At 72.4% G+C, this 43,131-nt stretch carries 45 protein-coding genes; 15 read left to right on the plus strand and 30 right to left on the minus strand.

The genetic code is table 11. The features are described from left to right. Positions 1–35: 35 nt before the first annotated feature. The 6 genes from AB0G50_RS32255 to AB0G50_RS32280 all read right to left on the minus strand — a co-directional run bounded on the left by AB0G50_RS32255 (position 36) and on the right by AB0G50_RS32280 (position 6,739). Positions 36–1,562: an alpha/beta hydrolase gene (locus AB0G50_RS32255; protein ID WP_360116608.1), complete on the minus strand. Its 1,527-nt coding sequence runs from the start codon at positions 1,560–1,562 to the stop codon at positions 36–38. 256 nt (positions 1,563–1,818) lie between these two features. Continuing rightward, positions 1,819–2,790 (minus strand): L-histidine N(alpha)-methyltransferase, encoded by a 972-nt coding sequence (gene egtD / locus AB0G50_RS32260; RefSeq protein WP_360116479.1) that lies wholly within the window; start codon positions 2,788–2,790, stop codon positions 1,819–1,821. Continuing rightward, entirely contained in the window at positions 2,790–3,536 is a 747-nt protein-coding gene (gene egtC / locus AB0G50_RS32265; protein ID WP_360116482.1) for an ergothioneine biosynthesis protein EgtC, read from the minus strand. Before egtC ends, egtD begins: the two co-directional genes overlap by 1 nt. 1 nt (position 3,537) lies before the next feature. Continuing rightward, entirely contained in the window at positions 3,538–4,866 is a 1,329-nt protein-coding gene (gene egtB / locus AB0G50_RS32270) for an ergothioneine biosynthesis protein EgtB (RefSeq protein ID WP_360116485.1), read from the minus strand. Beyond that, positions 4,863–6,056: a glutamate-cysteine ligase family protein gene (locus AB0G50_RS32275; protein WP_360116488.1), complete on the minus strand. Its 1,194-nt coding sequence runs from the start codon at positions 6,054–6,056 to the stop codon at positions 4,863–4,865. The genes egtB and AB0G50_RS32275 overlap by 4 nt, the downstream gene beginning before the upstream one ends. Before the next feature lie 128 nt (positions 6,057–6,184). After that, entirely contained in the window at positions 6,185–6,739 is a 555-nt protein-coding gene (locus AB0G50_RS32280) for a Scr1 family TA system antitoxin-like transcriptional regulator (RefSeq protein WP_360116491.1), read from the minus strand. A gap of 124 nt (positions 6,740–6,863) precedes the next feature. On the opposite strand from AB0G50_RS32280, the gene AB0G50_RS32285 reads away from it, so the two are divergent. The 3 genes from AB0G50_RS32285 (at position 6,864) to AB0G50_RS32295 (ending at position 9,563) form a co-directional block, all read left to right on the plus strand. Next, on the plus strand, positions 6,864–7,457 hold the full coding sequence (locus tag AB0G50_RS32285; protein WP_360116494.1) for a helix-turn-helix domain-containing protein: 594 nt from the start codon (positions 6,864–6,866) through the stop codon (positions 7,455–7,457). Positions 7,458–7,519: 62 nt separating this feature from the next. Next, positions 7,520–8,041: an acyl-CoA thioesterase gene (locus AB0G50_RS32290; protein ID WP_360116497.1), complete on the plus strand. Its 522-nt coding sequence runs from the start codon at positions 7,520–7,522 to the stop codon at positions 8,039–8,041. A 232-nt stretch (positions 8,042–8,273) separates the two neighbouring features. Then, positions 8,274–9,563: a cytochrome P450 gene (locus AB0G50_RS32295; RefSeq protein WP_360116500.1), complete on the plus strand. Its 1,290-nt coding sequence runs from the start codon at positions 8,274–8,276 to the stop codon at positions 9,561–9,563. A 142-nt stretch (positions 9,564–9,705) separates the two neighbouring features. Here the strand turns inward: AB0G50_RS32295 and AB0G50_RS32300 are convergent, their stop codons facing one another. After that, positions 9,706–11,181, minus strand: a complete 1,476-nt coding sequence (locus AB0G50_RS32300) for a peptide MFS transporter (RefSeq protein WP_360116503.1) — start codon at positions 11,179–11,181, stop codon at positions 9,706–9,708. Positions 11,182–11,363: 182 nt separating this feature from the next. Here AB0G50_RS32300 and AB0G50_RS32305 point away from each other — a divergent pair, with 182 nt between their 5' ends. Next, positions 11,364–11,897 carry a TIGR03086 family metal-binding protein gene (locus AB0G50_RS32305; protein WP_360116506.1) on the plus strand — a complete coding sequence of 178 codons (534 nt, stop codon included), beginning with the start codon at positions 11,364–11,366 and terminating at the stop codon, positions 11,895–11,897. A gap of 250 nt (positions 11,898–12,147) precedes the next feature. On the opposite strand, the gene AB0G50_RS32310 is transcribed toward AB0G50_RS32305, so the two are convergent. The 4 genes from AB0G50_RS32310 to AB0G50_RS32325 all read right to left on the minus strand — a co-directional run bounded on the left by AB0G50_RS32310 (position 12,148) and on the right by AB0G50_RS32325 (position 15,349). Further along, the gene (locus AB0G50_RS32310) at positions 12,148–12,651 is read right to left on the minus strand and encodes a DUF4262 domain-containing protein (protein WP_360116509.1); all 504 of its coding nucleotides are present in this window, start codon (positions 12,649–12,651) and stop codon (positions 12,148–12,150) included. 77 nt (positions 12,652–12,728) lie between these two features. Next, positions 12,729–13,481, minus strand: coding sequence for a YebC/PmpR family DNA-binding transcriptional regulator (locus AB0G50_RS32315; RefSeq protein ID WP_360116512.1), 753 nt, complete (start codon positions 13,479–13,481; stop codon positions 12,729–12,731). A gap of 18 nt (positions 13,482–13,499) precedes the next feature. Beyond that, the gene (pdxT, locus tag AB0G50_RS32320; RefSeq protein ID WP_360116515.1) at positions 13,500–14,105 is read right to left on the minus strand and encodes a pyridoxal 5'-phosphate synthase glutaminase subunit PdxT; all 606 of its coding nucleotides are present in this window, start codon (positions 14,103–14,105) and stop codon (positions 13,500–13,502) included. Positions 14,106–14,158: 53 nt separating this feature from the next. Then, a complete protein-coding gene (locus tag AB0G50_RS32325; RefSeq protein ID WP_360116518.1) occupies positions 14,159–15,349 on the minus strand; it encodes a PLP-dependent transferase in 1,191 nt (396 codons plus the stop codon). 77 nt (positions 15,350–15,426) lie between these two features. On the opposite strand from AB0G50_RS32325, the gene AB0G50_RS32330 reads away from it, so the two are divergent. From AB0G50_RS32330 to AB0G50_RS32340, 3 genes are read left to right on the plus strand one after another with little or no spacing between them, the layout of a single operon-like run. After that, on the plus strand, positions 15,427–15,897 hold the full coding sequence (locus tag AB0G50_RS32330; RefSeq protein ID WP_360116611.1) for an Lrp/AsnC family transcriptional regulator: 471 nt from the start codon (positions 15,427–15,429) through the stop codon (positions 15,895–15,897). 8 nt (positions 15,898–15,905) lie between these two features. Then, positions 15,906–17,771, plus strand: coding sequence for an acyl-CoA dehydrogenase (locus tag AB0G50_RS32335; protein ID WP_360116521.1), 1,866 nt, complete (start codon positions 15,906–15,908; stop codon positions 17,769–17,771). A gap of 18 nt (positions 17,772–17,789) precedes the next feature. Continuing rightward, positions 17,790–18,170 carry a DUF6292 family protein gene (locus AB0G50_RS32340; protein ID WP_360116524.1) on the plus strand — a complete coding sequence of 127 codons (381 nt, stop codon included), beginning with the start codon at positions 17,790–17,792 and terminating at the stop codon, positions 18,168–18,170. Here the strand turns inward: AB0G50_RS32340 and AB0G50_RS32345 are convergent. Continuing rightward, complete coding sequence (locus AB0G50_RS32345; RefSeq protein WP_360116527.1) at positions 18,167–18,472, minus strand: AzlD domain-containing protein; 306 nt, start codon at positions 18,470–18,472, stop codon at positions 18,167–18,169. The genes AB0G50_RS32340 and AB0G50_RS32345 overlap by 4 nt on opposite strands. Positions 18,473–18,542: 70 nt before the next feature. Continuing rightward, a complete protein-coding gene (locus AB0G50_RS32350) occupies positions 18,543–19,226 on the minus strand; it encodes an AzlC family ABC transporter permease (protein ID WP_360116530.1) in 684 nt (227 codons plus the stop codon). A 57-nt stretch (positions 19,227–19,283) separates the two neighbouring features. On the opposite strand from AB0G50_RS32350, the gene AB0G50_RS32355 reads away from it, so the two are divergent. After that, positions 19,284–19,841 carry an XRE family transcriptional regulator gene (locus AB0G50_RS32355; RefSeq protein ID WP_360116533.1) on the plus strand — a complete coding sequence of 186 codons (558 nt, stop codon included), beginning with the start codon at positions 19,284–19,286 and terminating at the stop codon, positions 19,839–19,841. Between the two features lie 34 nt (positions 19,842–19,875). Here AB0G50_RS32355 and pdxS read toward each other — a convergent pair whose 3' ends face one another. Continuing rightward, entirely contained in the window at positions 19,876–20,790 is a 915-nt protein-coding gene (pdxS, locus tag AB0G50_RS32360; protein ID WP_360116536.1) for a pyridoxal 5'-phosphate synthase lyase subunit PdxS, read from the minus strand. Positions 20,791–20,977: 187 nt separating this feature from the next. Then, positions 20,978–21,832 carry a PaaX family transcriptional regulator C-terminal domain-containing protein gene (locus tag AB0G50_RS32365; protein WP_360116539.1) on the minus strand — a complete coding sequence of 285 codons (855 nt, stop codon included), beginning with the start codon at positions 21,830–21,832 and terminating at the stop codon, positions 20,978–20,980. 64 nt (positions 21,833–21,896) lie between these two features. Here AB0G50_RS32365 and AB0G50_RS32370 point away from each other — a divergent pair, with 64 nt between their 5' ends. Then, the gene (locus tag AB0G50_RS32370; protein WP_360116542.1) at positions 21,897–22,172 is read left to right on the plus strand and encodes a hypothetical protein; all 276 of its coding nucleotides are present in this window, start codon (positions 21,897–21,899) and stop codon (positions 22,170–22,172) included. 300 nt (positions 22,173–22,472) lie between these two features. After that, positions 22,473–24,530 (plus strand): elongation factor G-like protein EF-G2, encoded by a 2,058-nt coding sequence (locus tag AB0G50_RS32375; protein WP_360116545.1) that lies wholly within the window; start codon positions 22,473–22,475, stop codon positions 24,528–24,530. Between the two features lie 160 nt (positions 24,531–24,690). Here AB0G50_RS32375 and AB0G50_RS32380 read toward each other — a convergent pair whose 3' ends face one another. From AB0G50_RS32380 to AB0G50_RS32400, 5 genes are all read right to left on the minus strand, one after another. After that, positions 24,691–25,641: an MEDS domain-containing protein gene (locus AB0G50_RS32380; protein WP_360116548.1), complete on the minus strand. Its 951-nt coding sequence runs from the start codon at positions 25,639–25,641 to the stop codon at positions 24,691–24,693. Further along, positions 25,638–25,943: a hypothetical protein gene (locus tag AB0G50_RS32385; protein ID WP_360116551.1), complete on the minus strand. Its 306-nt coding sequence runs from the start codon at positions 25,941–25,943 to the stop codon at positions 25,638–25,640. Before AB0G50_RS32385 ends, AB0G50_RS32380 begins: the two co-directional genes overlap by 4 nt. Before the next feature lie 330 nt (positions 25,944–26,273). After that, on the minus strand, positions 26,274–26,735 hold the full coding sequence (locus AB0G50_RS32390; protein ID WP_360116554.1) for a hypothetical protein: 462 nt from the start codon (positions 26,733–26,735) through the stop codon (positions 26,274–26,276). Between the two features lie 187 nt (positions 26,736–26,922). After that, the gene (locus AB0G50_RS32395) at positions 26,923–28,362 is read right to left on the minus strand and encodes a S1 family peptidase (RefSeq protein WP_360116557.1); all 1,440 of its coding nucleotides are present in this window, start codon (positions 28,360–28,362) and stop codon (positions 26,923–26,925) included. A gap of 79 nt (positions 28,363–28,441) precedes the next feature. Then, positions 28,442–29,416, minus strand: a complete 975-nt coding sequence (locus tag AB0G50_RS32400; RefSeq protein ID WP_360116560.1) for a LysR family transcriptional regulator — start codon at positions 29,414–29,416, stop codon at positions 28,442–28,444. Positions 29,417–29,711: 295 nt separating this feature from the next. On the opposite strand from AB0G50_RS32400, the gene AB0G50_RS32405 reads away from it, so the two are divergent. After that, complete coding sequence (locus tag AB0G50_RS32405) at positions 29,712–30,086, plus strand: PH domain-containing protein (RefSeq protein WP_360116563.1); 375 nt, start codon at positions 29,712–29,714, stop codon at positions 30,084–30,086. Between the two features lie 12 nt (positions 30,087–30,098). Here the strand turns inward: AB0G50_RS32405 and AB0G50_RS32410 are convergent, their stop codons facing one another. From AB0G50_RS32410 to thrS, 9 genes are all read right to left on the minus strand, one after another. After that, positions 30,099–31,070: an NUDIX domain-containing protein gene (locus AB0G50_RS32410; protein ID WP_360116566.1), complete on the minus strand. Its 972-nt coding sequence runs from the start codon at positions 31,068–31,070 to the stop codon at positions 30,099–30,101. Further along, positions 31,067–31,360, minus strand: a complete 294-nt coding sequence (locus AB0G50_RS32415) for a hypothetical protein (protein WP_360116569.1) — start codon at positions 31,358–31,360, stop codon at positions 31,067–31,069. Before AB0G50_RS32415 ends, AB0G50_RS32410 begins: the two co-directional genes overlap by 4 nt. Continuing rightward, on the minus strand, positions 31,357–32,478 hold the full coding sequence (locus AB0G50_RS32420; RefSeq protein ID WP_360116572.1) for a glycosyltransferase family 4 protein: 1,122 nt from the start codon (positions 32,476–32,478) through the stop codon (positions 31,357–31,359). The genes AB0G50_RS32415 and AB0G50_RS32420 overlap by 4 nt, the downstream gene beginning before the upstream one ends. Continuing rightward, positions 32,475–33,407: a phosphatidylinositol mannoside acyltransferase gene (locus AB0G50_RS32425; RefSeq protein WP_360116575.1), complete on the minus strand. Its 933-nt coding sequence runs from the start codon at positions 33,405–33,407 to the stop codon at positions 32,475–32,477. Before AB0G50_RS32425 ends, AB0G50_RS32420 begins: the two co-directional genes overlap by 4 nt. Beyond that, the gene (gene pgsA / locus AB0G50_RS32430; RefSeq protein WP_360116578.1) at positions 33,404–34,012 is read right to left on the minus strand and encodes a phosphatidylinositol phosphate synthase; all 609 of its coding nucleotides are present in this window, start codon (positions 34,010–34,012) and stop codon (positions 33,404–33,406) included. The genes AB0G50_RS32425 and pgsA overlap by 4 nt, the downstream gene beginning before the upstream one ends. Positions 34,013–34,073: 61 nt before the next feature. Next, complete coding sequence (locus AB0G50_RS32435; protein WP_360116581.1) at positions 34,074–34,913, minus strand: helix-turn-helix transcriptional regulator; 840 nt, start codon at positions 34,911–34,913, stop codon at positions 34,074–34,076. 209 nt (positions 34,914–35,122) lie between these two features. Continuing rightward, positions 35,123–36,979 (minus strand): caspase family protein, encoded by a 1,857-nt coding sequence (locus AB0G50_RS32440; RefSeq protein ID WP_360116584.1) that lies wholly within the window; start codon positions 36,977–36,979, stop codon positions 35,123–35,125. Beyond that, entirely contained in the window at positions 36,976–37,515 is a 540-nt protein-coding gene (locus AB0G50_RS32445; RefSeq protein ID WP_360116587.1) for an HIT domain-containing protein, read from the minus strand. Before AB0G50_RS32445 ends, AB0G50_RS32440 begins: the two co-directional genes overlap by 4 nt. After that, complete coding sequence (gene thrS, locus AB0G50_RS32450; protein WP_360116590.1) at positions 37,512–39,560, minus strand: threonine--tRNA ligase; 2,049 nt, start codon at positions 39,558–39,560, stop codon at positions 37,512–37,514. The genes AB0G50_RS32445 and thrS overlap by 4 nt, the downstream gene beginning before the upstream one ends. A gap of 76 nt (positions 39,561–39,636) precedes the next feature. On the opposite strand from thrS, the gene AB0G50_RS32455 reads away from it, so the two are divergent. Beyond that, the gene (locus AB0G50_RS32455) at positions 39,637–40,212 is read left to right on the plus strand and encodes a VOC family protein (RefSeq protein ID WP_360116593.1); all 576 of its coding nucleotides are present in this window, start codon (positions 39,637–39,639) and stop codon (positions 40,210–40,212) included. Here AB0G50_RS32455 and AB0G50_RS32460 read toward each other — a convergent pair. Then, a complete protein-coding gene (locus tag AB0G50_RS32460; RefSeq protein ID WP_360116596.1) occupies positions 40,133–40,969 on the minus strand; it encodes an alpha/beta hydrolase in 837 nt (278 codons plus the stop codon). The two genes, AB0G50_RS32455 and AB0G50_RS32460, sit on opposite strands and share 80 nt — an antisense overlap. A 57-nt stretch (positions 40,970–41,026) precedes the next feature. On the opposite strand from AB0G50_RS32460, the gene AB0G50_RS32465 reads away from it, so the two are divergent. The 3 genes from AB0G50_RS32465 to AB0G50_RS32475 all read left to right on the plus strand — a co-directional run bounded on the left by AB0G50_RS32465 (position 41,027) and on the right by AB0G50_RS32475 (position 43,030). Beyond that, the gene (locus tag AB0G50_RS32465) at positions 41,027–41,461 is read left to right on the plus strand and encodes a MarR family transcriptional regulator (RefSeq protein ID WP_360116599.1); all 435 of its coding nucleotides are present in this window, start codon (positions 41,027–41,029) and stop codon (positions 41,459–41,461) included. A 369-nt stretch (positions 41,462–41,830) separates the two neighbouring features. Further along, on the plus strand, positions 41,831–42,010 hold the full coding sequence (locus tag AB0G50_RS32470) for a hypothetical protein (protein ID WP_360116602.1): 180 nt from the start codon (positions 41,831–41,833) through the stop codon (positions 42,008–42,010). Between the two features lie 159 nt (positions 42,011–42,169). After that, positions 42,170–43,030 carry a lamin tail domain-containing protein gene (locus AB0G50_RS32475; RefSeq protein ID WP_360116605.1) on the plus strand — a complete coding sequence of 287 codons (861 nt, stop codon included), beginning with the start codon at positions 42,170–42,172 and terminating at the stop codon, positions 43,028–43,030. Positions 43,031–43,131: the final 101 nt, after the last annotated feature.

Here is a 43,131-nt window from a genome sequence, read left to right on the forward strand (position 1 = left end):
GTCGCGGACGAACGCGACGGCCGCGCCCGATCCGCTCAGAACGGCTGGACGGTCGGTTCGTAGACCTGGCCGGGCGCCGGCACCCTGAGGTTGATCAGGTAGTCGGTCGCCACCGCGTCCGCGCCGACGCTGTCGCCGAGGATGCAGTGCCCGAAGGAGTCCACGCTGATCAGCCGCGCGTTGCCCAGCTCACGCGCCATCCGCTGGGCGAACTTGTACTGCGTCGCCGGGTCGTAGTAGTTGCCCACGACCAGCACCGGGTTCGGCGTGCGCTTGTTCCACGGACCCGCGTACCGGTCCGGCTTGCGCACCGGCCACGTCGGGCAGGTCAGCAGGTCGGACGCGGCCTGCTGACGGCCGAACGTGGGCGACTCGCGCTCCCACTGCCTCGCGACCAGCGGGAACAGCTCGGGCACCCGGACGAACGGCTTGTCCGTGCAGTTCACGCCGTAGTACGAGTCGTCGGACAGGTACGGCGAGTCGCCGCGCACGTCCGCGACGCCGTGCTTGTTGTTCAACGGCCGCAGCACCTCGGCCGGCGCGACGGACGCGGCGGCGACGCCGGGGTTCAGCGCCGCGTGGACGTTCTGCAACCACGCCGCGAGGTTCTTGAAGCGGGTCGGCGCGTACAGGTCGGACGACACCCGCCCGACGTAGCTCGCGAACGTCACCACCTCGCCCGACGGCAGCGTCACCGACCTGGTGCGCAGCGCGTCCCGGGCGTCGTCGAACTTCTCCCGCGGGTCGCCCTCGCTGTAGGCGCACTTGGGACCCTCGGCGTCGCACCGCTCGAGGAACGCGTCCAGCGACAGCTCGAAGCCCTGCGCGCGTTCGCGGTCGTACTGCGCGCCGTTGCTCGTGCGCAACGCCGGGTCGACGTTGCCGTCCAGGATCAGCGCGCGGGAGCGCTGCGGGAACAGGTTCGCGTAGGTCGCGCCGATGAGCGTGCCGTAGGAGAACCCGACGAAGTTCAGCTGCTTGTCGCCGACGCCCGCGCGGAGCAGGTCGAGGTCGCGCACGACGTCCTCGGTCGACATGTGCGCGAGCAGCGGGCCCGCGACCTTGCGGCACGAGTCGGTGTACTCGCGGGTCGCGGTCATGGTGTCGCGGATCTCGGTCGGCGTGATCGGCGCCGAGCCGATGCGCGCGAACACCGCGTCGGCTTCCTCCTGGGTGGTGAAGCACTGGAGCGGGTTGCTGCGGCCGACACCGCGCGGGTCGAAGCCGATCAGGTCGAACCGCTTCAACACCTCGGGCTGGAAGAACGAGCTGCCGTACGCGGCGTAGATCAGGCCGGCGCCGCCCGGGCCGCCGGGGTTGAGGAACAGCGAGCCGACCTTGTGCGCCTGGTCGTCGGCGGGCCGCTTCATGAGCGCGATGGTGGTCTTGTCGCCGTTCGGCCTGGCGTGGTCGAGCGGAACGGGGTGGTTGGCGCAGCTGACCTTGTCCCGCTGCGCGGCCGGGATCTCGGCCAGCACGTCGGCCGCGCACGCCGACCACGCGACCGGCACCGCGCCCCGCGCCTCGACCTGCGCGCCCGCCACGCCGACCACGCCGGACATCACGGTGCCCGCCGCGAGCGCGACGACGACTGCCCTGCTGATTCTGCCCACTGGTGGTGCCCCTTCGGTTCCACGGCGCCGCCCCTCGGAGAACCGCGGCGCCGAACCGCGAGGCTTTCACTCGATCGTGACACGGAGTACCCGCAGAACGGAGGATTCCCTCCGTCCGAACGCGTGGTGTAGTCAACAGTCCGGGAACCCGAACACGACTGTGCGGTGACCGCCCACCAGAACGGTCACCGCACGGTAGGGATCACTACGCCACGCGGGCCAACGACAGCGCGAACCGGCCTTGGGAGTCGGTCCACCACCGGTGCAGCTCGAACCCGGCGGCGGTCAGCTCGGACTCCACCCGCTCGCGGCGGAACTTCGCCGACACCTCGGTGCGCAGGTCCTCGCCCTCCTCGAACGCGACGTCGACGCCCAGCGCCGTGACGTGGGCGGTGACCGCGCGCCGGGCGCGCAACCGCATCTCGATCCACTCCTGCTCGGCGTTCCACAGCGCCACGTGCTCGAACGCGTCCGGCTCGAAGTCCGCGGCCAGCTCGCGGTTGATCACCCGCAGCACGTTCCGGTTGAACTCCGCCGTCACGCCGGCCGCGTCGTCGTAGGCCCGCACCAGCACGTCCGGGTCCTTGACCAGGTCCGTGCCGAGCAGCAGCCACTCGCCGGGGTCGAGCACGTCGCGCACCGAGCTGAAGAACTTCTCCCGCTCCTCCGGGATCAGGTTCCCGATGGTGCCGCCCAGGAACGCCACCAGCCGGGGCGCGGTGCCGGGCAGCAACCCCAGGTGCTCGGTGAAGTCGCCGACCACGCCGTGCACCTTCAACCCCGGGTAGTCGGCCAGGATCGCGTGCGCGGCGTCGGTGAGCGCGGACGGCGACACGTCCAGCGGCACGAACTCGTGCAGCGTCCCGTGGTCGCGCAACGCGCTCAGCAACAGCCTGGTCTTCTCCGACGAGCCGGAACCCAGCTCCACCAGCGTGTGCGCGCCGGTGGTGGCGGCGATCTCGGCCGCGCGCGCGTCCAGGATCTCCCGCTCGGCGCGGGTCGGGTAGTACTCGGGCAGTCTCGTGATGTCCTCGAACAGGTCGCTGCCCACGGCGTCGTAGAACCACTTCGGCGACACCCACTTCGGCCGCGCCGTCAGGCCTTCCAACGCCTCGGCGCGCAGCGCGACGGCCGCGTCCTCCGGCGTCAGGTGCACGTCCAACACTGGCTCGGTCATCACTGTCCCATCGGTCGAATGTCCACAGTGGATCGTGTTGCGGTGACGACGTGACCGTCCGGCACCTGGTGCCAGCCGGGCTCGTCGTCCAGCGGTTCCGAGCACACCGTCACCGACTCCGAGGTCGCGCGGGTCCACAGCGAGTGCGTCCACGCCGTGCCGACCAGCACGTCCCCGTCGGTGAGCAGGAGGTTGAGCCGGGAACCCGGCGCGACGGCGGCCACTTCGGACACCAGGTCCACCACGGCGTCGGTCGCCGGCACCCCCGCGTCCAGCCGCGCCCGCAACGACGCCCATAGCAGCGCGGAGTCGGTGGGCGCGTCGAGGGTGAGCAGATCGGTGACGGGCAACGACTTCGCCAGGTCCGCCACCGAGTCGGGCCAGCCCGCGACCCGACCGTTGAGGCTGAACAACCGGCGGCCGTCGGTGAACGGCGCGCACGCCGTGTCCACCACGGGCATGCCGATCGACGCCGACCGCACCGCCGCCAGCAGCGCGCCGGTGTGCACGACCCGGCTCAGCGCCAGCAGGTTCTCGTCCGACCAGATCGGGCCCGCACGCCGGTAGCGGACCGTCGACGCCCCCGGCGCCGGGAACCACCCGACGCCGTAGCCGTCCGCGTTGACCGTTCCACCGCCACGCATGTCCGTCGGCGCGTAGGACTGCCGCACCAACGAGTGCGGCGCGTCGTGCAGCAGCGCGGAGACGGGCATGGGTGGACCCAGGTACCCCAGATGGCGGCACATGTCAGACCAGGTCGGCCCGGTGTGCGTCCCGCGCGCAGCGGAAGCCCGCGAAGATCTGCCTGCGGATCGGGTAGTCCCAGTTCCGGAACGTCGCGCGCACCGCCGACGGGTCCGTGCCGAACGACCCGCCGCGCAGCACCTTGTAGTCCGCGCCGAAGAAGACCTGCGAGTACTCGGCGTACGGGAACACCTCGAAACCGGTGTACCCGCGGAAGTCCGAGCTGGTCCACTCCCACACGTCGCCGATCAACTGGTGCACGCCCAACGGCGACGCGCCCTCCGGGTACGCGCCCACCGGTGCCGGCGACAGGTGCCGCTGACCCAGGTTCGCGTGCCGCTCGGTCGGTTCGCCGTCACCCCACGGGTAGCGGCGCGACCGGCCGGTGTCCGGGTCCCAGCGGGCCGCCTTCTCCCACTCCACCTCGGTGGGCAGCCGCTTGCCGACCCACCTCGCGTAGGCCTCGGCCTCGTACTGGCAGACGTGCACCACCGGCTCGTCCGGCACGATCGGCGCGGTCACGCCGAACGCGGTGCGGAACCACTGCCCGTCCTGCTTCTCCCAGAACCTGGGCGCGCGCAAAGACGCCGTGCGCACGTGGGCGTAACCCGCGTCGCTCCACAGTTCCGGCCGCGAGTAGCCGCCCGCGTCGACGAACGCCGCGTACTGGGCGTTGGTGACCGGCGCGGTGTCGATGAAGTAGGCCTCGGTGGACGCGTGGTGCGCCGGGCGCTCGTTGTCCAGCGCCCACGCCTCGGTCGACGTGCCCATCGTGAACGGTCCGGCCGGGACGAACGCCTCGGCGTGCGGCAGCGGCGCGCCGGGCGGTGGCGGCGGCGCGTCCAGGACCGGCGCGCCGACCCGGAGCTGGTGCGTGGCGAGCATGGTCTCGTCGTGCTGCTGCTCGTGCTGGACGATCATGCCGAACGCGAAACCGCCGTCCACCAGCCGGGAACCCTCCAGCGGACTGGTCTCCAGCACGTCGAACACCTTGTCCCGCACCTCGCCCACGTACTTCCGCGCCTCGGCCGGACCGAGCAGCGGCAGCTCCGGGCGCGCCGCGCGGGCGTGCTTGAACGCGTCGTACAGCTCGTCGATGTCCGACCGCACGGGCTCGCGCCCGCCGACGTCGCGCACCAGCCACAGCTCTTCCTGGTTGCCGATGTGCGCGAGGTCCCAGACCAGCGGCGACATCAGCTTGGAGTGCTGGCGCACGAGGTCGTGCTCGTCCACGGCGTCGGTCAGCTGCCTGCTGCGCGCCCGCGCCCTGGTCAGCTGTTCGGCCACGTGGTCGCGGAGCTGTTCGACACCCCGGTCCTCGATGCTGGTCATGAGCGGCCCCCTCCGGTCTTCTCGGCGAGCGTTCGGTGCAGTTCCTCGGCGATCGCGTCGTTCTGGCCCGGGCTCAGGTCGGTGCGGCCCAACGCGCCGCAGCCGAGGTCGACCACGGCCCGGGCGGCACGGGCGAGACCCGGGTCCCGCAGGCCGTCGCGCGCGGCGGCGATCCACCGGCCCGCCGACCGCTCGGTCGCGGCGAGCACACCGTCCACCACGGACCGGTCGCTGAACAGCGCCGCCATCAGCACCGTCGGCGCCACCCACCCGCCGGGCTGGGGCGTGTCGAAGTAGCGCACCTCCATGTAGCCGCGCGGGCGGACCGGCGGGAACTGGAGCGTCATGTGGTAGTCGAGGTCGTCGGACGTCGGGCGCCGGTCGAGCGCGCCGTCGATCCAGTCCGCGAAGGACAGCGGGAACGGTGGCAGCCAGCTGTTTCCCGGTCGGCGCACCACGATCACCGGCGCGTCGACCACCCGTCTGGCCCATGCCGACGCCGGGTCCGCGCACACGGCGGCGGGCCTGGTGCGCACCGGATCCGTGCCGTACAGGGACCTCATCCGCGCGGTGGCCCACTCCGTGCGCCGACCGCCGACACCGGGCGAGTTCGCGAACAGCGCGGTCAGCACCGGCCCGAGCGCGTGCACCGCGGCCCAGCGGTGCGGCAGGTCCTCGGCGAGGCCGAAGTCCAGGCACACCTGGAGACCGGCGGTGCTGCACATCATCGTGATGCCCTCCGGCCCGACGGGCGCGAAGGCCGCTTCCATGGCCGCGTACCGCGGCACGCGCAGCATCCTCTTGGGAGGGCGGTACGCGTCGGCGCCGCGACGACCGGTGACCAGGGCGGCGCGGGCGAGGAGGCGGTCCAGGTGCTCGATGTCGGCCGCGACGGTCTTCAGCAGCTCGGTGAGCGATTCGCTGGGAGCGGTGGAGATCTCCACCTGACCGCCGGGTTCGACGGTGAGGGGTGTGCCTCCGGGCAGCGGTTCCTGCGGGCTGTCCGGGACGAGCGTGGGCGGCGCGTGCCTGCCCAGCGCCGCGGCGAGCGTCGACGCCTCCAGCGGGCGGCACGGGTCTTCGACGTGGTGGACGGTCCATTCCAGTTCGACCCCGAGGAGTCGCGGTGGACCGTGTTTGAAGCAGACCGAGGCGACGTACGCCTCGGCCTCCGCGCGGCTCTTGAACACCGCCGGCGCGGGTCCCTGAGCCGGGTCATTACGGACAGAAGTCACTTCGCGCACTCCCGGTGATCAGCCTCGTCTCTCGACGCTACACGGGGGTACCGACAGTCGCACCCAACCAAAACCCTTACGGATCAATGAATCGTCCTGGTCGTGCCAAGATCTCCCGCCGCGAACCACAACCGCGAGCCGTGGTCGCTCAACGCGATCCGGTCCAGGTGCGCGAGCGCGTCGCGGTGCCCGGCGACGACGTCGGCGCGTCCGCCCGAGTACGCGACCGGCGGCGCGTCGGTGAACTCCAGGTACTCGAAGGGCCGCAGGAGGCACGGGTGCGCGCCCGCCTCGCACAGCACCAGGCGGACCCGCCACGGCGCGTCGGCGAGCGCCTCGCGCTGCGCGGCCATCACCCGGTCGTCTCCGACCCGGAGGTGGAACGCGGACTCGTGGAGGTAGAAGACGCAGTCCCGGTCGCGCAGCGCGGCGTGGTCGACCGGGTCGTCGCCGAACGCCTCGGCGTACTCCGGGGTGCGCAGCGGAGCCGGCACGGCCATCGGCTCGTAGTAGGCGATCGCGGTGGCGCGCAGGCGGTCCAGGGTCGGACCGTGGCCCATCAGCCGCACCAGGTCGAGCACGTCGACCTTCGCGTGCGGCCGGCCCAGTCGTGCGATGCTCGTCTCACCTGCGGTCACGGCGGGTCAAAGTAGTGCGCTCCGACCTGCCGTTTCGACGCGAGGCGGACAAATACACCCCAACGACTGACCAATCCGTACGTACGGATTGGATTTCGTGGTCCATTTCCGGCAACATCGACAGGTGCCCAGGGTCAGCCAGGACCACCTCGACGCCCGCCGCCGCCAGATCCTCGACGGCGCCCGGACCTGTTTCGCGCGGTTCGGCTACGAAGGCGCCACCGTGCGCCGGCTGGAAGAGGCTACCGGGCTGTCCCGCGGCGCGATCTTCCACCACTTCCGGGACAAGGAGTCGTTGTTCCTCGCGCTCGCCGAGGACGACGCGCTGCGGATGGCCGAGGTGGTGGCCGAGCAGGGCCTGGTGCAGGTGATGCGCGACCTGCTGACCAACCCCGTGCCGACCGACGCCGACCACCCCGCCGACTGGTTGGGCACCCGGCTCGAGGTGTCGCGCCGGCTGCGCACCGACCCGGAGTTCCGCGCCCGCTGGGCGGAGCGGTCCCGGCAGCTCACCGACGCGACCCGGCAGCGCCTGCTGCGCCAGCGCGAAGCCGGGAACCTGCGCGACGACGTGGACGTGGACGTGCTGACGTCGTTCCTGGAGCTGGTGCTGGAAGGTCTGGTCTCGCACCTGGCCATGGGCCTGCCCGCGGACGACCTCGAGCCGGTGCTGGACCTGGTCGAGGAGTCGGTCCGCCGGCACCGCCGCACGGCCTGACCGCGTTTTCGTGCTCCGAACGCGCTGACCGCGACGGTGTTCCGGCCCTAGGATCACCGACCATGGCCGACCCGCGTCCCGCCCACGTGCACCGGGTGCGGGTGCGCCCGGTCGACTGCGACCGCCAGGGCATCGCGCACGCGTCCCGCTACCCGGTGTTCTTCGAGGCCGCGATGGTGGAGACGCTGCGGTCGCTGCTCGGGTCGTACCGGGAGTTGGAGAAGCACGGCATCGAGTTCGTGACCGCCGAGACCTCGATCCGCTACCTCGCGCCGGCGCGGTTCGACGACCTGTTGCGGATCACCGTGCGGGTGCGGACCGTGGGCACCACGACGTTGACCCTGGGCTTCGACGCGGACGTGGACGGCACCGCGGTCGCCACCGGCTGGAACCGCTACGTCTCCTTCGGCACACCCGAACAGCGCGGCACCCCGCTGCCCGACGGCTTCCGCCGCGCGTTCGAACTGCGCACGGCCCGCACCGCGGCGCCGACCCGGGCCGCCACCACGCCCCGAACCGGCGCGACCCGCACGTCCGACACCGGCCGCGGCACCCCGACACCGCGCACCGGCGGAACCCGCTGACCCGTCGAACCGGCACGGGGCGGCTCGGTGAAGCAGGCCGCACGCGCCGGTTCAGCGTCAGCGCACGCGAGGCAGGTCCGCGAACAGGCTCGCGCGCGTCCCACCCGGACCCGCGGGTTCGGCGCGGACCTCACCGGCGTTCGGCGGTGGACCCACCGGTCCGGCACAACCCGTCGCGCGACACCCCGGCCGTGTTCTTGAAGAAATTTCGCGCCCGTAGAACCGTGGTGGGATGCCGTCCGCGCTGAAGAACGCCTCGCTGCTCCTGCTCGCCCGCACCCTGGTCCGGGCGCAGGCCGCCCTCGGCGATCCCGGCGCCCGGCTGTTCGGGCTCGACCCCACCCGCGACCCCTACCCGGACTACGAGCGCGTGCGCCGGCGCGGCACCGTGGTGCGCAGTCGGATGGGGGTCTACCTGACCGCCGACCACGCGCTGTGCCGGCGGCTGCTGCGCGATCCCGACTACGGCGTGCTGCCCGCCTCCACGCTCGCGATCGCCGACTCGACCGCGGAGGCCGGCGGGCGGCGGTTGGTCAACCCGGTGGACGAGTCCTTCCTGGTGCGCAACCCGCCCGACCACACCCGGTTGCGCCGGCTCGTCGCGCCGTGGTTCACCCCGCGCGGCCTGCGCGCGCAGCAGGAGACCGTGGAACGGGTGGTCGAGGCGTACCTGGACGAGGTCGGGCCGACGTTCGACCTGGTGGGCGACTTCGCGGCCCGGGTGCCGATCCAGGTGATCGCGGACCTGCTCGGGGTGCCCGGCGCGGACCACGTGGCGTTCGCCCGGTGGGGCAGCGCGATCGTGAACGCGCTCGACGGCGTCCGCGACATGAAGGAGATGCGCGCGCTGCACGACGCGCTGCGCGAGTTCGAGGCGTTCCTGGACGACCTGATCGCGCACCGGCGGCGGCACCCGGGCGACGACGTGGTGAGCGCGCTCGCGATCCGCGACGACCTGTCCCGCGACGACCTGATCGCCACCACCGAACTGCTGCTGGTGGCCGGGTTCGAGACGACGGTGAACCTGATCGGGAACGCGGTGCTCGCCGTGCTGGGCGACCCGGAGGTGCGCGACCGGCTGGTCGCCGACCCGGCGCACGCGGAGGCGGTGATCGAGGAGACGCTGCGACTCGACCCGCCGGTGCAGTACACGGTCCGGGTGCCATTCCGGCCGGTCGTTCTCGAAGGGGTGGACATTCCGCGCGGGGTGCCGATCGTGCTGGTGCTGGCGGGCGCGAATCGCGACCCGGCCGTGTTCGAGGACCCGCACCGCTTCCGGCCCGGCCGGCCCGACGGGCACGAGCACCTGGCGTTCTCGTCCGGCATCCACTACTGCCTCGGCGCGGGCCTGGCCCGGATGGAGGGCGCGGCGGCGTTGCGCGGGCTGTTCGGGAGGTTCCCCGGACTGCGCGCGGCGGGCCGCGTCCGACGCCGTCCGTCCCGGGTGATCCGGGGCGCGGCGCGGTTCCCCGTCACCACCGGGGTGGAGAAGGTCCACCCAATCGTGGAAACCATCAGCTGAACCACAGGAATGTGGTGCATGATTGTGCCCAGCGCGGGATCGACCCGCCGCACCGCCGCCGCGGCGGGTCGCCCGCGCTCCCATTCACCGCACTATTGCGGAATTCCTCGCGCCGGGTAAGCGCGCGATCACGAGTGGTCGACTAGTCGACGCCCCGCATCAACTTCCGAATGGCCGGCGCCGTCGCGACGAGCGCGATACCGAGCAGGATCGCCACGCCGCCGAGCACGCCGAAGTACGCCACCGCGTTCTCGTCGCTGTAGAACCGGACCACGATCGCGCCGATGCCCTGCCCCGCCGCCGACGCGAGGAACCACAGGCCCATGGTCTGCGACGCGAACGCCCGCGGCGCGAGCTTCGTGGTCACCGACAGGCCGACCGGCGAGAGCATCAGCTCGCCGCACGTCATCACCAGGTACATGCCGATGATCCACAGGAAGCTCACCCGCACGCCGGGGTCGCCCTGGCTCGCGATCATCATCAGCACGTAGGACAACCCCACGAGCAGCAGCGAGAAGCCGAACTTGCGCGGCGTCGACGGCTGGCGCTGACCGAGCTTCACCCACAGCAGCGCGAACAGCGGCGCCACCAGGATGATCAGCACCGGGTTGACCGCCTGCACGTAGCTCGGCGGCCAGTCGAAGCCCAGGAAGTGGTGGTCCACCTTGGTGTCCGCGAACGCCGCGATCACCGTCGAGCTCTGCTCGAACAGCAGCCAGAACATCACCGCGGCGATGAACAGCGGGATGTAGGCGGTCAGCCGCGACCGCTCCACGTCGGTGGTCCGCGCGCTGCGCAGCATCACCACGAAGTAGCCGATCGGCAGCGCCACCGAGACGACGCTGATCAGCGTGATCACGCCCTCGCCGTCGAGCACGCCGGTGACCACCAGCACGACCACGGCGGCGACCACGGCGGCCGTGATGCCCGCGATCCGGCCGAGCACGCCCGCGCGCTCCTCGGCGGGCAGCGGGTTGGGCGGGGTGGCCGCCGAGCCGCCGAGGTTCTTCAGGCCGGCCCGGTAGAACACCAGCCCGGCCGCCATGCCGACGGCCGCCGCGCCGAAGCCCAGGTGCCAGTCGACCTTCTCGCCCAGCGTGCCGCAGATGATGGGCGCGAGGAAGCCGCCCAGGTTGATGCCCATGTAGAACACCGTGAAACCGGAGTCCCGCCGCGGGTCGTCCGCCGCGTACAACCCGCCGACGACGGTGGAGATGTTCGGCTTGAGCAGACCCGTGCCCAGCACGATCAGGATCAGACCGGTGTAGACGCCGGCCACCCCGATGGGCAGCGCGAGCGCCACGTGGCCGAGCATGATCAGGATGCCGCCGTAGTACACCGACCGCTGGCCGCCCAGCACCCGGTCGGCCAGCCACCCGCCTGCCACGCCGGACATGTAGACCGACGAGCCGTAGATCGCGACCAGGGACAGCGCGAAGCTCTTGTCCAGGCCCAGCGCGCCCTCGGCGGTGGAGCGGTACAGGTAGTAGGCGAGGATCGCCTTCATCCCGTAGTAGGAGAAGCGCTCCCACAGTTCGGTGAAGAACAGCGTCGACAACCCTCGGGGGTGCCCGAAGAAGCCGCGTTGCGGTGGGGACACGGCGCTCGTGGCGCTCACAGTTTTCCTCCTGGTGTCAACGGTGTCACCGGGTTTGGTGCCGGATCACGCTACGCCGTACGGGGGTACGGCACGAAACCGACGAAGGTCGGTCGTGGTGGGGAGCACACGTTCGGGGTGCGCGACGACGCGACCTTTGGTGGACTCGTGGGGTGGAACTGATCGAGGCACACGGACGCGCGATGACCGGGTTCGACTCGCGGGTGCGCCGGATCGGGGCCGACCAGTGGGGCGCCGAGACGCCCTGCGCGGAGTGGACGGTCCACGACCTGGTCAACCACCTGGTCAACGAACAGCTCTGGGCGCCCGAACTGCTGGCCGGCTGCACGGTCGAGCAGGTCGGCGACCGGTTCGACGGCGACCAGTTGGGCGAGGACCCGCTGCACGCCTGGGTACTGGCGGCGGCCGCCGCGAGAGAGGCCTGGATCGCGCCGAAGGCCCTGCTCAAGCCGGTGCACCTGAGCAGCGGCCGGTCCACCGCCGTCGAGTACGGCTGGCAGATGACCCTGGACCTGACGGTGCACGCGTGGGACCTCGCTCGGGCGATCGGGGCGGACGAACGCCTCGACCCGGACGTGGCGCAGGCCGTGTTGGACTACGTCGAACCGCAGATCGACGCGTGGAGCGGCACCGGTCTGTTCGAGGCTGCCGTGCCGGTACCCGACGACGCCGACGTCCAAACGCGACTGATCGGGTTGCTCGGCCGGACACCCTGAGTGGCGGGTGGTCCGGAGGGTCGCTGTGTCCACGTGCGCGCGGGTCTCCCGGGTCGAGAACGGCGGCACGGTCGGGTCGCCCGGGGAGTTGTGCCCGTCTGCGGGATGGAGGTGCGCGTCCCGCCCGTCGCCGGGGCGGGACGCGCAGTGTGTGCCTCTCCCCCTGTGGCGGCGCACGTCACAGTTCTAGCGGCTGCGGGATGTCCGGTGTCGGTGCTCCGGCGGTTGACAACGATCACCGGACAACGCGTCACGGCCCGCTGACACCGGGGTTCCAGCTCTCCGGCCTGCCGCTTTCGGTCAGCAGCAGCTGCCAGTCGCCGAAACCGGCGGGCGCGGACTCCTGCCACGGCCAGTGGCCGTCGGTGGTGGGGATGACGATCTGCACGGCGGCGAAGTCGCCCTTGGGGTGCAGCAGGAAGGCGCTGCCGAGGAACTCCGTGTAGAAGCCTTTGAACACGCGTTCGAACGTGACCGGCACGCCGTCGAAGAAGTCGAAGTACAGCTTGCCCGGCACGAACCGCTCGCCGGCGCCCGCCCGCGTCACGTACATCCGGATCAGCACCTCGGCCATCTCCGGCGGCAGACCGAGCACGACCGCCTCGGCGACGCCGAACCTGCGCCACGCGCCGACCGAGAACGCGTAGCCCGCGCCCTCGGCGTCCTCGGGCACGGTGACCACCGCGTGGCCGTGCCGCTCGGACTGCTCGAGCAGCCAGTTGCGCAGGTTCTGGTCCTGTGGGCTCAGGGACATGTCCCGATTGTGCCAACCGGCACGACGGAGCCGGGCGGCCACTGGGGTCCGCCCGGCTCCGGGGTGTCGTGCTAGGGCTAGGCGTCGACCTCGGCCATGACCTCGTCGGACACGTCGAAGTTCGCGAAGACGTTCTGCACGTCGTCGCAGTCCTCGAGGGCGTCGATCAGCTTGAAGATCTTGCGCGCGCCCTCGGCCTCCAGCTGGACCGACACGGACGGCAGGAAGTTCGCCTCGGCCGACTCGTAGTCGTAGCCCGCCTCCTGGAGCGCCTTGCGGACCGCGACCAGGTCGGTCGCCTCGGACACGACCTCGTAGTTGTCGCCGAGGTCGTTGACCTCCTCCGCGCCCGCGTCCAGCACGGCCAGGAGCACGTCGTCCTCGGACAGGCCGTTGCGCGGCACGATCACGACGCCCTTGCGGGTGAACATGTACGCGACCGAGCCCGGGTCGGCCATCGAGCCGCCGTTGCGGGTCATCGCCGTCCGCACCTCGCTCGCCGCGCGGTTGCGGTTGTCGGTCAGGCACTCGACCAGCACCGCGACGCCGTTCGGGCCGTAGCCCTCGTACATGATCGTCTGCCAGTCGGCGCCGCCGGCCTCCTCGCCGCCGCCGCGCTTGCGGGCGCGCTCGATGTTGTCCAGCGGCACGGAGTTCTTGCGCGCCTTCTGGATGGCGTCGTACAGCGTGGGGTTGCCGTCCGGGTCGCTACCGCCGGTGCGGGCCGCGACCTCGATGTTCTTGATCAACCGCGCGAAGAGCTTGCCGCGCTTGGCGTCGATTGCGGCCTTCTTGTGCTTGGTGGTCGCCCACTTTGAGTGGCCGCTCATTTCTCCTCCGTCGAATACTCAGCCCGCGGCACGGACCATGTCCACGAAATGGCGGTGGACGCGCGCGTCACCGGTCAGTTCCGGGTGGAACGAGGTGGCGAGCACGTGCCCCTGCCGAACCGCGACGATCCTACCGGCGGCCTCTCCCGCTTCGGCGGATTCGGGAACCCGGGCGAGTACCTCGACGTCCGGTCCGGTCGATTCCACCCACGGGGCCCGGATGAAGACCGCGTGCACGTCGCCGACGCCCGCGAACTCCAGTTCCGCCTCGAAGGAATCGACCTGGCGACCGAACGCGTTGCGCCGCACCACGATGTCCAACCCGCCGAGTTGGTGCTGGTCCGGTCGACCGTCGAGCACGGTGTCGGCGAGGAGGATCATGCCGGCGCACGAGCCGTAGGCGGGCAGGCCCTCCTTCAGCCGGGCGCGCAGCGGCTCCAGCAGGTCGAACGTGGCGAGCAGCCGGCTGATGGTCGTCGACTCGCCGCCGGGCAGCACCAGCCCGTCCACCTCGGCCAACTCCTCCGGCCGGCGGACCGGCCGGGCCAGGACGTCGCACTCGGCCAACGCCACGAGGTGCTCTTGCACGTCGCCCTGGAGGGCGAGGACACCGACAACGGACACCCTGGGTTCTTCCTCCCACCGACCACCTTTCGCACCACCCTAGGTGACCGGGGTCAGCGCGTTTCCGCCAGGTGTTTCACCGCGACCCGACGCGGCGCGGGCAGCGCGCGGTCCAGGTCCTGCCAGAGGTCCTCCACGTCCTCCAGGCCGACGCTGAGCCGGAGCAGATCCGCCGGCACGCCGCTGGCCTCGCGCTCCGCGCCGGGCACCAGGCGGTGGGTCAGCGCGGCCGGGTGCTCGACCAGGGTGTCGACCGAGCCCAGGCTCACCGCGGGGGTGATCAGCCGCAGTCGGCGCACGACCTCCGTCGGGTCCTCGCGGGTGGTGAACGCCAGCACCGCGCCCGGACCGCGCAGCTGCGTGCCGAGCAGCGGCGACGAGGTCAGGCTCGGGTGCCACACGCGGTCGACGCCGGCGTGCCCGGCCAGGCGGGCGGCCAGGTCGGTGGCGGTGCGCTGGGAGGCTTCCACGCGCAGCGGCAGGGTAGCCAGGCCGCGGTGCATCAGGTAGCCGCCGAGCGGGTGCAGCACGGCGCCGGTCACGATCCTGACCTGGCGCAACGGCCCGGCGTGCGCCTCGTCGCAGGCCACCACGCCGCCCAGCACGTCGCCGTGGCCGCCGAGGTACTTGGTGCCGGAGTGCAGCACGTAGGTCGCGCCGAACGCGAAGGGGTTCTGGAGCACGGGTGTGGCGAAGGTGTTGTCCACGACCACCGGCACCCCACCGGCCTGCGCGACCACCGCCGCGATGTCCACCAGCAGCAGGTTCGGGTTCGCGGGCGTCTCGATCACCACCAGCCCGGTGTCGGGGGTGATCGCCTCGGCCACCCGGTCCGCCTCCGCGTAGGTGGTGCGCACGCCGAGCAGCCCCGACGACAGCAGGTGGTCGGTGCCGCCGTAGATCGGGCGCACGGCCACCACGTGCGGCCTGCCGGCCAGTACGCACGCGGCCTGCACCACGGCGGTCACCGCGGCCATGCCGCTGCCGAACGCGACCGCCGACGACGTGCCCTCCAGCGCGGCCAGCGCCTGCTCGAACCGGGCCACGGTCGGGTTGTGCAGCCGCGCGTACACCGGGGAGGTCGCGGACGCGGCGCCGTCGGCGAGGGCTTGCAGCGCGAACCCGCCCTCGGCCTGGTCCGGCACGGGGTAGGTGGTGGAGAGGTCGATGGGCAGGGCGTGCACCCCGAGGGCGGCGAGGTCGTCGCGCCCGCCGTGCACCGCTGTGGTCCGCAACCGGGTCATGGCCGAATGGTGGACTTCGCGTCGGCGGGTGGGCGAAACTTCCGCAGCCCGTGCGGAGGAAGGACCGGAACGCCGTGATGGATTCGATCGACGCCGCGATCGTGCAGGAGTTGCAGAACGACGCGCGCCTGCTCAACAAGGACCTGGCCGAGCGGGTGAACGTGGCCGCGTCGACGTGCGTGGTCCGGCACCGCGCGTTGCGCGACCGGGGCGTGATCACCGGGTACCACGCGGAGGTGGACCTGGCCGCGATCGGCCGGCCGGTGCAGGCGGTCATCGCGGTCCGCGTGCGTCCGCACACCCGCGCGGTCGTCGGGCCGTTCCTGGACTACGCGCTCACGCTGCCCGAGGTGCTGGCCGTGTCGCACGTCGCCGGTCCGGAGGACTTCCTGGTGCACGTGGCGGTCGCCGACACCGCGCACCTGCAACGGCTGGTGCTCGACCGGTTCACCACCCGGCGCGAGGTGACCGAACTGCACACCAACCTGCTGTTCCAACACGTCCGCAAGCACGTCGTGCCGCCTGCGGACGGCGCGGGCGTGTGTTAGCAAAGGGCATGACCGAAGCACTGCGCGACCTGCTCGACGGGCGGTGGGCCGACCTCCGGCGCGCCTCGCTGGACCTGCTCGCGAAGCTCGAACCGGCCGGCGAGCTGTCCCGCGAGGACTACCGCGCGTGGGTGTTCGAGCAGCTCCGGGCGTTGGCCGACGGCGGGCACCCGCTGATCGGGTTCCCCGAGCGGCACGGCGGTCGCGACGACGTGGGCGGCTCGGTGGTCGCGTTCGAGGTGCTCGGGTTCGGCGACCTGTCGCTGATGGTCAAGGCGGGCGTGCAGTGGGGCCTGTTCGGCGGCGCGGTGCAGGCGCTGGGCACCGACGTCCACCACGACCGGTACCTGCCGGGGATCATGTCGCTGGAGCTGCCCGGCTGCTTCGCGATGACCGAGACCGGGCACGGGTCCGACGTGCAGAACCTGGGCACGACGGCGACCTACGACGTCGACGCGGGCGAGTTCGTGGTGCACACGCCGGACGCCGAGTCGCGCAAGGACTACATCGGCAACGCGGCCCGCGACGGCCGGCTGGCGGTGGTGTTCGCGCAGCTGGTCACCGGTGGCGAGCGGCACGGGGTGCACGCGCTGGTGGTGCCGATCCGGGACGCCGACGGCTCGCCCGCGCCGGGTGTGACCATCGAGGACTGCGGCCCGAAGGCCGGGTTGAACGGCGTGGACAACGGGCGGCTGGCGTTCGACCACGTGCGGGTGCCGCGGGAGAACCTGCTGAACCGGTACGGCGACGTCGCGCCGGACGGCACGTACTCCAGCCCGATCGAGGGCGTCGGCCAGCGGTTCTTCACCATGCTGGGCACGTTGGTGCGCGGTCGGATCAGCGTGGCGGGCGGTGCGGGCAGCGCGACCAAGAAGGCGCTGACCGTGGCGATCCGGTACGCCGACCGGCGGCGGCAGTTCACCCGGCCCGACTCCGGCGCCGAGGTCGTGGTGCTGGACTACCTGGCGCACCAACGACGTCTGCTGCCCGCGTTGGCGACCACGTACGCGCTGCACTTCGCGCAGGAGGAGCTGGTGTCGGCGCTGCACGACATCACCCGCGAGCGGACCAGCCCGGCCGACGCCGACGAGCGTCGGCAGCGCGAGCTGGAGTCGCGGGCCGCCGGGTTGAAGGCCGTCGCGACGTGGCACGCGACCGCGACCATCCAGACGTGCCGGGAGGCGTGCGGCGGCGCGGGGTACCTGGCGGAGAACCTGATCTCCGGGCTCAAGGCCGACACGGACGTGTTCACCACCTTCGAGGGCGACAACACGGTGCTGTCGCAGCTGGTCGCGAAGGGGTTGCTGACCTCGTACCGGGACCACGTCGGCGACCTCGACCCGTGGGGCATGGCGCGGTTCGTCGCCGACCAGGCGGTGGGCGTGGTGATCGAGCGGACCGCCGCGCGGGCGATCATCGACCGGCTGGTGGGCGGCAGCTCGGAGTCGTTGCTGGACCGGGGTTGGCAGGTGCGCCAGTTCGAGGACCGCGAGCGGCACGTGCTGGAGGGGTTGGCGCGGCGGTTGCGCAAGGCGACGCCGGAAACCGCGTTCGACGTGTTCAACGCGGCGCAGGACCACGTGCTGCACGCGGCGCGGGCGCACACCGACCGGGTGGTGCTGGAGGCGTTCGTCGCGGCGCTGGACCGGTGCGACGACGAGCGGTTGGCGCTGTTGTGCGATCTGTACGCGCTGTCCACGATCGAGGCGGACCGGGCGTGGTTCCTCGAGCACGGCCGGTTGACGCCGCAGCGGGCGAAGTCGGTGACCCAGGCGGTGAACGACCTGTGCGCCCGGCTGCGTCCGCACGCGGTGGACCTGGTCGACGTCTTCGGCATCCCGGAGTCGTGGGTCGCCGCACGGATCACCGGCTGACGGGTCCAGGATGGACCGATGGACGACCTCGCGGTGCTGCACTCGGGCCTGGCCGGGTACGTGCGCGCGGTGGCGGAGGCGGTCGGCGTGCCACCGGAGGGCACCGGGCACGAGGTCAGCGACACCGCCACCGCCTACCTCGCGCTCGCCGAGGGTACGGGCGACCCCTTGATGCTGTTGTGGAGCGAATGGCGCGGCTGGTCGATCGCGGTGGAGACCGGACCGGCCGAGCCGGCGGTCGTCGTGGCCCACCTGGGCGCGCCGCTCGTGCCGGAGCCGGCGGCGGTGGCGCGGTTCGTGCGGGCGGTGCTGGCAGGCGGTCGGGGCGACCCGGAGCCGGACTTCCGGGCGGACGACCGGGGCGCGCTGGCCCGCAGCCTGGTCGGGTACGCGGGCTAGAGGCCGAGCAGCCGGAGTCCGGCGGTGGTCGCCGCGGCCAGCACCACGACGAGCACGAACGGCGCCTTGCGCCACGCCGCGAGCCCGCCGACCAGGACGCCGAGCGGCAGCGCCCAGCCGGCGAGGTGCTGCCCCTTCATCAGGGACGAGGTCGCGACCAGGGCGACCAGCAGCACGGTGGCGCTGGTCGAGAGCAGCTCGCGCACGCGCGGCGGCAGGCTCAGCCGGTCGCGCAGCAGGGGGCCGGCGAGCCGGAACGCGTAGGTGCCGACGGCGAGCACGAGGACCGCGGCGAGCGTCACGAGGTCACCTCCCTGCGGGATCGGCCGTCCACGACCGGACAGCCGGGCCGTGCGAGGCGGGGTGCGATCGTCATACCGCGACCTCGCTCCGCCGCCGGATCGTCGCGACCAGGCCGCCCAGCGCCAGCAGGACCGGCACGCCCGGCGGCAGGAACGGGGTGGTGGCCAGGGCGATGACCGCGCCGACGACGGCCGCGCGCAGCGTGGCGCGGTCCTTCAGGGCGGGCAGGACCAGGGCCAGCATCGCGGCCGGGAACGCGGCGTCCAGGCCGAACGTGGCCGGGTCGCCGATCGCCTGACCGGCCAGCGCGCCGCCGACGACCGCGATGTTCCAGGCGAAGAACAACGCGACGCCGCACGACCAGTACGCCGCGCGGGCCCGGGCCGGGTCGCGCTGGGCCAGCGCGAAGGCGACCGTCTCGTCGATCATCAGGTGGCTGCCGACCAACCGCGCCGCCCAACTGCGCCCCAGCACGTCGCCCACCGCCAGGCCGAACGGCAGGTGGCGGGCGTTGAGCACGAGTCCCGCCAGCACCGCCGCGGCCGGACTGCCGCCCGCCGCCACGATGCCGACCGCCATGAACTGCGAGCCGCCGCCGAACACCAGCACCGACATCACCAGCGGCATCCACCACGGCAGGCCCACGGCGACCGAGATCGCGCCGAAGGAGGCGCCGTTGACCGCGGCGCCGGCGGCCACCGCGGAGACGTCACGCAGCAGCCGGGGATCAAGGGTTCGCCATATCGAACGCATCGTCTTCTACGATGAACACAGCAGGTGCTGTTCGTCAAGCCGAACGACGGGACTGATATGCCGAACACAGGGGCACCCCTGGAGGTCATCGCGGCCTCACTGCGCCGGGAACGCGAGCGGGTCGGGATCTCCATGGGCGAGCTGGCCAAGCGCGCGGGCATCGCGAAGTCGACGCTCTCGCAGCTGGAGTCGGGCGCCGGGAACCCGAGCGTGGAAACCCTGTGGGCGCTCGGCGTCGCGCTCGGCGTGCCGTTCTCCCGCCTGGTCGACCCGCCCGCGCCGCAGGTCAGGGTGGTGCGCGCGGGCGAGGGGCCGATGATCAGGTCGGAGAAGGCGCACTACGCGGCCACACTGCTGGCGTCCTGCCCGCCGGGCGCGCGTCGCGACATCTACGTGGTGAACCTGGAGCCCGGCGCGGCGCGCGGCTCGGACCCGCACCTGCCGGGCAGCCGGGAGCACATGATCGTCGGCACCGGCCGGGTGCTGGCCGGCCTGACCGACGACCCGGTCGAACTCGGACCGGGCGACTACCTCTACTACCCGGGCGACCAGCCGCACATCGTCACGGCGCTGGAGCCCGGCACGTCGTTGGTGCTGGTGATGGAGCACGTCTGAGCCGGCGGCGCGCAGGCCGCCGGCCCAGCGCACGTCACCAGCCGCGCTCGGCCAACCGGTGCGGCTCGGGGATCTCGTCCACGTTGATGCCGACCATGGCCTCGCCCAGGCCGCGCGAGACCTTGGCGATCACGTCGGGGTCGTCGTGGAAGGTGGTCGCCTTCACGATCGCCTCGGCGCGCTGGGCCGGGTTGCCGGACTTGAAGATGCCCGAGCCGACGAACACGCCCTCGGCGCCGAGCTGCATCATCATCGCCGCGTCGGACGGGGTCGCGATGCCGCCCGCGGTGAACAGCACGACGGGCAGCTTCCCGGCCTCGGCCACCTCGCGGACCAGCTCGTACGGGGCCTGGAGCTCCTTGGCCGCCACGTACAGCTCGTCGGTCGGCAGGCTCTGCAACCGCAGGATCTCGGCGCGGATCTTGCGCATGTGCGTGGTCGCGTTGGACACGTCGCCGGTGCCGGCCTCGCCCTTGGAGCGGATCATGGCCGCGCCCTCGGTGATCCGGCGCAGCGCCTCGCCCAGGTTCGTCGCGCCGCACACGAAGGGCACGGTGAACTGCCACTTGTCGATGTGGTTCGCGTAGTCGGCCGGGGTCAGCACCTCGGACTCGTCCACGTAGTCGACGCCGAGGGACTGGAGGACCTGCGCCTCCACGAAGTGGCCGATGCGCGCCTTGGCCATCACCGGGATCGAGACGGCCGCGACGATGCCGTCGATCATGTCCGGGTCGCTCATCCGGGACACGCCGCCCTGCGCGCGGATGTCGGCGGGCACCCGCTCCAGCGCCATGACGGCGACCGCGCCGGCGTCCTCGGCGATCTTGGCCTGCTCGGCGTTGACCACGTCCATGATCACGCCGCCCTTGAGCATCTCCGCCATGCCGCGCTTGACGCGGGCGGTGCCGGTGACGTGCGTGCCGGCGTCGGTGCTGGATGAAGTGGTCACGGCCACCCTTTCGAGGTCGGGTACGACGCCACCATGGTAGGTCTCACGTGGACCTCCGAAAGTGGCCACTCCGGCCCGTTCTCGGGAGGCCACTCACCCTGGAGGCCCAGGTAGTGGCCTACGCCACGTGGGGGACGACGGTGAGCTGATCGGTGACCGACGGACCGTGCGCGTCACCGGCCGGACATCAGGGCGCCACCGCGTGTTCGGGCAACTCGTCGTAGAGCCGGAACAGCGCCGGCGCGTCCTCGGTGCTCTCGGCGAGCGTCCTCCAGCAGCGGGCCACCAGCGTGCGGGCCTGCCCGCCGACCCACGGGTCGGGCAGCATCACGGGCGGCAGCAGCGGGTCCGGCTCGACCGCCCTGGTGAACTCCGCGGCCAGTTCGACCGCGATCCGCAGCAGGTCGGTGCGGGTCAGCGGCTCGCCGGAGGTCAGCCGGCGCAACCGGGACGACGCCACGTCGGCGAGCCTGCGGTGCCTTCGCGCGATCTCCTCCAGCGGCCACAGCCCCGGCGCCAGCACGGCCGGGTCCGCCTCGCCGCCGACCCGCAGGTCGGACGTCGTCAGGTAGGTGACGTGCTCCTCGACACCCAGGTGCTCCGCCTCGCCCTCGACCAGCTCCTCCCAGTCGTGCGGCGACACGTAGAGGCCGGTGTGCAGCGCCGCGCCGCCGAACCGGATCAGCGCGTCGCGCAACCCGTCCCGCGCGGACCGCCGCGACTCCGGCACGGCGAACGCCACCAGGTGCCACACGCCGTCCCACGGGATCTCCCCCGCGTCCTGCCGGTACATGAACCGGACGAACTCCACGTCCGGCTCGGCGGCGCGCATCGCCTCGGGCGTCATCCGCAGCACGGCCGAACGCCCGCGCCCCTCCTGGCTGAACCGCCCCTCGGCGACCATCCGCTTCACGCACAGCCTGACCTGCTGGTCGGTCATCCCGAGCTTGCCCGCGACCTCGTACAGCTCGTGGCCGCGCACCACGCCGTCCGGTCGCACGAGCGCTTCGACCACGGTCCTGGTGGGCACTTCCGCTTCCATGTGCTCAACGCTAGTACGTTCGTAGCCAATACGATAGTTGAGAGGCGGTCGACTGCGGCGTCGGGTGATCGCCGAGCCGGTGGCGTCGTCGCTGCTCGGGCCCGCTGCGGCGGGCCGGGTCGGCCACCGGCCCAGCTCCGCGATCGTGGAAGAACGGGTGAAGATCGACGGCGGGCTCCAGGGCGTCCTGGCCACCCCCGAGGGTGACGGGCCGTTCGGGCTCGCGGTGTTCGCACACGGCGACCGACAGGTCGACGGCGGCGTGTCGGTCGAGGAGTACGAGGCGACGGCCGCCCTCGCGCGGGTCCGGGTGCCGGTGCCGGCGGTGGGCACGACGTGACCGCGGCCGCCGCGGACGGGCACACCGCGTGGCCGTCCACCGGATGGCCCAGCTCACCGGGGCGATACCGGCGGTACACGACGGCCCGCCCACCACCGGTCGGCCGCCCACGCGCGGGTCCGGACAGCCGACCGGCAGGCGCACTGGCCGGGCACGCGCCGGTCGCGCCGGGTTCCGCGACGACCTCCACCGGCCCCGCCGGGACGTTCGGCCGCGAGTCGACTGAACGGGGTGCCCGGGTTGTCCGTTCACGCTCTCGGGTGTGAGATCGAGCACTAATCACTTGTGGAGGGCGGTCACATGGGATCCAGGAATTCCGACAACGGCCACTCGGCAGGCGCGGTCGCTGTGGACGACCCGGCCAAGGTCCGCAACGTCGTGCTGGTCGGCCCGTCGGGCTCCGGCAAGACCACGCTCACCGAGGCCCTGCTCGCGACCACCGGCGTGCTCAGCCGCGCGGGCTCCGTCACCGAGGGCAACACCGTGTGCGACCACGACCCGGCGGCCGTGCGCCAGCAGCGGTCCGTCGGGCTGGCCGTCGCGCCGGTCCGGCACGGCGACGTCAAGATCAACCTGATCGACACGCCCGGTTACGCGGACTTCGTCGGCGAGCTGCGTGCCGGGCTGCGGGCGGCCGACGCGGCGCTGTTCGTGGTCGCCGCCGCCGAGGGGGTGGACGCGACGACGGCCGCGCTGTGGCAGGAGTGCGCGGCGGTCGGCCTGCCCCGGGCGGTCGTGGTGTCGCGGGTCGACCACCAGCGCGCGGACGTGGCGGGCGAGGTCGAGTCGTGCCGGCGGGCGTTCGGCGCGGGCGTCGTGCCGCTGTACGTGCTCGACGGCGACCGGCTGGTCAACCTGCTGACCACCGACGACGAGCGGTTCGCCGCGCAGCGCGACGAGCTGATCGAGGGCGTCATCGCGGAGAGCGAGGACGAAACCCTGATGGAGCGCTACCTCGGCGGCGAGGTGGTCGACCAGGCGACGTTGATCGCGGACCTGGAGACGGCCGTCGCGCGCGGCTCGTTCCACCCGGTCATGCCGGTCTGCGCGATGTCCGGCCTCGGGCTGCCCGAGCTGCTCGACGGCATCGCCCGGGCGTTCCCGAGCCCGCTGGAACACCCGTTGCCGGTGGTCACCGACCTGGACGGCATCCCGCGGCCGCGTCTCGCGGTCGACCCGGACGGCCCGTTGGTCGCCGAGGTCGTGCGCACGGCCGTGGACTCGTACGTCGGACGGGTGTCCCTCGTCCGGGTTTTCTCGGGCACGCTGCGCCCCGAACGACCGGTCCACGTCTCCGGGCACGGCATGGCCGACCGCGGTCACGAGGACCACGACGCCGACGAACGGGTGGCGCACGTCTACTCGCCGCTGGGCTCGACGCTGCGCGAGGTGCCGTACTGCGTGGCGGGCGACCTGTGCGCGCTGACCAAGCTGGGCTCGGCGGAAACCGGCGACACGGTGTCCGCGCCGGAGCAGCCGCTGCTGGTCGCGCCGTGGGAGATGCCCGAGCCCCTGCTGCCGGTCGCGATCGTGCCGCGCAGCCGCAGCGACGAGGACAACCTGGCGCGCAACCTCGGCCGGCTCGTCGCGGGCGACCCGACGCTGCGGCTGGAGCGCAACGCGGAAACCCGCCAGCTGGTGCTGTGGTGCATGGGCGAGGCGCACGCGGACGTGGTGCTCGCGCGGTTGCGGGCGGGCGGCGCGGAGGTCGACACCGAGCCGGTGCGGGTGACACTGCGCGAGACGTTCGCCGGGCAGGCGCGCGGGCACGGCCGGCACGTGAAGCAGTCCGGCGGGCACGGCCAGTACGCGGTGTGCGACGTCGTCGTGGAGCCGCTGCCGCGCGGGTCGGGCTTCGAGTTCGTGGACCGGATCGTCGGCGGCGCGGTGCCCAACCAGTTCATCCCGAGCGTGGAGAAGGGCGTGCGGGCGCAGTTGGAGCGCGGGCTCCAGGGCGGTCACCCGGTGGTGGACGTGCGGGTCACCCTGGTGGACGGCAAGGCGCACTCGGTCGACTCCTCCGACGCGGCGTTCCAGACCGCCGGCTCGCTCGCGCTCAAGGACGCGGCCGCGAACGGGCGGACGTCGGTGCTCGAGCCGCTGGACGAGGTGGCCGTGCGACTGCCCGACGAGCACCTGGGCACGGTCCTGGGCGACCTGTCCGCGCGGCGCGGCCGGGTGCTCGGCACCGAGGCGGACACGGCCGGGTACACCGTGGTGCACGCCGAGGTGCCGGCCGCCGAACTGGTCCGGTACGCGGTGGAGCTGCGCTCGCTGACCTCGGGCACCGGCACCTACACCCGCCGCTTCACCCGCTACGACCCGCTGCCCGAGGCACTGGCCGCGCGCGCGACCTGACACCCGACGGGGGCTCACCGCCCGAGCCCCCGGTCGGCGCCGGGACGATGCGCGGGGCCGCCGGTCGACTCGCCAACGAGCCGCCGGCGCGGCACCGGATCCGCGTCCAGCGGCTCGTCGCCCCGGGTCGACACCAGGCCCGCCGGCCGATCGCCGCCGGTCAGCGCCGGGACAAGCCCTCGGCCGAGCGCGGGCCGGTCAGCTGGAGCCGGAACGTCGTCACGCCGTCGGTGGTGCGCACGTCCAGCGCCTCGCACACCTGCCGGGTGATCCACAACCCGTCGGTGCGGTCGTCCCCCGCGTACAGCTCGGGCGGGCGGAAGCCGGCGAACGGGTCCAGTTCGACCGTGACGCCGCCGGTCAGCTCGCACACCAGCGCGCCGCCCGCGAGCCAGAGCGCCGCGGTGCCGTCGTCGCGCAGGTGCGCCAGCACCTCGCCCACCGCCACCGTGAGCAGCGCCGCCCGCTCCTCGGTCAGGCCGAGCGCCACCGCCTGCCGCACCAGGAACCGGCGCAGCGCGGCGAGGTCGTCGTGCAGCGGGAACACCGCCGCGTCGGTCGGGCGCGGCGACCACGGCTCCGCGTCGCAGGACCGCGCGTACTCCCTCGGGTCGACGTAGCCGGGCGAGGTCAGCAGGTCGACGCCGCGCACGTGGGTCGGGTGCGTTCTCAGCGCGTGCTCCAGCCCGTCCGGGCCGACCACCCTGGCGTCGTACGGGCAGATCATCCACACGTTCGTGTCGGCGAGCAGCACGTTGAGCCCGGACTCCATCCGCCGCCACGCCCGCACGTCGCGCGCCGTCCGGCCGGCCCACAGCGGTTCGGCGAGCACCCGGACGTGCCTGCCGGTCGAGGTGCCGCTGCGCTGCCAGTAGCGGAAGAACCCGGTCGCGCGTTCGGCCGGCCGCCTGCCGAAGAACGCCGTCTCGGCGTGGTCGAACTGCTCGGCCCGACCGCCGACCGCGTCACGCAGCAGTTCGAGGTTGGCGGGCGTGGTGGTGACCAGAACCGATTCGCCGCGTTCGACCCCGTCGACCACGAACGGCACCGCCATGGCCAGGAACTCGGCGTCGTCCGCGTATACGGCCGCGTCGTGCCGGAAATCGTTCATCGCGGCAGTTCTCCGTTCGCCATCACCAGGCCGGGCGCGGTCGACCACCCGATCGCGTCGATCGCCCACTCGTGGTGCGGGGCGAGGTCGAGCACGAGGCAACGGCCTTCCCGATCCAGTTCCGCCGCGGTGCGCACGAGCGTGCGCAACGTCACGACCTGCACGAACGGGACCGCTCGCAGGTCGACGCGCACGTCGCCGCACATCGCGAGCACCGCCGCGCGGAGCCTGTCCAGGTCGGCCTCCCGGATCGTGCCGGTGAGCACGAGACCCGGCGGATCGCCTTGTCCGGTGATGACCACGCGCGCACCCTACGTCATTCGACCGCGATTTCACCAACCGTCGAATTCATTCTTCGACTATTGATCGACCACGGGCGGTGGAATTGACGCGATTCGCGGCGGCGCGGAATGGGGGAGGCTCGGGCGATTTACCCGGAATGCGAGGGGGAAACGGCCCTGACGCGGTCGACGGCGGACGGCCGGACGCAGGCGGCGGGCGCGGAAGGGGAGGAACGAGGCGGATCTGGTGATCGCGAGCCGGGGCTCGGGCGCGGGACGGACGGAGGGAGAGGCGGCGGAGGGCGACCCCGCCGGTCGGCCCGCCCCTCGCGGACCGACCGGCGGCGCGGGTCAGCCGAGGGGCAGCTGGGGCAGGGCGGGCAGGGCCGGGAGGGCGCCCAGCTCGGGAATGCCCACGGAACCGAGGCCCGGGACGGCCGGGAGGTTGCCGACCGGCAGACCGGGCGCGCCCAGGTCGCGGGCCTGCGGGGTGTGGGGCAGCTGGGCGAGCGGCGCGGACTGGGGCAGCTGCGGGAGCTGCGGCAGCTGGGCCTGGGGCGCGGTGGCCTGGGGCACGACCGCGGTGACGCCCTCGGTGAGCGCCTCGGTCCTCGGCAGCGTCACCGTCCTGGTGTCCAGCAGGTTCGTGGCGGCCTTGGCCGCCTCCAGGTTCACCTCGGGCGCGGAGCCGAGCTTCGGTTCGACCGCGTGGTCCAGGGGCGTGGCGGACGCGGCGCCTGCGGCGAGCGGTGACGCGCCGACGACGAGCAGCGCGGCGGCCCGGAGCAGCCCGCGAGTGCGGTGTGGGGACACGATTTTCCTTACCAGTCGGGGACGAACTACTGACTCCGAGGCCATCGGCACCCTGGTTCGGCTTCCACACCCGCACGTTCGGGTGACTGACTCTGCGTGCTGCCCGCGTTCCCTCGAACGGGGAAAGCGGGTCCGCCACCGGGACGGACCCGCTTCCACGACCGGGGGGTCGGGGTTCCCCGGCGACCTAGGGGTTGGTGATGCCCAGGGTGTAGGCGCCGGAACCGCTGTAGGCGTGCACGCGGTAGCGGTAGTACCCGGCGGTGCCGTTGTAGTTCACCGTTTCGCTCGCCGCCGGGGTGTCGCCCTTCGCGACGACCGTCCACGACGCGCCGTTCCACTTCTCCAGGTAGAGGTCGAAGTCCGCGCCGGTCGGGCCGACGAGGCAGCCGACGTGGGCACCCGAGACGGTGGACTGGTAGTAGCTGTTGTTCGGCTGGTAGACCTGACCGCCCGCGCTCAGCGAGCCGCTGTGGCGGGTGCGGGAGTTCTGGCACCCGGTCGGCGGGTTGGGGTCGCCACCGCCGCCGTTGGTGACCAGGGTCAGGCCGTAGGTCTGGAGGATCTCCCCCACCGGCTGGAAGTACGTGGTGCCGCCGGAGGAGCAGTTGCCCGAGCCGCCGGACGTGACGCCCTGCGCCTGGGTGCCGGCGAGCAGCGAGCCGCCCGAGTCGCCCGGCTCCGCGCAGACCGTGGTCTGGATCAGGCCGGTGACGGTGCCCTGCGGGTAGGTCACCGACGAGTTGCGGGCCTGGATCGTGCCGCAGTGCCAGCCCGTGGTGGAGCCGGAGCGGCAGACGGTGGCGCCGACCGCGGCCTCCTGCGAGCCCGCGACGGACACCGTGCCGCCCGAGTAGTTGTTGACCAGGCCGCGCGGGGTGTTGCCCGCCGCGACCTGCACCCACGCGTAGTCGTTGCCGGGGAAGCTGGAGCCGCGGAACGAGCCGCTCGGGTTGGACGTGGAGGCGCCGGTCGTGCCGCAGTGGCCGGCGGTGATGAACCCGCCGTTGACCGAGAAGCCGACCGAGCAGCGGGTTCCGCTGCCGATCGTGTAGGCGTTGCCGCCGACGACGTCGATCAGCGGACGCGGCGCCTCGTCGGTGACGGCGTAGCGGACGGCGTCCGCGCCCACGCCCGCCGACGCGACGAACGCGCGCGCGGCGGCAAGCGTCGCGGGGTGCGACTTGACCACGACGGTGTTGGTCGGCAGGTCGACGTACCAGCCGGGCACCGACTTCGGCGCCGACCGGACGTTCGCGTCGAGCCGGGCCTTCACCGCGTCGAGGTCGCCCTCGCTGCGCGCCACGACCTCGGCCGCGGCACCGGACACCAGGCCGACGTCGGCCTGCCGCGTCACGCCGACGGTCAGCGCGCCGGACCGGTCGATCCACGCGCCGCCGTAGCGGTGGTCGAGCTTCTTGCGCAGTCGGTCCGCGGTCTCGCCGGACCGCCGGTCGGCGGCGAGGCGGTCGCGGGCCTGCTCGGCGTTCACACCGAGGTCGCGCTGGACGGCCGCCAGGATCGCGGTGTCCTGGTCGGCGGGTGCGGCGGGAGCGGCGTTCGCGGCGGGTGCCAGGGCGCCCGCCACGATCAAGGCCGCGGCAAGCGGTCTCACCAGGGTTTTCACGGGTTTCTCCTCGAGGGAGCGCAGGGATTGCCCGTGAAAAGTAGATCGGACATACCGGACGAAGGTAATACCGCTTGGGTCATAGTGCGGCGTGATAGTCCAATGCGCCGTACTCCGGATGGGTCGGCAGCCACGACTCGTACCGGGGATTGCGCTCCACCGTCTCGCGGTACGCGTCGCAGGCGTAACGGAGCACGTCGGGCGCGAACTCGGCCGCGGGGCTCTCCGGGTCCCAGCCCATCATGTGCCGCCAGCGCAGCGGCACGCCCGCGATCGGCATCGCGACGAGCCCCGGCGTGCGGCGGAAGCTGGGCTGGCACAGCACGACGGCGTCGCCGGACTGCGCGAGGTCGACGCAGCTGCCCGTGTCGACCTCGTACATGGTGCGCGGGGTGAAGCCGGCGCGGCTGCACGCGGCGACGAAGCAGTCGCCGAAGCAGCCGTCACCCGGGGTGACCGCCCACTGCATGTCCCGGAAGTCGGCCAGTTCGACCTCCTCCTGCGCGGTGCACGGGTGGTCCTCGGGGACGATCACGAACACCGGGTCGATGGCGACCACGGCCCACGTGAGTCCGTGTTCGGAGGGTGGCGGCGCGTCACCGCAGACGCCGACCAGGATGTAGTCGAGCCGACCCTGGGCGACGCCGACGGACAGGTCCGTCCCCGACCAGGAGACGTGCGTGCTGACGTGCGCGCCGGGGTGGGTCTCGGTGAGCCGGTGGACCAGCCCGCCGAGCATGGGTCCGTTGGTCGCGCCGAGGCGGAAGCGGTCGCCGGGCAGGCCGTCGTCCACGAGTCTGAGCGCGTCCTCCTGGAGCCGGGAGAACGCGGGCAGCAGCACCCGGGCCCGTTCGAGCACCAGCTCACCGAGCACCGTGGGCCGCGCGCCCTTGTGGTCGCGGTCGAACAGCTTGCCGCCGAGGAGGCTTTCGATCCGGTGCAGCTGGGCGGTGAGGGCCGGTTGGGCGAGCCCGAGGAGTGACGAGGCTTTGGACAGGCTGCCCGCGTCCGCGATGGCGCACACGACGCGCAGATGCCTTAGTTCAAGCTTCATTCAACCGAAGGTAGGACACCGGTAACAGCCAGTCGAGGGCCGAACGACTGTGAACGCCGGTCTATCACCACTATCGGGGTAGCCCCTTCAGCCCTTCCGGCTGAGCCATCCGGGTGACCAATCGAGACAAGGCCCAAAATTGGTAGAGACCACCCACCCTGACCCGTACACCGTAGCGACCGCGCCGAGCGGGTGATCCCCCGGTCGGGGTAGTCCCGGACACCGGGTCCGGGATGACCCGGGTTTCGGCGTTCGGGCCGTGTGCGGGTGCTGCCGGCTGGGTAGGTTCGGTGGTGTGATCGATTTCGAGAAGGCCTCCGTCTTCAAGCTCTCGCCGTGTCGTCCGGAGGACATCGGGCCGCAGGTGGCGCCGATCATGATCCAGGGCGAGCACGTCGTGTCGTCGTTCAAGACGGTGCGGGACTTCGTGGTGTTCACGAACAAGCGGATCATCGCGGTCAACGTGCAGGGCATGACGGGGAAGAAGAAGGACTTCACCTCGCTGCCGTACAGCAAGATCCAGGCGTTCTCGATCGAGACCGCGGGCACCTTCGACATGGACGCCGAACTCGACCTGTGGTTCAGCGGGCTGGGCGTGGTGCGGCTGGAGTTCCGCGGCAGTTCGGACGTCCGACTGCTGGGCCAGATGATCGCCACCTACGTGCTCTGACGGTCGCTCCGGCTAGCGGATGGGCCGGGTCGTGCCGTCCCACGGCTCCAGCGCCGCCGGGTAGCACTCGGCGAGCTGGACCGGGTACAGCGTGGCCTCGGTGCGGGCCAGCTCGGCGGTGGTCCACCAGCGGTGCCGCACGATCGAGTCGGCCTCGCCCTGCTCGAACCCCGTGCTGTCGACCTCCACGTCGGCCACGCGGGCGACGAAGAACCACTCCAGCGCCGAGTAGCCGAGCCCGTCGTGGCTGAACACGACCCGCCTCCGCCACACCGGGCCGACCAGGTCGTCCGCCGCCAGCCGCACGCCGGTCTCCTCGGCCAGCTCGCGCACGGCCGCGTCCCGGACGTGCTCGCCGGGCCGGACGCCGCCGCCCGCGGTGAACCAGAACAGCTCGTCCGGGCGCGCCGGGTCGAAGCCCTCGAACAGCAGCAGCCGGTCCGCCGGGTCCACCAGCAGCACCCGCGACGCCACCCTCGGCGTCAGCGCGTCCGGCTCGTGCTGCGGCTCGGCGATCTCGAAGTACGACGGCGTCGGCGCGGTGCCCGCGAGGCGCAGCCAGCGCACCGGGCGGCGGCGGCGCAACGCCAGCGTGTCGCGGACCGCGTCGTTGTGCACCCGGCGCGCGAGCACGACCCGCTGCTCGGCGTCACCCAGCTCGGCGGCCAGCGCGGCCGCCAGCACGGACCGGTCGAGCACGTCCAGCAACGCGGTCAGCTCGTTCTCGGCGCCCTCCCGCTCCGCCCGCGACGCGCGCTCGGCGTGGTCGGCCGCGGCGCGCAACCCGTCGTCGCCGCACACCACCGCGACCGCCCTGGTCACCACCGCGCGCCGGGCGAGCGCCGCGTCCAACGCCGCCCAGGCCGCGTCGGTGCGCACGTGCAGCCGGTCGAGCCGGTTCGCGGTGCCGAGCAACCACGGTCCGATGAGGACCACGAGTCCGAGCAGCACCAGGAACGTCGTCGCGACACCCGAACTGGTCACGCCTCACCCACCCGCCGGACGCCCGTGGCGCACTTCGCCACCCGCGGCGGACACATCGCGATCCCCACCCGGAAACCCGCGGTGTTCTCGGCCAGGCACGTCGCCGTGCCCGCCCGCCGGAAACCCGCGGCGTTCCCCTCCACCCGCGGCAGGCAGGTCGCGATGCCCACCCGAAGATCTGCGGCGTTCCCCTCCACCGGCGGCAGGCACGTCGCGATGCCCGCCCGGAACCCCGCGGTGTTCCTGCCCGCCCGTGGCGGGAACGTCGGTGCGGTACCGGAGCCCGTCACGCCTCGCCCACCCGTCGCGGATCGGCCGCCATCGCGCTCTCGTACACCCGCAGCACCTGTTGGGCCACCACCGACCAGTCGTAGGTCAGCACCCGTTCGCGGGCCGCGTCGACGTACTCCGCGCGCCGGTCCGGGTCCGCCAGCAGCGACCGCAGCGCGCCCGCCAACGCCTCCGGGTCGCCCACCGGGGTCAGCACGCCCGCCCGGCCGTCGTCCAACACCCGGCGGAACGCGTCCAGTTCGGACGCCACCACCGCCGTGCCCGCCGACATCGCCTCGGTGAGGATGATCCCGAAGCTCTCGCCACCGGTGTTCGGCGCGCAGTACACGTCCACGCTCCGCAGCGCGCGCGCCTTGGTCTCGTCGTCCACCATGCCCAGGAAGTCGATCCTCGCGGCCAGGTCCGGACCGGCCTGCCGGCGCAGTTCGTCCTCGTCGCCGCGACCCACCACCAGCAGTCGCACGTCCGGCAGGTCGAGCGCCCGCAACGCCTCCAGCAGCACGGGCATGCCCTTGCGCGGCTCGGTGTAGCGGCCGACGAAGCCGACCGTCCCACCCGGACGCGGGTAGCCGTCCAACGGGGACGCGCCGGCGAAGAACCCGACGTCGACGCCGTTCGGGATCTCCACCGCGTCGCCGCCGAGGTGCTCCACCTGGACCCGTCTGGCCAGTGCGGACACCGCGATCCGGGCGGTGATCTTCTCCAGGAACGGTTGCAGCACCACCTGGAACGCGGACAGCATCTTCGAGCGCGGGGTGGACGTGTGGAACGTGGCCACGATCGGGCCGTCGGCCATCATCAGCGCCAACATGGACAGTGACGGCGCGGTGGGCTCGTGCAGGTGGATCACGTCGAAGTCGTGGTCGGCGATCCACCGCCGGACCCGGGCGAACGACACCGGGCCGAAGGACAGCCGGGCCACCGACCCGTTGTAGGGGATGCCGACCGCGCTGCCCGCCCGCGTCACGAACTCCGGCACGGGCGTGTCGTCGTCGGCCGGCGCCAGCACCTCGACCTCGTGGCCGAGCCCGCGCAGCGCCCGGGCCAGGTCCACCACGTGCGCCTGCACTCCCCCGGGCACCTCGAAGGAGTACGGGCACACGATGCCGACCTTCACTCCTCGTCCTCCCGGCGGGCGAGCACCCGGCGCAGCGCCTTCTGCCTGCTCTCCGGCAGGTCGGCGAGCCACAGCTTCTGGAGCATGTGCCAATCGGTGGGGTGCGCGGCGATGTCCGCGGCGAACACGTCGGCCAACTGCTGGGTCGCCGGCGCGACGCCCGAGGCGCCCGCGACCCGGATGGGCGGGTGGATCCGGAACACCCAGCCGTCCTCGGTGAACCACAGGCCGACCGGCAGCAGCGCGGCGCCCGTGGTCGCGGCCAGGTGCGCGGGGCCGGCGGGCATCAGCGTGCGCTCGCCGAAGAACGTCACCGGCACGCCGCCCGCGGTCAGGTCGCGGTCGGCGAGCAGGCACACGACCTTGTTCGCGCGCAGGCGTTCGGCGAGCACGGCGGCCGGGTTGCGCTCGCCGCCGGTCAGCGGGAGCACCTCGAAGCCGAGGGTTTCGCGGAACGCGATGAACCGCTGGTAGAGGGACTCGGGCTTGAGCCGCTCGGCGACCGTGGCGAACGTGCCGGAGTGCCCGACCAGCCACACGCCCGCCATGTCCCAGTTGCCGCAGTGCGGCAGCGCGACCACCGCGCCGGAACCCTCGGCCAAGGCGGCGTCCAGGTTCTCCACGCCGGTGATCGTCCGGTCGCACGCCGCGTAGGCCGCCTCGAGGTCCATCGACGGCAACCGGAACGCCTCGCGCCAGTACCGCGCGTAGGACCGCACCGACAGCCGGACCAGCTCGTCCAACTCGGCCTCGCCCGCGCGCGGCACGACCCGGCGCAGGTTCGCCCGCAGCTGCCGGACGCCCGCGCCGGCGCGTTTCGACGCCCAGTCGGCGGCGCGGTCGAACAGCGCCGCGGCCACCCGTTCGGGCAGCAGCCGGACCAGCCGCCACCCGGCCGCGTAGCCCCAGTCGGCCAACCGCTCCTTCACGCGGCGGACTCCTTGGCCGACCGGTGCACGGCGAGCAGCCGCTGCACCACGGTCACCACGATCAGCACCGGCAGCACGTACAGCGCCACCGCGGTGATGTAGGGGACGCCGAGGTCGCCGATGCCGATGCCGACCAGCGCGACGATGAACCGGTCGGCGCGCTCGGCGATGCCGACGTCCGCGGTCAGCCCGGACGCCTCCGCCCGCGCCTTCACGTACGAGGTGACCTGCGCGCCGACCAGCGAGACGAGGGTGGCGACCGCCAACCCCTTCTCCCCCGCGTCGAACGCCCACCACGCGATCGCGCCGAACAGCGCGCCGTCCGCGATCCGGTCGCAGCTCGCGTCCAGCACCGCGCCGAACTTCGTGCCGCCGCCCTGCGCTCTGGCCATCGCGCCGTCGATCAGGTCGAACAGCAGGAACGCCGTCACCACCGCGGCGCCGAGGAACAGCTGCCCGCGCGGGATGAACCAGAGCGAGGCCGCGACGGAGCACACGGTGCCGAGCACCGTGACGGTGTTCGGGGTGAGGCCGCTGCGGAGCAGCCACGCCCCGATCGGATCGGTGACGCGCGAGACGGAAGCGCGGGCGAAGATGTTCAGCATGGGGCGGTGACTGCACCTACCGGCGGGGACGACGTGGTCACCGGCAGCCTAACGGCCCAGTTCAGCCGAGCTTGCGGTGGTCCCTGGAGATCTGCTCCAGCAGGTCCTCCAGCTGTTCGCCGCGCATGGCCAGCCGTTCCAACCGGCTGAACAGGCCGAGGTACTCGCGGACGTCGTGGGGGTCGGTGATGGTGGCGTTGCCGGTGAGCACGCTGAGGGTCACCACGCGCTCGTCGTAGACCTGGAAACCGTGCAGGGCGACCAAGTTCGCGTCCGCGGTCCACGGCACTACGCCGAGCTGGACATTGGGTCTTCGCAGCGTCTGCGCCAGGTGGTCGATCTGCTCGCACATGAGGTCCGCCGACCCCATCCGCCACCTCAACGCGCTCTCCGCGAGCAGGAACACGAACCGCTTGCCCAGGTCGTCCATGCGGGCCCGACGACTGCGGAGCGTGGCGATCGCGGTGTCCTGCTCGTGCGCGGGTGTGGCGGCGAGAACGACCCGGAGGTAGTTCTCGCTTTGCAGCAGCGCGGGCACGCCCGCGTTCTGGAAGAAGCGACTCGTGGTCGCGCGGGCTTCGATCCGGGCCACCGTCTGCTGGTGCCGATGGGCACCGCGGTGCAGAACGACACGTCGTGTCTCGGCCTCGGCGTGCAACTGGCGGGCGAGCTCGATCAGCTCCACCCTCGTCTCGCGCGTCGCGGACAGCTCGGCCACCAGGCGTTCCACGTCCGCGATCGAGGGCAGCAGCATGCCGTTCTCGATCTTGGACAACTTGGACTGGCTCATCCCGGTGGCGCGCGCGGTGGCCGTTCCCGTCATCTTGGCCTCCGTGCGCAGCCTGCGTAACTCGCGCGAGAGCCGTTCTCGGGCCAGCCGCGAACGCTCAGGTGCGGTCATGAAACGCACGTTATCGATCGGCAAGGCTTATGACGATCGGCCGGACAGGGAATACCGCCTGTCTGGACAACGTCGGAACGTGATCTATCGCACGCTCACGGTACGTATCCGGCACGCCCGCCCAACCGCACGTGCATCCAGGCGCCGCATCCGCACTCGTACACGCAATTCTACGGTTAGGTCAGCCTAATCGGAAGGCCCGGCTTCGGTCAGTCGCGGTGCCAGAGGCGCACTCGGTCGTCCAACGCGGCGGTCGCGAGCGTCCGGCTGTCGGGGCTGAACGACAGGTCGAGCACCGACCCGGTGTGCCCCTTCAACTCGGCGACCACGTCGTGGCCCTGCCACAGCAGCACGCCGTCGTCCTGGGTCGCGGTGGCCAGCAGCGTGCCGTCGGGCGAGAACTCCGCCGGCCCGAGGAGCTTCACCCGACTCCGCAGCTCCTCCGATCTCGTCGGACCGGACTCGGTCATCCCCCACAGCGTGACCCCGTCCGTGCCGACGGTGGCCAGCCCGGACCCGTCCGGGGTGAACGCGACGCCCATCGCGGTGGTGGCGAGGGTGAACAGCGGGGCGGCGGAACCGAGGCGGTAGAAGAGGATCCGGTTCTGGTAGGCGTTCGCCGCCGCGATCAGCGAGCCCCGCGCGGACACGGCGAGGTCGTAGACGTGCTCGGCGGCGGGCCAGCGGTGCGCCGTGCCGGTGCGCAGGTCCCACAACCCGAGCGAGCGGGGTCCGCCGAACACCGCGAGCGCGCCGTCCGGGCTCGTCTCCAGGACACCGCGCGCGTCCACCTGCGTCAAGGGACCGGATTTCACGATGCCGTGGCACCACAGGCGACCGGCGGTGTCGATGCCGAGCAGCACGCCGTCCCGGCCGAACCCGACCCGGTTCGCCGACACCGCGAGATCCTTGCGGAGCGACACCCGATCCCCCGGGGAGGTGTAGACGCAGGTGCCCTGCGGGCCTCCGGCCGCGAGCGCGCCCGTCTCGCGGTCGAAGTCCACGCTGCGCAGGGGCTGCCTGGTCCCCAGCAGCACGGATCGCCACGCCGTCCGCATCGGTGCCGACACCGGCACCGGGGTCCGCGCCGGCTCGGGTTCCGGGAGGGGATGCGCGGCCAGGTGGTCGCGGGCGGCCCGGGCGACGGCCGGCACCTCGCGCTCGGCCAGGTCCTCCAAGGTCTTCCGGGCCGCCGCCTGTTCGGCGCGGTCCTCGGAGGACAGCCACTCGGCGAGGCCGGCGACCGCGCCCAGCCGGACCGCCGGGTACGGGTTGTCCAACGCCGCGCGCAGCGCCTCGGGCAGCGGGGCCGGCGCGATGTTGACCCCGTTCGGGTTGTGCGCCAACAGGATCGTGCCCTCGCCGCCGTAGAGCCAGCGCTGTGGCGACTGCCTGCCGTCGGCGCGGACCACGGCCTCGGCGTAGTCGAACGCGTCCTGCACGGAGATCACCCCGTCGCGGTCCGCGTCGGCGGCGCCCGTGCGCAGCCCTTCGACCAGGGCGGTGGTGAACACCGACGTGCCGACCTCGCCGTCCACCGGGTGCCCCTCGAAGGAGTACTCGCGGCTGCGCGACGCGGTGAGCACGGCGAGGCCGCGACCACCGGACAACCGGCGTTCGAGGTCCATGTCCTCGTCGCCCTTGGACCCGTCGAACGACCCGCTGAAGCAGCAGTCGAGGATCAGCACCTGGCGGGTGGCGCGGCAGTCGCGGAAGCGGTCGAGCAGCCACTCCGCCTCGACCGCGGTCGAGGGCAGGCGGTCCTTGCGGGTGTCGGACGTGGCGAAGTGCAGCCGGCCGCGCAGGTCCAGCACGCCGTGGCAGGACAGGTAGACCACGACCAGGTCCTCGGCCCGCGCCTCGGTCAGGAAGTCGTCCAGCGCGCGCCGGACGACGCCCTCGGTCCCGTCCAGCACCGTGCGCACGGTGAAGTCGCCGATCGCGGCGTCGGCCAGCACCTCGGCCATCGCGAGCACGTCCCGGGCGGGTGAGCGCAACGCGCCGAACGACTCGTCCTCGTACCTCGCCGTGCCCACGACCAGGGCGGACCGCACGCCCGACGTCACGCCCGCCAGGCCTCCGACAGCAGCGCGTGCGTTTCGCCGAGCAGTTGCGGCAGCACCTTGGTGTGGCCGATGACCGGCATGAAGTTCGCGTCGCCGCCCCAGCGCGGCACCACGTGCTGGTGCAGGTGGGCGGCGATGCCGGCGCCCGCCACGACGCCCTGGTTCATGCCGATGTTGAAGCCGTGCGGCGAGGCGACCGCGCGGATCACCCGCATCGCCTTCTGGGTGAACTCGGCGAACTCCACCGTCTCCGCCGGGTCCAGGTCGGTGTAGTCCGGCACGTGCCGGTACGGCAGCACCATCAGGTGGCCGGGGTTGTACGGGTAGAGGTTGAGCAGCGCGAAGACCGTCGCGCCGCGCGCCAGGATCAGGGCCTTCTCGTCCGACAGGCCCGGCGCGCGGCAGAACGGGCAGCCCTCGGGCTGGTCGCCGTCGGCCTTGCCCTCACCGCGCACGTAGGACAGCCGGTGCGGGGTCCACAGGCGCTGCAACGCGTCGTGGACCCCGACCCCGTCCTGCTCCTCGTGCTCCGTCACTTGACCAGTTCCGCCGTTGGCGAGGCGTTCTCCCGGCGGGCCACCCACTCCACGACCGTCTCGACCGCCTTCGCCACCGGCACGCCGTTGATCTGGGTGCCGTCGCGGAACCGGAACGACACCGCGCCCGACTCCACGTCCTTCGCGCCGGCCAGCAGCATGAAGGGCACCTTCTGCGTGGTGTGGGTGCGGATCTTCTTCTGCATCCGGTCGTCGGAGGCGTCGACCTCGACCCGGATCCCGTGCGCCTTCAACGACTTCGCCACCGCGAACAGGTGGTCGGCGTGCTCGTCGGCGATCGGGATGCCGACCACCTGCACCGGCGCGAGCCACGCCGGGAACGCGCCCGCGTAGTGCTCGGTCAGCACGCCGAAGAACCGCTCCACGGAGCCGAACAGCGCGCGGTGGATCATGACCGGGCGCTTGCGGCCGCCGTCGGACGAGGTGTACTCGAGCTCGAACCGCTCGGGCAGGTTGAAGTCGAGCTGGATGGTCGACATCTGCCAGGTGCGGCCCAGCGCGTCGCGCGCCTGCACGGAGATCTTCGGGCCGTAGAACGCGGCGCCGCCCGGGTCCGGCACCAGCTCGAGGCCGCTGGACAGCGCGGCGGCCTCCAGCGTCTTCGTCGCCCTCTCCCACACCTCGTCCGAGCCCACGTACTTCTCGGCGTTCTTGGTGGACAGTTCCAGGTAGAAGTCGTCGAGGCCGTAATCGCGCAGCAGGCCGAGCACGAACGCCAGGAGCGACTTCAGCTCCTCCTCCACCTGCTCCTCGGTGCAGAAGATGTGCGCGTCGTCCTGCGTCATGCCGCGCACCCGGGTGAGGCCGTGCACCACGCCGGACTTCTCGTACCGGTACACGCCGCCGAACTCGAACAGCCGCAGCGGCAGCTCGCGGTAGGACCGACCGCGCGACCGGAAGATCAGGTCGTGGAACGGGCAGTTCATCGGCTTGAGGTAGTAGTCCTGGCCGGGCTTGCGGACCTTGCCGTCCTCGTCGTACTCGGCGTCGAGGTGCATGGGCGGGTACATGCCGTCGCGGTACCAGTCGAGGTGGCCGGAGGTCTCGAACAGGTTGCCCTTGGTGATGTGCGGCGAGTAGACGAACTCGTAGCCCTCCTCGGTGTGCCGCGCGCGGGAGTAGTCCTCCATCTCCTTGCGGATCACACCGCCCTTGGGGTGGAAGACCGCGAGGCCGGAGCCGATCTCGTCGGGGAAGCTGAACAGGTCCAGCTCCGCGCCGAGCTTGCGGTGGTCGCGGCGCTCGGCCTCGGCGAGCAGCTCCAGGTGCGCGTCGAGCGCCTCCTGCGACTCCCACGCCGTGCCGTAGACGCGTTGCAGCTGCGGGTTCTTCTCGTTGCCGCGCCAGTACGCGGCGGCGACCCGGGTGAGCTTGAACGCCGGGATGTGCTTGGTCGTCGGCACGTGCGGGCCGCGGCACAGGTCGCCCCACACGCGGTCGCCCGTGCGCGGGTCGAGGTTGTCGTAGACGGTCAGCTCGCCGGCGCCGACCTCCATCACCTCGGAGGTGTCGACGTCGCTCTTGAGGTCGACCAGCTCGAGCTTGAACGGCTCGGCCGCGAGCTCCCGCTTGGCCGCCTCCACCGACTCGACCACGCGCCGGTCGAACCGCTGCGCGCCCTTGACGATCGCCTTCATGCGCTTCTCCAGCGCCTGGAGGTCCTCGGGCGTGAACGGCTTGTCGACCCGGAAGTCGTAGTAGAAGCCGTCGCGGACCGGCGGGCCGATGCCGAGCTTCGCGTCCGGGAACTGCTGCTGCACGGCCTGCGCCAGCACGTGGGCGGTGGAGTGCCTGATCACCGCGCGACCGTCGTCGGTGTTCGCCGCGACGGCCTCCACCTCGACGTCGACGGTGGGCTTCCAGGACAGGTCGCGCAGGTGGCCCTCGGCGTCGCGGACGACCACGACGGCGTCGGCGCCCTTGCCGGGCAGACCGGCCTCCCGGACCGCGGTGCCCGCCGTAGTCCCGGCCGGCACCACCACGCGAGGTGGGGCGAGAGCGGCTGCGGGGCGAGGCTGGGACACGGTGACTCCTCGGTTGGTGGTGCGGTGCCTGTCCCGAGAGATGTTATCGGTGCTCACCCAGTGGTTATCTGGCGACATGACCTCACCGCTGGACCACCTCGTGCTCGCCGGACCCGATCTCGCCGCCCTGGTCGCCTGGTTCACCGAGCGGACCGGCGTCGTGCCCGCGCCCGGCGGGCGGCACGTCGGGCTCGGCACCGCGAACCGGCTGGTGGGCCTGGGCGGGTCGGCCTACCTGGAGCTGATCGGCCCGGACCCGGACGCGCCCGACCCGGACCGGCCGCGGCCGTTCGGCATCGACGCGCTGACCGGGAACCGGCTGGTCACGTGGGCGGTGCGGCGGTCGGACCTGGACGTGCCGGGGTACGACGGGCCGGCGCCGATGTCCCGGCGGACCGCCGACGGCGACCTGCTGTCGTGGCGGCTCGCGTTCCCGCCCGGCCCGTCGGGCGTGCTGCCGTTCCTGATCGACTGGGGTTCGACGCCCCACCCCACCACCCGTGACCTGCCCGAACTCCCGCTGCGGTGGTTCCGCGGCACGCACCCGGCTCCCGATCGGGTGAATTCGGTGCTCACCTCGCTGGGTGCGGAGTGGGAGGTGGCGGAAGGGCCGGAGCGGCTGACGGCGGACGTGGGCGGTCTGGTGCTGTGAGCACGTCGACCAGCCGGGCCGCGTAGCCGCGCGGGTGGGTGAGGTCGCCGTTGTGCCCGCCGGGGAACACGACCGGGTCCACGCCGACGCGCCGACCCAGCTCCCGCGCGCACCGGACGTCGAACGCGGTGCGCGGGGTGGTCGCGCCGACCGCCGGGACGATCCGCGCCGCGGTGTCCAGGACCAGGTCGTCCTCGCGGATCGCGGTCAGGTCGTGGGTGAGGAAGAAGGCGAAGTTCGCCGCCCGACCGGGTGTCATCGGGTGCCGGGCCACGTCGGGCTCGGTCTCCTGGCCGACCGGGTCGATGCCCAGCGCGGCGGCGATCTCCACCACGGCCGCCGACAGGCCCGCGGTGCGGTAGGTGTGCTGGATGCCCTCGAGTTCGCGGACGTGGTGGGCGCGTTCGGCGGGCGGCAGCAGCCAGGGCGCGACGGGCTCGTGGGCGACCAGCGTGGCGACCTGGTCGGGGTGCCGCTGCGCGAGGTGCAGGCCGATGAGCGCGCCGAGGCTGCACCCGAGCACGTAAGCGGGTTCGTCGGTGAGGGACGCGAGCAGGTGGTGGACGTCCTCGGCGTGCGCTCGGACGTCGACCTTCCCGTCGGCCGGGCTGCGGGACAGCCCGCGCCGGTCGTAGGTGACGACGGTGAAGCGGTCGGCGAGCAGGCGGGCGAGCGGCGCGCCGCGCGCGGTGTCGCCCTCGCCGCTCTGGGCGATCAGCAGGACCGGGCCGGAGCCGCGCACTTCGTGGTGGACCATGGCGTCCACCGTAATCCATCTAATTAGATACATCTAGTCCGATGTAGTGTGGCCGGCATGAACGGGGTCGAGCTGTTCCTGTTGGGGCGCGCGCTGACGCGGATCGGCGAGCGGGCGATGCCGGACGCGGGCCGGCGCGGGACGCGGGTGGTGCTCGTGGTGCTGGCGGACGTGGTGGAGCACCCGGACAGCGCGATCGGGGAGATCGCCGAGCGCACCGGGTTGCCGCAGAGCCAGGTGTCGACGGCGGTGGCCCGGCTGCGCGAGGCCGGGTCGGTGGCGACCGCGCCCGATCCCGCGGACCGGCGGCGGATGCTCGTGCGGCAGGCGGACGTGGTGTCCGAGCGGGTGGCGCGGGTGCGGGCGACGCGGGTGGACGACGCGGTGGCCGACGCGCTCGGCTCGCCCGAGCGGGTGCCGGAGGTGGTCGACCTGCTGGAGCGCCTGGCGGGGGTGCTGGGCACCCGACCGGCCGCCGACGACCGCCCCTGAGGGACTCGTTTTCCTTGCCCGGCAAGGTTTTGCGCCAGGCGGGGGTCAGGGCGGGGCGGCGGTGACCGCGCGGTGGCGACGGCTGTCCGCCGGGCGCGGGTCGGGTGCGGCCGCGCAACGCCGTCGACCACTCCCCTCGACCGACGCGGCGGGGTGCGGCACGCGGGCCGGCGCGCAACGGCGGCCGTCCCCTCGCCGGGCTCGCGGCTGGTCCACGAGGTGGCGCGGACGTGCCACGGCCACGAGACCGGAGGTCGGGTCCGCGCCGTGGACGGCCTGTCCGAGGTCGGCGACGGTCGTCAGGGGCGTGCTGCCGGCGGCGGCGCGGACCCGGAGGCGCACAATGGCGGTGCACCCGAAGGAGAACCGATGACCGACCAGACCGACCGCCGCCCGCCCGCCCGGCGGAAGGCCACCCGGCTCGCCGTCGTCGCGCTGCTCGGCGCGGTTCTCGGCTGCGGCGTGTTCGCGGTGTTCGACCAGGGCGCGCACGGCCACCAGCGGCCCGGGTCGAGCACGCACGGGCACCACCGGGGCATGCCGCGCTGAAACCGCACCCGTGCGGCCGGATGGGCCGTTCGAGTGGGAACGTTCATCCCACAGCACTCCACCGACTGCGGGCACCCACCCCAGTCCGTTTTTCGGCGGTCGGAGCAGACCCGGTCAGCGGCTTATCCGCGGACCCGTGCCGCCGACATGATCGTGATCATGAGCACCGCGACGACTTCCGGGCGCTGGCCGTCCCTGAGCACCACTCCCACCAACCTCTCCGGCGTCAACACCGACCACGTGACGTGGGGTGTGCCCGCCGGCGGCGGCAAGAGCGGGTACGTGTTCACCGGCGGTCAGGTCGACGTGAAGGTGGACGGGTCCGAGTTCGTCCTCGGCACGTTCACCCACGAGAACTTCCCCGTCCAGGCGTTGCCCGTGCCCCAGTTCGACGTCGACCTCGCCGTGCAGGTCGTCTTCGAGGACGGGACGACGGTCGACTTCACGTTCACCTTCCACCACAACGAAACCCCGAACAACACCGCGAACCCCGAGGACCTGGTCGACCTGCCGAGCTTCGTCTCGCCGCAGTCGGTCACCGTGGACGGCGAGGAGTACGCCGTCGTGATCAGCGGGTTCAAGCAGGGCGGCCGCGTGGTGCGGCAGTTCGTCAGCGCGGAGAACGCGGCCAACAGCGCGGACGTCGTGGCGATCTTCGCCAAGGTCGGCAAGCCGGACGTGGTGATCACCCAGGTGCAGTTCAAGGGCCAGGTGAAGCGGACCCAGGCCGACGAGTTCGTGGAGGTGGTCAACCGCGGCACGGTCGCGGGCGACATCTCGGGCTGGAAGCTCGGCGCGGACGACGCGGGCCAGGACTTCACCTTCCCGGCGGGCACCGTGCTCCAGCCCGGGCAGCGGATCCGGGTCTACACCAACGAGGTGCACCCCGAGTGGGGTGGCTTCAGCTACGGCATCAACAAGCCGATCTGGAACGACAAGGGCGACGCGGCGAAGCTGCACGACACGTCGGGCACCGTCGTCTCCACGCACGGCTACGGTTCGGCCAAGACCCAGCCGTAGTTCCGGGCGGCGCGCGAACCCGAGGCGGACACCACCAGCGTGGTGCCGTGCACCGCGAACTCCCTGACCTGCTCGGCGTTCTCCGGGCTCGCGAGCACCAG

This window comes from Actinosynnema sp. NPDC020468, from assembly GCF_040642015.1.
Lineage (GTDB): Bacteria > Actinomycetota > Actinomycetes > Mycobacteriales > Pseudonocardiaceae > Actinosynnema.

Coding starts and splice junctions, on each gene's coding strand:
- egtD (WP_360116479.1), bottom strand. CDS start 2,790: ATGACCGAGCCAGTGTTGGACGTGCACCTGACGCCGGAGGACGCGGCC.
- AB0G50_RS32310 (WP_360116509.1), bottom strand. CDS start 12,651: ATGTCCCTGAGCCCACAGGACCAGAACCTGCGCAACTGGCTGCTCGAG.
- AB0G50_RS32305 (WP_360116506.1), top strand. CDS start 11,364: ATGACCGGGTTCGACTCGCGGGTGCGCCGGATCGGGGCCGACCAGTGG.
- AB0G50_RS32470 (WP_360116602.1), top strand. CDS start 41,831: ATGACCGACCAGACCGACCGCCGCCCGCCCGCCCGGCGGAAGGCCACC.
- AB0G50_RS32475 (WP_360116605.1), top strand. CDS start 42,170: ATGAGCACCGCGACGACTTCCGGGCGCTGGCCGTCCCTGAGCACCACT.
- pgsA (WP_360116578.1), bottom strand. CDS start 34,012: ATGCTGAACATCTTCGCCCGCGCTTCCGTCTCGCGCGTCACCGATCCG.
- AB0G50_RS32350 (WP_360116530.1), bottom strand. CDS start 19,226: ATGCGTTCGATATGGCGAACCCTTGATCCCCGGCTGCTGCGTGACGTC.
- AB0G50_RS32335 (WP_360116521.1), top strand. CDS start 15,906: ATGACCGAAGCACTGCGCGACCTGCTCGACGGGCGGTGGGCCGACCTC.
- AB0G50_RS32375 (WP_360116545.1), top strand. CDS start 22,473: ATGGGATCCAGGAATTCCGACAACGGCCACTCGGCAGGCGCGGTCGCT.
- AB0G50_RS32460 (WP_360116596.1), bottom strand. CDS start 40,969: ATGGTCCACCACGAAGTGCGCGGCTCCGGCCCGGTCCTGCTGATCGCC.
- AB0G50_RS32325 (WP_360116518.1), bottom strand. CDS start 15,349: ATGACCCGGTTGCGGACCACAGCGGTGCACGGCGGGCGCGACGACCTC.
- AB0G50_RS32290 (WP_360116497.1), top strand. CDS start 7,520: ATGGCCGACCCGCGTCCCGCCCACGTGCACCGGGTGCGGGTGCGCCCG.
- AB0G50_RS32400 (WP_360116560.1), bottom strand. CDS start 29,416: ATGAAGCTTGAACTAAGGCATCTGCGCGTCGTGTGCGCCATCGCGGAC.
- AB0G50_RS32455 (WP_360116593.1), top strand. CDS start 39,637: ATGACCTCACCGCTGGACCACCTCGTGCTCGCCGGACCCGATCTCGCC.
- AB0G50_RS32330 (WP_360116611.1), top strand. CDS start 15,427: ATGGATTCGATCGACGCCGCGATCGTGCAGGAGTTGCAGAACGACGCG.
- AB0G50_RS32315 (WP_360116512.1), bottom strand. CDS start 13,481: ATGAGCGGCCACTCAAAGTGGGCGACCACCAAGCACAAGAAGGCCGCA.
- egtC (WP_360116482.1), bottom strand. CDS start 3,536: ATGTGCCGCCATCTGGGGTACCTGGGTCCACCCATGCCCGTCTCCGCG.
- AB0G50_RS32355 (WP_360116533.1), top strand. CDS start 19,284: ATGCCGAACACAGGGGCACCCCTGGAGGTCATCGCGGCCTCACTGCGC.
- AB0G50_RS32465 (WP_360116599.1), top strand. CDS start 41,027: ATGAACGGGGTCGAGCTGTTCCTGTTGGGGCGCGCGCTGACGCGGATC.
- AB0G50_RS32380 (WP_360116548.1), bottom strand. CDS start 25,641: ATGAACGATTTCCGGCACGACGCGGCCGTATACGCGGACGACGCCGAG.
- AB0G50_RS32295 (WP_360116500.1), top strand. CDS start 8,274: ATGCCGTCCGCGCTGAAGAACGCCTCGCTGCTCCTGCTCGCCCGCACC.
- AB0G50_RS32255 (WP_360116608.1), bottom strand. CDS start 1,562: ATGTCCGGCGTGGTCGGCGTGGCGGGCGCGCAGGTCGAGGCGCGGGGC.
- AB0G50_RS32435 (WP_360116581.1), bottom strand. CDS start 34,913: ATGACCGCACCTGAGCGTTCGCGGCTGGCCCGAGAACGGCTCTCGCGC.
- AB0G50_RS32340 (WP_360116524.1), top strand. CDS start 17,790: ATGGACGACCTCGCGGTGCTGCACTCGGGCCTGGCCGGGTACGTGCGC.
- egtB (WP_360116485.1), bottom strand. CDS start 4,866: ATGACCAGCATCGAGGACCGGGGTGTCGAACAGCTCCGCGACCACGTG.
- AB0G50_RS32365 (WP_360116539.1), bottom strand. CDS start 21,832: ATGGAAGCGGAAGTGCCCACCAGGACCGTGGTCGAAGCGCTCGTGCGA.